This window comes from Vibrio sp. MACH09, from assembly GCF_033238805.1.
Classification (GTDB): domain Bacteria; phylum Pseudomonadota; class Gammaproteobacteria; order Enterobacterales; family Vibrionaceae; genus Vibrio.
Window position 1 is genome coordinate 57,672 of sequence record NZ_BSFZ01000001.1, and the last position, 57,671, is coordinate 115,342.

Genomic DNA, 57,671 nt, shown 5'->3' on the forward strand with positions numbered 1-57,671 from the left:
TTTAATCTTAGCTCTCCTAAGCAGCTACAAGCGATTTTATTTGAAAAAATGGCGTTGCCAGTAGTGAAGAAAACCCCTTCTGGTGCTCCGTCAACTAACGAAGAAGTGCTGCAAGAGTTAGCATTGGACTACCCACTACCTAAACGTATTTTAGAGTATCGTGGCTTAGCCAAACTGAAATCCACCTATACCGATAAACTTCCTAAGATGATAAACGCTGAAACAGGCCGTGTTCATACCTCTTATCATCAAGGGGTTACCGCAACCGGACGTTTATCTTCAACAGATCCTAATTTGCAGAATATCCCTATTCGTAATGAAGAAGGTCGTCGAATTAGACAAGCTTTTGTTGCACCGCACGGTTGGAAAATTCTTGCTGTGGATTACTCGCAAATTGAGTTAAGGATCATGGCTCACCTTTCAGGTGATGAAGCACTACTTGATGCCTTTAAACAAGGTAAAGATATTCACGCTGCCACAGCGGCGGAAGTGATGGGTGTCGATATTGATCAAGTGACCAGTGAGCAGAGAAGAAGAGCTAAAGCGATCAATTTTGGACTGATCTACGGTATGAGTGCTTTCGGTTTAGCGAAACAGTTAGGAATTCCGAGACATGAAGCTCAGTCATATATGGATACCTATTTTGAGCGTTACCCTGGTGTGTTGCAGTATATGGAGGAGACGCGAACTCAGGCATCAGAACAAGGCTATGTAGAAACCTTGTTTGGTCGTCGTCTATATTTGCCAGAAATTAAGTCACGTAATGCTATGCGTCGCAAAGCTGCAGAGCGTGCGGCAATTAATGCGCCTATGCAGGGCACCGCTGCTGATATTATTAAAAAGGCGATGCTGTTAGTGGACAATTGGGTACAAAATCATGGTGATGGTAAAGTGCGTCTGCTAATGCAAGTTCACGATGAATTGGTGTTTGAAGTGGAAGAGTCCAGTTTGGTCGAAACTGAAATAAAAATACAAGAAATCATGCAAGCAGCAGCAAACATTGATGTACCACTATTAGCGGATTCAGGTTCTGGTGATAACTGGGATCAGGCACACTAGACATTTTTTAAGATTAATTAGCAATAATTCATGAGCCAGCGCACATTAGCTGGCTTTTTTTTATCTGCAATAAAGTAATGTGACATCAGTCACTTATGTATTCTGATAAAAATAAACTGAAAATAAACTACAAAAATGGTTTTCAATTTCGATCAATTGTTGTACATTATCTCTTGTAGGGTACAGAGGTAAGATGTTCTATCTTTCAGACCTTTTGTTTCACGTTATTGGATTAGGCTAATTCAGCCGCCCCAGTCAGTATTTGACTGGGGCGTTTTTTCTTGTACGAAAGAAAATAATAACCCCGGTTTTTCTCACTACTAATTCTTTATTAACTCATTGATATTTAATGAATTTAATTCCTAATGTGCTATGTTGGAAATATTGGTTAATAGTGATGCATATCGCTGTTCTTTTTGTCTTTAGCCAGTTCAATTTCTTGGCAGGTTAAACGCGATCTCTCTCTTTTTGTGCTTGCTGTTTGGATGTTTTACGCACCAAAGCGAGAGGAATTTCGACTGGGGACAAAAATAACAAATATGTAACTTTTATACATAATGTAACTTTCATTAGTTTTAGAGATATTTATTTGTATAAAAAAAGTCATGGATAAGAGAGAGGTGATAGGGAAAGAAGTGATTTCTTATCATTAGGTTAGTAAAGGTTTCACAAGTGATGAACAGAAGTGTTCAGCATAAAATAGTTAGCGGCTAAGCTTGAATTGTAGCCATAAATAATGAATGATCGGTCAAATAATTATAAATACTAACATTCTCTCCCGTTTGCCCCACCTAGTTAAGGTGGGGATTTTGTTGTAATAGACCCTTTACTCAGGGTGCTCTTCTTGTTGATTTTCGCTGTCCACTTGTTCAAATGCTGGGGCAAACCAACCATCCAACTTACGTCTTAACTGATCGACGCCAATGCCTTTTAGAGATGAGAATAGGTCAACTGCGACATCCCCCCCAAAACCAATTGCGGCTTCACGTATTTTAAGTAGTTGGGCTTTTCTTGCGCCACTTTTTAGTTTGTCTGCTTTGGTTAATAGAACTTGCACTGGGATATTGGAGTCAATCGCCCAGAATATTAATTGTTGATCAAGATCTTTTAGCGGATGGCGTATGTCCATTAGTACTACGACACCTTTAAGTGATTCTCGCTTTTGCAAATATTCGCCAAGAGATTTCTGCCACTTTTTCTTCATTTCTAAAGGAACTTGAGCAAAACCGTAACCCGGTAAATCCACAATATGACAGTTATCATCCACTTTAAATAAGTTGATTAACTGCGTTCGTCCTGGTGTCTTACTGGTTTTAGCCAAACTCTTCTGATTGGTTAGCCTGTTAAGTGCACTTGATTTACCTGCATTTGAACGTCCTGCAAATGCGATTTCGATACCTTCATCTTCAGGTAAGTGACGAATATCGGGTGCACTCGTGATGAAATGCGTATTTTGATAATGTATTTTGACGCTCAATGTTAACTCCATCTGACTTTATGTAGTCAGTTGATTGCTTTTTTGTTAAATTGTGTAAAATAACCGCGAAAGGTAATAAAAGTCATCTATTGTATCACGCTATAACAAGAATACGTGGTTCTGGAAGCTTAAAGGTTTATTATTGTTGTCTGTTAATGTTTTTCTGCATTAACCGTCGGTAAAATCTAAACCCTCATAATTATAATGGAATGTCATGAAAAAATTAGCGCTAATCTTGGGGCTGTTTGCCAGCTTCTCTGTTTGGGCCCAAGGAAATATTGAAGCTGGTAAGGCAAAATCCCTAACTTGTGCAGCTTGTCATACTGCAACAGGTAACAGTTTAATTACTCAGTACCCTAAAATTGCTGGTCAGCATGAAATGTACTTAAAGAAGCAGCTTAAAGATCTTAAGTTGGGAGCGACTACTGGTGGTAAGAAGGGTCGATATGACCCGGTAATGAGCCCTATGGCTATGCCGCTTAGCTTACAAGATATGGACGACCTCGCTGCATACTATGCTTCATTACCCATTTCGGATAACTCAACTCCGGAAGATGTAGTAGAAGATGGTAAAGTGCTTTATTTAGCTGGTGACGCACAACGTGGTTTAACGGCCTGTGTTGCTTGTCATGGACCGCGAGGAAACGGAACCGAGCTTTCTGGTTTCCCTAAAATTTCGGGTCAGCATGCGGACTATATAAAAATTCAGTTAGAGAAATTCAGAGATTCAAAACGTAATAATGATTTGAATTCAATGATGCGTGATGTCGCGGCTCTGCTTACTGATGAAGATATTGATACGTTATCGAAATACGTAGGTGGCTTGCACTAGCCTAAGTGATCAGCATTAACGTAATTGATTAATGCTGTTTGCACTAAAAACCTCATTACTAAAACTCCTGTGGGTATGTTAGTTATACCTACAGGAGTTTTTTCATTTAAATTTTCTTTCCATATTTGTCGATATTACCCCTTGTCTTTGTAAGAGATTGCCCATTGTTTTCACGATGAGAGATTGTAATTACCTGAATTATAAGTGACCTTCAACAAGGCTTAAAAAAATAGAGACTCTGTGATCTTTATCTAGTGCAGCGAGAGATTTACTGGGTAAATTACTGGCTACAAACAAGGTAAAAAGTACATCGTTATCTTATCGATCTGCTCTCTTTCGGTAGGCTAGGAGCTTACTAAACATGGATGGTTGTTTGGGTCTGTTAGGATGAGACAAGAAAAGGAATCGGGTTAAGGATTAACCTAGTAACAGGACGTTGAAAAGGATAGCCAAAACTCATCAGGATGATGGCTAAAGATAACCCGCACGGAAAGCACTAACAACATATGGAAATTGGTATTCGCTGGTAATTAGCGATAACTATTTGGCCATTCATGGCGATTTTAGAAGCGATAGAGAATCTATCGCTTTTTTTATATCTGTAACGGTAACAGCGCTAACATGAAAAAAAATTCTGTACAGTTTTACTCCAAATACGCTTTCTGGTATGTTTCGCATCCCAATTAGAGGATGTTTTTATGCATATCTGTCCTTTGTGTCAACAAACGAAAACTCTGCTTTACTATAAAGATAAGCGTCGTCAATATTTTCAATGTTCACGATGTGAATTAGTCTTTGTTCCAGAGTCACAACGGTTAGAGAGAGAGGCAGAAAAAGCCATTTACGATAAACATGAAAATAACCCTGATGACCAAGGTTATCGTCAGTTTTTATCGCGAGTATCTTCCCCTCTATTGGATAAACTTACTCCTGCTTGTTCAGGGTTAGATTTTGGCTGTGGCCCGGGACCGACTTTATCAATAATGTTTGAGGAAGCGGGGCACACAATGAGTCTGTATGATGTTTTCTATTACCCTGATAATAAGGTATTGGAAACTAAGTATGACTTTATAACGGCCACCGAGGTAATAGAACATATCTATTATCCGTATGATGTGTGGTCACAATGGTTGAATTTAGTTAAATCAGGTGGCTGGATTGGTATAATGACCAAACTGGTAATAGATGTCGAAGCGTTTGCAAGTTGGCACTATAAAGGCGACCCAACTCATGTCTGTTTTTATAGTCGCAAAACGTTTCAGTACCTGGCTGAGCGAGATAAGCTCCAACTAGAATTTATTGGAAATGATGTAATTTTACTGAGGAAAACCCAGTAATGAGTCGAAATAAGAAATCAAGAAAACCAGGTTCTACCGGTGATGTAGACATAATTGTCACACGTAACCGAAGTGAAGCTGATGTAGAAGGTCGTTTACGTAAAAGATTGAAAAAACGTAAAGGGCTAAAAACAGGTAGCCGTCACTCTGATAGTGTTGAAAGTAAACAGTATCAAGGTGGGCAAAAGAAAGATCCTCGTTTAGGCAGCAAAAAGAAGATTCCACTGATTGTTGAAGCGAAGAAAAAACCGACTAAGCAACAGCGTCGTTTGTCTGCAGAGGAAGAACTAGAGACATTAGAAAATGATGCTCAGTTGAATGTGCTGCTAGACCGACTTGAGAACGGTGAAAATCTAGGTGCAGGTTTACAAAAGTATGTTGACGAGAAGATGGATCGCATCGAAATTTTGATGAATCAGTTGGGCCTATTGGATCCAGAAGAGTCAGAAGATGATGATTTGGATGATCAAGAAGTGCCAAGTGTTGTACCGCAGGTTGTAGAGAAGCAGCCAAGCCGTAAAAATCTAACGGATGAAGAACTACTTTCTCAATTTGAAGGGTTAGATATGGATGACTTCAAAGGGTAATAATAATGGATGTAACCTTATTATTGATAGTCGCGGTTGTTATTGTTCTGGGGCTGGCGTTTTACGCTGGCTCTTTACTATTAAAAGTACGACAGCAGAAACAACTACAACAGCAAGTTATGGATTTGGCCGTTGCAAAACGAAATGCCAATATATTTGAAAGTGTGAATACGCTCTGTTTAGCGGGTATCCAAGGTCAATGTGATCTATCCGAGCTAAGTATTCGAGTCTATTGCATACTAGATTATGTTCAGGGTGAACATCGAATTGATGTTGAGAAAACCTATCCAGCACTTTCTGAATTATATCAACAAGTAAAAGATATGGCTCGCGGGGATGCGAGACAAGAGTTGCCGAAACAGGTGCGGATGAGAGAAACGCTGGATCGCCAAAAGGCAGAGGCTCGTCTAAACGATGATATTATTGTAGAGTTAAAGCAACTTCAGCAGCATATTCAGCCGCTAAGTAAAGGGCCATCGGATACGATTACAGCGACGAGATAGCTCTCTACCCCTGAAGGGTGAGTGATCCTTCTAGCACTTCTGAATATTTCTTCGACAAAACCTACTGGTTGGGCAAACTCTACGTCAGTGATATGGCAAAATGTACCCCAAAGCATTAAGAACGAAACGGAACGCAATATTATGTCTAGTGAGCAGATAGTTTGGGACCAAGCTATTTTAGATAAGTACAATTATTCGGGACCAAGATACACATCATATCCAACCGCGTTGGAATTTCATGAAGCATTTACTGTTTCTGAATTTGATATGGCGTGTCAGCAATACCCAGAGCGTCCGTTGTCCTTATATATCCATATCCCATTTTGTCACAAACTTTGTTACTACTGTGGCTGCAATAAGGTGATTACTCGTCATTCTCATAAAGCAGACGAATACCTTGATGCTATAGAGCATGAAATTCGCCAAAGAGCATTTTTGCTTGATGGGCGAAAAGTGACTCAACTTCATTTTGGTGGCGGAACACCAACGTTTTTGAGTAAAGATCAAATGAGCCGTTTAATGGCGGTACTACGAGGCGTATTTCAGTTCCAACCTGATGCTGAAATCAGCATTGAGGTTGACCCTCGTGAAATTGAACTTGATATGTTGGATCACCTAAGAAGTGAAGGGTTTAACCGCTTAAGTGTCGGTGTCCAAGATTTCAATAAAGATGTGCAAAAAGTCGTCAATCGTGAGCAAGATGAAGAGTTTATCTTCGCGATGGTAGAGAGAGCTAAAAAACTCGGATTCCGCTCGACGAATTTGGATCTTATTTATGGTTTGCCGCTTCAGACGGAAACCTCTTTTGCCGATACGCTTTCACAAGTGTTGCAAATGAAACCGGGCCGTTTATCTGTGTTTAATTACGCGCATATGCCACAGCTTTTTGCTGCTCAACGTAAGATTAAAGATGATGATTTGCCTCTTGCTGAAGTGAAGATGGCGATACTACAGCAGACCATTAGCACATTAACTGGGGCCGGATATCAATTCATTGGTATGGACCACTTTGCCTTACCCGATGATGAGTTAGCAGTGGCACAACGTGAAGGTATTCTTCACCGTAACTTCCAAGGTTATACCACCCAAGGTGATTGTGACTTAGTTGGTTTTGGTGTGTCAGCCATTTCCATGATTGGTGATTGCTATGCTCAAAACCAGAAAGAGCTTAAAAAGTATTACACTCAAGTCGATGAGATGAATCATGCGCTTTGGAAAGGTGTGACGCTAGATAAAGATGACTTAATTAGAAGAGAAGTGATTAAAGCACTTATCTGTAACTTTAAGCTGGATAAAAGTGCCATTGAGTCTCAGTTTGAACTGAACTTTAATGATTACTTTGCAGAAGATTTAAAACTGCTACAAACTTTCGTTAATGATGAGTTAGTGACGGTGTCTGAACGCTCGATTGAAGTGACTAAGCGAGGCCGTTTGCTGATCCGGAACATCTGTATGTGTTTTGATAAGTACTTGCGTGACAAAGCAAGACAGCAGCAATTCTCACGAGTGATTTAGTTGCTTTCAATAACCGCCATGGAATCACGAGAAAAATAGAGATAACAACGCCCAGAATCATCTGGGCGTTTTTTATGGTCTGTTTTCGCGCTTTAACCATCTTTATGCATCATACACATCAAGCCATATTATGTTGATGAGTTTAACTGTCGACGGGCGACTTCTGTTTTCAATTCCATTTTCTCTGCATCAGATAAAAACGAAATATCCAAACCGTTAATTTGCGCCTGATGAATCTGTGCGGTACTTAACCCTGCTTGCGGAGCGGCGACTTCGTATTCATGAGGAAGTTCAATGCCCTCAACGGCGGGGTCATCAGTATTAAGTGATGCAAGAACACCGTGTTGTAAGAAGGCTTTAATTGGATGCTCAGCTAATGAAGGTACCGTGCTAGTTTGAATGTTTGATGTTAAGCAGGATTCAATGCCAATACGTTTCTCTACCAAAAAGTCCATCAGTCTTGCGTCTTCAATGGCTTTGACGCCATGACCAATTCGTTCGGCACCTAGCTCTTCAATTGCTTGCCACATACTGGCAGCTCCAGCTGCTTCACCCGCATGGACGGTCACTCTAAGTCCTGCATCACGAACTTGTTTAAAGTGTGGTACAAATAACTCTCCTGGTTGTCCGAGCTCGTCTCCTGCTAAATCTACCGCGACTAGGTGCTGCTTCTGGCTAAGTAAAGCATCAAGTTCTTGTTGACAGGCGTCAGTGCCAAAAGAGCGGCTCATTATGCCTATCAAGTTGGTTTTTACGCAGAAGTCTCGGCTACCCGCTTGGACACCATCAATGACCGCTTCAACCACTCCAGCTACGGGTAAATTGTGTTTCATCGCCATGTAATATGGTGAGAAACGGAGTTCCGCGTAGTCTATTTGAGCGTTTAGGGCATCCTCAACATTTTCATAAGCAATGCGACGGCAAGCGTCTAAATCACCCAGTACGGCACAGCCCCAATCAAGCTTGGATAAGAAAGCAACGAGTGTAGGCTCTGCTTCTATTATCTGTACGTATGGGCGTAAAGAGTCGATATCATTCGCGGGCAAGTTAACAGAAAATTTGCTGCCTAACTCTAAAATGGTTTCAATACGAACATTTCCGTCAAGATGGCGATGAATATCTGTTAAAGGCAGCTCTTTATTAATCATTGTTGTTGTCCTTGGCTTGGTCTTTTAATGTTGGGCGGACAAACCTGTGGTATCGAATTTGAATGGTACACATTATCAACAGACAGGTTTAGATAAGTATATGGAGAGAAATGTCGATTTGTCTGTAGCAAAAACAGAGAAAAACAGCCGAATAGGCTGTTTTTCTTTATCTGTTAACCATTGCTGTTGATGGCTCTTTTGGGTGAGGAGTATGGTCTTACCCAGCTTGCTGACGCTGTGATTAGATCAATTGATATCCAGCTCTTTCAGTTTTCTCGTTAGGGTATTTCGTCCCCAGCCAAGTACTTTAGCGGCTTCTTGTTTGTGTCCATTGGTATGATTGAGCGCTGCAGTGAGTAATATTCGTTCAAACTCTGGCAATGCGTACGATAGCAGTTCCGTCTCTCCAGAGGTGAGGGCTGCTCTTGCCCAGTTATCTAACTGTGTTTGCCAGTTATCACTATTAGATGCCAACAGTACCGGCTTCTCTTGTACCAGTTCTGTAGGCAGATCTGTAGGCAGCACTTCGCTGCCACTGGCCATTACGGTGAGCCAGCGACAAATGTTCTCTAACTGACGAACGTTTCCCGGCCAAGGAAGCTTTTTAAGAGCCTCAATGGTGGTTGAGTGTAGGGTTTTTACTTCTACCCCTAACTCTTCAGCAGCAAGCACTAGAAAGTGCTGTGAGAGCTTTTCTATATCCTGTTTTCGTTCTCTTAGCGCCGGAATTTGTATGCGTATTACGTTTAAGCGATGAAAAAGGTCTTCCCTAAAATCCCCTTCATGAACAAGCTGCTCTAAATTTTGATGAGTCGCGGCAACAATTCTAACGTCCACTTTTATCGCAGAGTGACCACCCACACGATAAAACTGACCATCGGAAAGGACTCGAAGCAGCCGTGTCTGAATATCCAAAGGCATGTCGCCTATCTCATCGAGAAACAATGTTCCTCCATTTGCTTGCTCAAATCGGCCGTGACGGACACTATTTGCGCCAGTAAATGCCCCTTTTTCATGACCGAAAAGTTCCGACTCAATTAAATCTTTAGGGATAGCAGCCATGTTGAGTGCAATAAAAGGATTTTTCGCTCTAGGACTGTGACGATGAAGTGCATGAGCCACAAGTTCTTTACCTGTACCTGATTCGCCATTAATTAATACAGAAATCGAAGACCGAGAGAGACGACCAATTGCTCTAAAAACCTCTTGCATGGTTGGGGCTTCGCCGATGATCTCTGGAGTATCACTAGGAAGAGTATCATCAAGGTTATTGCTTCTCTTCTGCTCGTAACTGTGAGTGATGGCTCTTTCTACTAAAGTTAATGTCTCATCGATGTCGAATGGTTTAGGAATGTATTCAAAAGCACCGTGTTGGTATGCGTTAACGGCAGCATCGAGATCAGAATGTGCGGTCATAATGATAATGGGTAGATCGGGATATTGGCGATGAACCTGACCTAGCAGATCCAGACCGTCCATACCTGGCATACGAATGTCAGACACCAACACATCAGGGCACTCTCTTTCTAATGCAGTAAGAACACTTTCTGCATCAGCAAAAGTTTCACAGCGAATCTCCGCTGAAGAGAGGGTTTTTTCCATTACCCAGCGAATTGAACTGTCGTCATCAACAACCCAAACGTATCCTTTACTCATAAATATCCTTGTTTATGCCTATATGGCATTTATCTTTCGTTATATCGGCAAGTAAATAGTAAATGTGGTTCGACCCGGCCAGCTCTCTACATCGATTTTACCTTTGTGCTGATCAATTAAGTTTTGCGAAATAGAGAGCCCTAACCCTGTACCTCCCTCACGGCCACTAACCATTGGATAGAACAGAGTGTCTTGCAGCTTAGTGGGAATTCCCGGTCCATTATCGATAATTTCAATTCGAGCTGAGAGTTTATATCGTTGACCGTGAATATTGGCTTGGTGAACCGTGCGGGTTTTTAGAGTAATACGGGCATCTTGTTGACCAGAGAGTATTTGTGCCGCATTGCTAACAATATTGAGTAGGGCCTGTTCAATTTGATCGGCATCGATCAACAGATCAGGCAAGCTAGGGTCATAATCGCGATCAATAATCACTTTAGAACCGGACTCCAGCTCCACCAATTGTCGCACTTTCTCTAACACTATATGCAGGTTTTCTGGCCGTTTCTTGCCCGGTTTTTGTGGCCCTAATAATCGATCAACAAGAGCTCGAAGTCTGTCTGCTTGCTCTATGATAATTTGGGTATATTCCGTTAATGATGGTTCTGGCAGCATTTTTTCTAACAGTTGTGCCGCGCCTCTTAAGCCCCCTAGTGGGTTTTTAATTTCATGAGCCAATCCTCTGACTAACAGTTTTGCCGCTTGCTGTTGAGCGTGTTGATTCAGCTCTTGGCTTAATCGTCGCTGTTGACCAATTCTGCGCATCTCAATGAGCAGCATTAGCTGCTTTTGCCATGTGATTGGACTGGCGGTCACTTCTAGCATTAAAGGTTTTCCGTCAACAACAAAGGTAACATCGCTGTCGGTAATACTCTGTCCGCTCTGCAGTGGCTGGGTGAGTAATGCCAGATCCATCGAGGCGTGCTGAATCAGTTTGGAGAGAGGGCTATCAACAATACGTTTTGTGCTTTGTGAAAAAAGCTGCTCGGTCGCGGGATTAGCGTAGCGAACCACTAGGTCCTCATCCAGCATTAGCGTGGCGGTGACGACATTCTCTAAAATGGCAGTGGAAAGATCATTGGTCACAACAGTTTCCTTATTTCTGCTCTATTATTGAACGTTGCACCAAAATTGTGCAACTCAATTTTTAGTATGAATGATAGTGCGGCGCAACGGTAGCGTTAATAGCACTATTTCTCTACATTGCTGAGCAAATCGTTGCTATCAGCGATGACATTCTCTGGTATGACTCTAATAATGCAATTAGCTTGCCGCTTTGGCCGTGAGTGACAACGAATTAAATTATGAACTGATTTTGCGAGGGCTGGTGGTGAGTTTGCTCTATCGCTAGAGCGCTTTCTTGTTGATTAGCTTGACGATTCAGAGTGTTAAAAGCATGAAACAAAAAAGCTCGCCAAATGGCGAGCTTCGATTAACAAGTCAAATCGTGGCGATTATACAGAGTAGTAAAGTTCAAACTCTAGTGGGTGAGTCGCCATATTGATTTTCTCAACATCTTCAGACTTAAGCGCGATGTAAGAATCGATAAAGTCATCAGAGAATACGCCACCGGCAGTCAAGAACTCACGGTCGTCATCAAGACATGCAAGAGCTTGCTGCAATGATTCTGCAACGGTTGGGATCTCTGCTGCTTCTTCAGCAGGCAAGTCATAGAGATCTTTATCCATTGCTTCACCTGGGTGAATCTTGTTCTTAATGCCGTCTAGGCCTGCCATCAGCATCGCTGCAAAACCTAAGTATGGGTTTGCTGTTGGGTCACCAAAGCGCAGTTCGATACGACGAGCTTTAGGGCTTGGTACCACTGGGATACGGATTGAAGCTGAACGGTTACGTGCAGAGTACGCAAGCATTACTGGTGCTTCAAAACCGGGTACAAGACGTTTGTATGAGTTAGTTGATGCATTAGCAAAGGCGTTAATAGCGCGAGCGTGCTTAATGATACCGCCAATGTAGTAAAGAGCCATTTCAGATAGGCCGCCGTACTTGTCACCAGCAAACAAGTTAACACCATCTTTGTTTAAAGACATGTGAACGTGCATACCACTACCGTTATCACCAACAAGTGGCTTAGGCATAAAGGTTGCTGTTTTTCCGTACGCGTGAGCGACATTGTGAACAACATACTTATAGATTTGGATTTCATCTGCTTTTGCAGTTAGGGTATTGAAACGAGTAGCAATTTCGTTTTGACCTGCTGTCGCTACCTCGTGGTGGTGAGCTTCAACAACCAGTCCCATCTCTTCCATCACTAGACACATTGCGCTACGGATATCTTGAGATGAATCCACAGGGGCTACTGGGAAGTAACCACCCTTCACTCCTGGACGGTGACCTTTGTTACCACCTTCAACGTGAGAACCAGTGTTCCAAGACGCTTCTACATCATCAATCTTAAAGAAAGAACCTGATATGTCGGTATTAAACTTAACATCATCAAATAGGAAGAATTCTGGTTCAGGGCCAACTAATACTGAATCGGCTACGCCAGAAGCTTTCATGTAGTCTTCTGCACGTTTCGCGATAGAGCGTGGGTCACGGTCATAGCCTTGCATAGTGGCAGGCTCTAGAATGTCACAACGGATATTTAGCGTTGAGTCTTCAGTGAATGGGTCTAATACAGCACTTGTTGCGTCAGGCATCATGACCATGTCTGACTCGTTGATTCCTTTCCAACCAGCAACAGACGAACCATCAAACATCTTACCTTCTTCGAAGAAATCTGCGTCGATTTGGTGAGCAGGGATAGAAATATGCTGCTCTTTACCTTTGGTATCGGTAAAGCGTAGGTCGATAAACTTAACTTCGTTTTCTTGGATAAGCGATAAAACATTTTCTACTGACATCTTGGATAACCTCCAGTGTTATTAATGCGGTACAGTTTCGATTTACTAAATCGTCATTGATTAATGTCTTTGCAGTAATTGCATTAATCTATGATGCTGTTACTAAGCTAAAACCGTGCCACTTATTATAATCCTTTTAATTTCATGGGCTTGTAATTTTAAAGCGGCTCTTTGATGGCGGCTGTGCACCAAAATGATCACTGTTTGCACATATTTGGTGCAATGTGATGTGGCTACAATAAACTTACTTGTTCATTCAGCATGGTTTGAGGTAAATAGTCAAGATGAAAACTGTCAATGTGTAGCATATTGCTGAGCAGTTTTGAGATGCAGGGGCTATACGCGGTTAATGGATTTTGCTGTAGAAAAAATTTGTAGAAGAGCCCACTTTTTTAGAGCTTTGGTATGAGTGGTTAATATTCAACGTTAATGTAAAACGAATAAGATTGCTTGGCTCTACAAAGCAAACTATGGTTAACAAGTAGGATTTTTGACAAAAAATGAACAATTTTCGTCGTATCAGATCACATTTCTTAGCTGTTTAGAGAAAAATCTGCTACATTAGCGCCGATTTTTTAAACCAAAAGCAGCGAATGAACCCTGCTTGATAATTGAGTGACTCAAAATTCATGGCTACTCCACAGATTGATAAATTAAGAAATATCGCGATCATCGCGCACGTTGACCACGGTAAAACAACATTAGTAGATAAGCTGCTTCAGCAATCAGGTACTCTAGAATCTCGTGGAGAAGCAGAAGAACGTGTTATGGACTCGAACGATATCGAGAAAGAGCGCGGTATTACCATTCTTGCTAAGAACACAGCGATTAACTGGAACGACTACCGTATTAATATCGTAGATACTCCGGGACACGCCGATTTCGGTGGTGAAGTAGAGCGTATCATGTCAATGGTAGATTCTGTTTTACTGATCGTTGATGCTGTTGACGGCCCAATGCCTCAAACTCGCTTTGTAACACAAAAAGCTTTCGCACACGGTCTTAAGCCAATTGTTGTTATCAACAAAATTGACCGTCCGGGTGCTCGTCCTGATTGGGTTATGGATCAAGTATTTGATCTGTTTGATAACCTGGGTGCTACCGATGAGCAGTTAGACTTTACTGTTGTTTACGCTTCAGCTTTAAACGGTTGGGCAACAATGGAGGAAGGTACGGTTGGTGAAGATATGGAACCGTTGTTCCAAGCTGTTGTTGATACTGTAGACGCACCAAGTGTTGATATTGATGGTGCTCTGCAAATGCAGGTATCTCAGCTTGACTACAGTTCTTATGTTGGTGTTATCGGTGTATGTCGTGTAACTCGCGGTTCAGTTAAGCCTAACCAGCAAGTAACTATTGTCAGCGCTGATGGTAAGAAACGAAATGGCAAGGTTGGTACCGTTCTTGGTTACCTTGGCTTAGAGCGCCATGAAACGGATCAAGCCAATGCGGGTGACATCATTGCAATTACAGGTCTGGGTGAGCTGAAAATTTCAGACACAATTTGTGACCAAAATAATGTTGAAGCGATGACTCCGCTATCTGTTGATGAACCAACAGTAACCATGACGTTCCAAGTAAACACCTCTCCATTCGCCGGTAAAGAAGGTAAATTTGTTACCTCTCGTAATATCCTAGAGCGTCTGGAAAAAGAGTTAGTACACAATGTTGCATTGCGTGTAGAAGAAACTGACAACCCAGACCGTTTCCGTGTATCTGGTCGTGGTGAGCTTCACCTGTCTATTCTGATCGAGAACATGCGTCGTGAAGGTTTTGAATTAGCGGTATCTCGTCCGGAAGTTATTCTGAAAGAAGAAGATGGTCAGCTACTAGAACCTTATGAAACCGTTACGATTGATGTGGTTGAAGAGCATCAGGGCGGTATCATGGAAAACATTGGTATCCGTAAAGGTGAACTAACGGATATGGCACCAGATGGTAAAGGCCGTGTACGTATGGACTTTATGATGCCATCTCGTGGTCTTATCGGTTTCCAGACAGAATTTATGACACTGACTTCAGGTTCAGGTCTGCTTTACCATACTTACGACCATTACGGTCCACATAAAGGTGGAGTTATCGGTCAACGTAATAACGGTGTGCTGATTTCAAACGCAACAGGTAAAGCGTTAACTTATGCTCTGTTTAATCTTCAAGAGCGTGGTCGTCTATTTGCTGAGCATGCTGACGAAGTGTATGAAGGACAAATTATCGGTATTCATAACCGTTCAAACGATTTGACCGTTAACTGCCTTAAAGGTAAGCAGCTAACCAACGTTCGTGCATCGGGTACCGATGAAGCACAGGTTCTGTCACCACCGATCAAATACACTCTAGAGCAAGCGCTTGAGTTTATCGATGAAGATGAGTTGGTAGAAGTAACACCTGAAAGCATCCGTATTCGTAAGAAGTTATTGACTGAAAACGAACGTAAGCGTGCAAGCCGTCCTGCCAAATAAGTACCGCTTATTGGCGAGCATGAATAGCTAAATAAAAAGGGTGAGAAGATAACTTCTCACCCTTTTTTTATGCTTGATAGATGAGTAACTCTATTTTTGTTTTAGCTTACTAAGAAAAGCATCTGATTCTTTGATGGCTGAATTCATCTGCTTTATGGCGTATTGAATGTCTCGTTCAAGATTAGAAAACTCCCCTTTTAACGAACCAATGGCGCTGGCATTTAGGTTATGTTTTAAATAAAGCGTATTGTCCCTTAGGGTATTGAGTACCGGCGTCATCTTTTTCTCAGCCATTTTCATGGCATTTAGCATCTTGTTGTAGGATGACTTGGTTTCACGCAGCTTTTGCTCACTAGATCGGCGTAAGCTAGCACTGGTGTATAATTGCAACTCTTCTTGCCACTCTTCAAACAGTGCCGAAGATACATCTTCTATAGCACTAATACGGTCACGTACATCCTGAGCTGCACTTTCACTGCTCTCATATTTATCATTAATGGTGTTATAAACCGTTTCCAACTCACCACCGTTAAAATTGGTCAGTGCAGAGAGTGCTTCTAAGGCGCTGGTAAATTCTTGTTGGGCTTCTTGTTGTGAATTTCTGGCATCTTCAACGCGATCAACCATAATATCTCTTTTATGGTAGCCGACTTTTTCCATGGCAGAATAGTAGGTCGACTGGCAGCCAGTTAGTATAAATATGGACATAATAGTGCCCAATAAATAGCGCATATTTGCTTCCTTTCTATTAATATGATGAGGACTCTAGATATTATAGATTGGCTTAGTTAGCAGGGAGATACAAGTTGAAAATTGAATTGATAACGAGACAAGCGGTGCACTTTGGGCGTTATCTTTTAACACGGATGAATCATGATCGAATTAATGTTAATGCTGGCTACTTGGCTTACATTACTTTGCTCTCAATTGTGCCAATGCTAACGGTACTGCTATCGGTGTTATCATCGTTTGCTGTTTTTGCTGATGCGGGAAATGTGATTCAAGATTTTGTTATCACAAATTTCGTTCCTGCCGCAGGAGAAGCGGTTAAGACCGCCCTTGCAGAGTTTGTGGCGAACACCGGAAAGATGACCGCGGTAGGTGGTGCATTTTTGTTTGTTGCTGCGTTGATGCTGATTTCTAATATCGATAAAAACTTGAATTATATCTGGCGAATAGAGCAAAAACGTCGAGCTGTATTTTCATTCTCTATGTACTGGATGGTATTAACTTTAGGGCCGATACTGGTTGGCGCGAGTATTGCCGCCACTTCATACGTTACTTCATTGCGTTTTTTAGATAGTACTGCCCTCTCAGGCATTTACGATCTGTTGTTACGCTGGCTTCCTCTTATTCTCTCCTTCTTTGCTTTTATGGGATTGTATATGTTGGTGCCGAATAAAAAAGTTGCTCCTGTTAATGCGGCAGTTGGGGCTCTAATTGCCGCGTTGTTGTTTGAACTCAGCAAAAAAGCGTTTGCAGCTTATATCACTCAGTTTCCTTCCTATCAGCTGATTTATGGCGCATTAGCGGCTATCCCTATTCTGTTTGTCTGGGTCTATTTGTGCTGGTTGATCGTTCTTGTTGGTGCAGAAGTTACCGCTTCTTTAGGGGAGCGTGAGCAGTGGAGTCTGTCACAAGAGATGGTACACTCGTCTAGCATTGAAGAAAGCATTGAAGGAAGGGAAGAGAGTGATAGCGTTGATTCAGAGAGTAAGTGAGTCGTCTGTTAAAGTCGATGGTGAGATTGTTGGAGAAATTGGCCAAGGACTATTGGTATTACTTGGTGTAGAAAAAGACGATGATGAGGCCAAAGCGAAGCGCTTAATGGAGCGAGTAACCACATATCGCGTTTTTTCTGATGATGATGGCAAGATGAACCTAAATGTGAAACAAGTCGGTGGTAGCGTCCTCGTAGTTTCTCAATTTACTCTTCCTGCAGATACTAAGAAGGGCACGAGAGCGGGCTTTTCTCGTGGTGCGCACCCAAGTGATGCGGAGCGTTTATACGATTATTTTTCTGATCAGTGTGCATCGGTACTGCCAACCGAAAGAGGCCGATTTGCGCAGGACATGAAAGTGTCGCTGGTGAATGATGGCCCTGTTACTTTCTGGTTACAAGTATAAAGAATGAGCAAAAGGATGACGTAGACACTGTTGTTGTCGACGACGATTGAACCACCTTAATAAGGAATATTATGTTTAAACTAATCACGCCAAAAACGGATAATCAGATAGCCAAGTATTATCACTTTCGCTGGCAAATGCTGCGTGAGCCACTTAGGTTACCTGAAGGATCTGAGCGTGATGAGTATGACGAAATGAGTCACCATAGAATGATTGTTGATGGCCGAGGGCGACCAATGGCTGTCGGGCGGTTATATATTACGCCAGACAATGAAGCGCAGATTCGTTATATGGCGGTAAAGCCGAATCGTCGAAATAAAGGGCTTGGTTCACTCATCTTGGTGGCGTTGGAATCTTTTGCGCGTCAGGAAGGGGTGAAAAGGCTGGTTTGTAATGCTCGCGAAGAAGCCATCGCTTTTTACACTAAGAATGAGTTTGAAAGCAAAGGTGAACTCAGTGATCAAGTGGGCAAAAACCGTCACCAGCAGATGGTTAAGCAGCTTGATCCTCTGGAGAATATTTTACGAAAACCTCAATGGTGCGCGGAGCTGCAAGAACGTTGGGAACAGCAGATCCCCATTAGCGATAAAATGGGCATTAAAATTAATCAATACACCGGCTATCAGTTTGAGTGTAGTGCACAACTAAACCCTAACCTGAATCCGCGTAACTCCATGTTCGCAGGTTCCGCTTTCACTTTGGCTACCTTAACAGGCTGGGGAATGACTTGGTTGCTGATGCGTGAGCGCAACCTAAATGCCGATATTGTTTTGGCAGACAGTAAGATTAGATATCGCTTTCCAGTTGAAGAGACACCAATAGCTACCACCTCTCTTGATGGAATCAGTGGAGACTTGGATAGGCTTAAGAACGGCAGAAAAGCACGGGTTATTATTAACGTAACCATCTACAGTGGCGACATTGCGGCGGTGGAGTTTATAGGTACCTATGTTCTATTACCAAAAACGCAGTAGAGTGCTTGATTTTTAAAGAGAAACCTTGATAGAGGCGTCCCCTCAGTTAACGTTTTGTGTCCCACTATCAAGTGACAATAAACGGCCGTTAAAACCGAGGCCGAAGGTCAACCGAGTTTTTCAAACCAAGCCATCTGTTATTGCTCACAGGTGGTGAGAGTGTCGGTGCTGTTGTTTAGCAAATCATAGTGAGTACGGGTACACTTTTCAGATAACTCTAACTGTAAGTGATTATTGCGTTTATCTACCAAATCATATTGTCCGGAAAGGAAACCAGCGACACCTACGCCTTTTATCTGTTGGTTTGCAATTTTCACTCTACCTCTGTCAGCAATAATCTTGAGTTCAGTAACATCGATAGGTTGGCTGACGATATCAGACTCCCCGGTCTGGTGAACTAATATAGCGTCTCGAAGTGAAGCAGAAAGTTGCCCTGTTAAGCTATGTTGAAAGTTTAGCGGGTCACCTGCAAGGCCATTAGCGGTAAGCTGATAATCCACGGTACCTTCAAGTTTAAATGGTAAGTCAGTCCAGTATTGATAGACGTTGGTTGGTACACCATATCCTGTTGATTCAATTTTCCATGGGCGACTGACTTTATCCAGTTGATAATGCCCTTTGGCCTCAAGTAAACCATCTCGAAGAGGAATAAACAGATCATTTAACTGCCATATTCCCTTATCACTTGTCATGCTCATGACTGGCAGGCTTGAATACAGTTGGTCATAACTTGCATTATTGGCCTTTATATCCAGTTTTCCATTCCAAAGTGCTATTTCTCCATCTTTTACTAATTGAAGGTTGTCACCTTTTACCTCTAATCCTGTCAATTGCCAATTAGGTTTCTGGGCAAGCTGAATGATCTGAGAGTGCTTGATTGCTAGTTCTTTGACCGATAAATTTTTGATATTACTAATGTTGTTGCTTATTAGTTCGAAGTCATCCAATTGTTCACTTATCCATTTAATGCCAGAAAGGGACAAATGAGAGAGTTGCCAATTGTGTGCTTGAAATAAGCCACTTGCTTGAATTAAACCTTGTTGGAATTCAACACTGCTTTCGACTAATTGCACGCTGTTGTTATGCAAGTAGAGCTGGAAAACAGGATCAAGCCATTGTTGATTTAAATAGCCAATACTTTCTGCATTTAATGAAATATATCCTTCGCTTTGCTGCCATAAATTAAATGGAAACGTTAGATTTTCAATCGACAGGTTGGCATTGGTTAACTGAATATTGTTAAGGCTAATGCTGCTATCAAGCAGATCCAAGCTATTGATATGACTGATATGTTTGGTAATGGCTTGCCATTTGTTTTGTTCAAGAGTGTTTAATGGCGATTCTGCTAGGCGAAGTTGGTTTATCGTTACGTTTATTAATGACCAACCGTGAGGATACTGTTCTGCTTGGCCTGAGAACTCACCGTCTCGCCAACGGAAGGATAAGCCATAGATAGTGCTGTTTTGTTGTTTGTAGTCAGCGTCAAGCAAGACGCTGTCAAATGCTTCACCTTGCCAATAAATTTGCTCTGCCGAGAATTGAATGGTGCCAAATGGAATGGGGCCCTGCGCGACAAACTGAGGGTTCTTTATCTGTATGCTGGCGTCTCTGGCGATGAAGCTATCGTCTGAAAAGTCTAGATTAGAAATGGATAGCTGCTTTACTTTTATAGTATTTGGCCAGGGCAAGTCAGGTAAGCCATCTTGCAAAGAGAGCCCATTAATGAGAACGCTTTCTAGTTGTTGCTGTTCAGATAATAGAGAGGAAAGATCCAACCAAATATCGATGTTATCTATATTGATGGGGTGTTGCTGTTCGGGATGTAACTCAACATCGGTAACCGACAACTGATTGGGGTAATGATAACGAATAGAACTGATGGATACTGGTGTTTTAGAATATCGCGCAAATAGTTGGTTGACGATATTGACCCCATATTGATTTTGCATTGCCCAATAGAGCCCTGCTAGAGCGGCTAATAACAGCAACAAAAGGGTGGTGATGGTCAAAAATAACGCTTTTCTCATCAATATCTTCTACTCATTTTTAAGCGCAGCTAGAGCGTTGAAGCAGTACGCAAGGCCATATTAAACGATATGAGTTACGAGATTGCCGTAAAAAAGTATTTGATTCAATTAAAAAGCCCCTCATTTGAGGGGCTTTATCATAGTTTTATGTCATTTAGTCTAACTGAGGTCCTGCAGAAACTAATGCTGCACCGTCTGCGTTATCAGTATACTTCTCAAAGTTCTTGATAAAGCGCTGCGCCAAGTCTTCAGCTTTGCTTTCCCATTGTAGTGGATCCACATAAGTATCACGTGGGTCTAAAATCGCAGGGTCAACACCAGGAAGTGCCATTGGAACTTCTAAGTTGAATACTGGAATTTGCTTAGTATCTGTTTTCTCGATTGAGCCATCTAAGATGGCATCAATAATACCGCGTGTATCTTGGATAGAAATACGTTTACCTGTACCGTTCCAGCCAGTGTTCACTAGGTAAGCTTCTGCTCCTGCTGCTTCCATACGCTTAACCAATACTTCTGCATACTTAGTTGGGTGTAGTGTTAAGAACGCTGCACCGAAGCAAGAAGAGAAGGTTGGCGTTGGCTCTGTAATGCCTCGCTCAGTACCTGCCAATTTGGCGGTAAAGCCTGATAAGAAGTGGTACTTAGTTTGCTCTGGAGTCAACTTAGCAACCGGAGGTAACACACCAAATGCATCAGCTGTTAAGAAGATAACTTTCTGTGCGTGTCCTGCTTTAGATACAGGTTTAACAATGTTGTCGATATGGTAGATAGGGTAAGAAACACGAGTATTCTCGGTTTTAGAACCATCATCAAAATCGATAGAACCGTCGTTACGTACAGTGACGTTTTCTAGTAGTGCATCGCGGCGGATAGCATTGTAGATATCCGGCTCAGCTTCTTTAGATAGGTTGATGGTTTTCGCGTAGCAGCCACCTTCGTAGTTGAATACTCCATCATCATCCCAACCGTGCTCATCATCACCAATTAGCTGGCGTTTTGGATCGGTTGATAGTGTGGTTTTACCTGTACCAGATAGACCGAAGAAGATAGCGGTATCGCCTTCTTCACCCACATTGGCAGAACAGTGCATTGATGCAATGCCTTTTAGAGGTAAGAAGTAGTTCATCATGGCGAACATACCTTTCTTCATTTCGCCGCCATACCAAGTACCACCAATTAACTGCATTTTTTCAGTCAAGTTAAATACGGTGTAGTTTTCTGAGTTTAAGCCTTGTTTTTCCCAGTTAGTGTTTGTTGTTTTTGCGCCGTTCATAACGACAAAGTCAGGTTCAAACGTTGCGAGTTCTTCTTCTGTTGGTCGAATGAACATATTTTTAACGAAGTGACACTGCCAAGCTACTTCAGTAACAAAGCGGATAGAAAGACGTGTATCTTCGTTTGCGCCACAATAGCAGTCGAGAACAAATAGTCGTTTGCCGGATAGCTGTGTTGTTGTTAGTTCTTTAAGCTCGTTCCACACCTCTGTAGAGATAGCTTTGTTATCATTTTTAACTTGATCGGATGTCCACCACATGTTTTCTTCAGTTGTTGCATCTTTTACGATGAACTTATCTTTAGGTGAACGACCGGTGAAAATACCAGTATCAACAGCAACAGCGCCAAGCTCAGTTACTACGCCTCTTTCATACCCTTCTAAATCAGAACGAGTTTCCTCGGCGAATAACATTTCGTAACTTGGATTGCGAACAATCTCTTTTACGTTTGTTAGTCCGTATTTAGTTAGGTCTAGTTGTGCAGCCTTAGTATGTTCCATTACGGTCATAGGTGCTCCTTATTGGATAATTGTAGGGAATTTGTAAATTCTTTTTTTTAATCTGTTCACCATGCTATCAACGTGAAAGCGAGAAAACAGGGAGATAAGTCAAAAATAATTGACGAAAAATACATCGATTATGCTCGTTCGTCACACTTTAGTACGCTTCAGTTGTTGCGGACGCAAAGCTTTGCGCTAGATCAAAATATTGTACAGAAAAGAAAGTAAGAAATGTGTGGAGAGTCGATTAACTGGGTGATTTATATGGTTTTATGTAACAAAAAAGCCGGTTTTTGCCGGCTTGATCTAAATATTAAAATAATGTTTGCATATATGCATGTTAGTGAACGGTTTTGTTCTCTGCCTCTGCTTGTGTATATAGAGCGGTAACATCACTTTCGTCGAACGAATAACTCGTGCCGCAGTAATCACAATGTAAAGAAATTATTCCTTCAGTTGTTAACATGTCGTAAACCTCTTCTTTTGCCACCGTAATGATGGCAGAGGCGCTTCTTTCGCGTGAACAACCACAATGAAATTCAACAGGTTGAGCATCAAACAGTTTAACCGTCTCTTGATTGTACAAGCGATAAAGTAACTCATTGGCCTGAAGTGAAAACAGCTCTTCATCTTTCACTGTGTCAGTCAATTGCTCTAAATGTTCGAAATCATTGTCAGAACCAGTACCATCCGGCATAACCTGTAGCAACATACCTGCAGCATGGGCTTTTCCTTCATGTTGACCTAAACGGAACCAGAGTCGTGTTTTAAGCTGCTCAGAGCGAACAAAGTACTCTTCAAGGCAGTGAGCCAAGGTTTCCCCTTCAAGACCAACGATGCCTTGGTAGCGCTCTCCTTGCTTAGGTGAAATGGTAATCACCAAGTGTCCTTTGCCCATCAAGTCATGCAAACTCGCATCGTTGGCGATATCTCCTTCCCAGCGAGCGACACCGCGAACCTTCTGATCGTGATCTCCGTTGATAACCGCTAGTGAAACAGGGCCGTCACCTTGTAATTGTAAGGTGATGGATCCTTCAAACTTTAAGGTTGCGGTTAGCAGCGTTGTTGCAACTAATAGTTCACCCAACAAGTTTTGAACCGCAGTAGGGTACTCCTTGCTGGAAATTATCTGTTGGTATGTCTCATCTAGTTGAACCAACTCGCCACGAACAGACAGGTCTTCAAATAGGTAGCGGTTTAATACATTGTTTGCCATTTCAGGAAACTCCAGCTTATTGATGTTTAAATTTAATAATATTACGGCGCTGTTTTTTATCCGGTCGGCGATCCGGGCTTGGACTATGGAAAGCATTTAGTTTTCGTTGCTCGTGATTCTCTTCACGTTTCGCGATGCTCTCTTCTGTCTCTCTATAAAGCAGTTGTGCTTCAGGTGCTCCACGACGTTGATCGGAAACTTTTTCAATAATGACCGTCTTATCGTCATGGCCTTGTTTCAATGTGATGACTGCTCCCAGTTCAACGAGTTTACTGGGTTTAGATCTCTGTCCATTGTAGTGTACTTTGCCACCGTCAACCATGTTACGAGCAATAGAGCGTGTTTTGTAGAATCGTGCTGCCCAAAGCCATTTATCTAGCCGAACAGCGTCTGAATTTGATTTCACTTTTATACCCAACCCTAAAAATAATGAACGCTACAGGATGTTACTGGTCTTATAGCCAAGTAAATTCGGTACATGCCGTAAAATAAGTCGCTAAACCCTGTTGCTATTTTGTGTAGAAATGGTGATATGACTCTATTTTTTCAAGTGCCGAGAATAAAATGTAGCAGTTATCTTACGTAGATAATCATCAAGATATGCTATTCTTCTCCGCTACTCTTTTTTTTGTCTTTGACTAGTATGAGGTTATGGATGCTCTCGACTGTGAGCCTGAATAAAAAGCCAATGCGCTTTTTCGGGAAGTTACCATTGTTATGGACACAATCACAATCTGTTATTAGTGTTGTTGTAACGCTAATATTTATTGCATGCTCATCGTGGCTGTTGGGGCAACTTTTTTGGCAACTACAACAACCGAGCACAACCATCGCTTCATGGGAAGCAAACCAATCTCAAGTGACACAATTGTCAGGTAAAAAACCTACCGATATCTCTAACCTTGTTAATGCCAACCTCTTTGGTCGTTATTCTGAGACCGCACCTGTTATCGTACAGCCTATTGTTCAAGATGCACCAAAAACCAAATTGAATTTGGTATTAGTTGGTGCCGTTGCGACGTCAGATAAGAATAACAGCTTGGCGATTATTGCCAATCGAGGCAGCCAGTCCACTTATGGTATTGGCGAACAGATAGAAGGCACTCAGGCAAAATTGAAAGCGGTGTTTATCGACCGAGTTATTATTGATAATTCAGGAAGAGATGAGACGTTAATGCTTGAAGGGATTGAGTACAGCAGACGAGCGTTACAGCAAGATTCAGTGACTTCTTCTCAAGGTGTAGGAAACAACCAAGTACGATTAGCGGACATTAGAGCGCAAGTTGTTGAAGATCCTCAAAGTATCTTACGTTACATACGATTATCGCAGGTAAAAAGAAATGATCGCTTGCTCGGCTATCGTGTTCGACCTGGAAATGAGCGAGCGCTGTTTGACTCTGTAGGATTACAAGAAGGGGATATTGCAACGCAATTAAATGGTGAAGACCTCACTAATCCCACTGCAATGAGTAAGATTTGGCAATCTATAAATGAGCTAACGGAATTAAATTTGACGGTTGATCGTGACGGTCAACTTCATGAAATATATATCGCATTTTAAGCTGGCACATTAAGTGTTAGCGATAGTTAGGAGTTTCTAGTGAAAGGGTGGTTAAGCAAAAGTGCGTTATTGCTGGCAGGAAGTCTAATGTGTGTGCCTGCCATGGCAAACGAATTTAGCGCTAGCTTTAAAGGAACAGATATACAGGAGTTTATTAACATTGTTGGTCGAAATTTAGAAAAGACCATTATTGTTGATCCTTCTGTGCGCGGAAAAATCGATGTTCGTAGCTACGATGTACTCACCGAAAAGCAATACTACCAGTTTTTTCTTAATGTTTTAGAAGTGTATGGCTTTGCGGTTGTCGAGATGGAAAACGGTATTTTAAAGGTGATAAAAGCCAAAGATGCCAAAACATCCGCCATTCCCGTGGTTGGTGATGATTCGTCAATAAAGGGTGACGCAGTGATTACCCGTGTGGTTGCCGTGCGGAATGTCTCGGTTAGAGAGCTCTCTCCTCTTCTTCGTCAATTAAATGATAATGCAGGAGCGGGTAATGTTGTGCATTACGACCCTGCCAATATTATTTTGATTACCGGACGTGCTGCGGTGGTTAACCGCCTTGCTGAAATTATTGAGCGAGTGGATCAGGCCGGCGACAAAGAGATTGAAGTGGTTGAACTGAGAAGTGCCTCTGCATCTGAGATGGTACGTATTGTAGAGGCGTTAAATAAATCCGCCAATACCAAAAATACCCCTGAATTTTTACAGCCAAAGCTGGTAGCCGATGATAGAACCAATTCCGTATTGATTTCTGGCGACCCTACCGTTAGAAAACGTCTGCGTAAATTGATTATGCAGTTAGATGTTGAGATGGCAACGAAAGGAAACAATAAGGTTGTCTATTTAAAATATGCTAAAGCTGAAGAGATGGTCGATGTCCTAAAAGGGGTATCAGATAACATCCAGTCAGAGAAGAAAACCGCCGGGCAGCAGTCTGGTTCAAATCGTACTGAGGTGATGATCGCGGCTCACCCTGATACCAATGCCTTGGTACTTACCGCGCCAACCGATGTGATGACAGCGCTGCTTGACGTTATTGCCCAATTGGATATTCGTCGTGCACAGGTGCTTATTGAAGCTCTGATTGTAGAAATGTCGGAAGGTGATGGCGTCAATTTAGGGGTTCAGTGGGGCAACCTAGAAACCGGTGCCGTTATTCAGTACGGAAATACCGGTGCGCCAATTGGTCAGGTGATGGTTGGCTTAGAAAATGCCAAAGATACTACTGAGAAAAAACCTATTAGAGATTCTAATACGGGCGCGATCAAATATTATGAAGAGACTACTACAAAGGGTGACTACTCTACTTTAGCCAGTGCGCTAGGCGGAGTGAATGGTGCTGCGGTAAGTGTGCTGATGGGCGATTGGACGGCCTTGATTAGTGCGGTCTCTACCGATTCAAACTCTAACATTCTTTCCTCTCCAAGCATTACTGTTATGGATAATGGAGAGGCGTCGTTTATTGTTGGTGAAGAAGTGCCAGTGATCACCGGTTCTACCGCTAGCTCAAGTAATAGTAACCCCTTCCAAACCGTTGAACGTAAAGAGGTGGGAATTAAGCTCAAAGTTGTTCCTCAAATCAATGAAGGCGACTCTGTACAGCTTAATATTGAACAAGAGGTGTCTAATGTCTTGGGAGCTAGTGGTGCGGTGGATGTGCGTTTTGCCAAACGTCAACTGAATACCTCAGTAATGATTCAAGATGGGCAAATGTTGGTTCTGGGTGGATTAATGGACGAACGTGCCATGGAGAACGAATCTAAAGTGCCGTTTTTAGGGGATATCCCTGTGCTTGGTCATCTCTTTAAATCCACCAGTACCCAGATAGAAAAACGCAACCTAATGGTGTTTATTAAACCAACCATTATTCGTGATGGTATGACGGCGGATGGCATTACTCAGCGTAAGTACAACTATTTCCGTGCTGAGCAGCTATTTAAAGCCGAACAAGGGTTGAAATTGCTCTCAGATGACGCGATTCCAGTGTTGCCGGAGATAGGTTCTGAGAAGCGTTATCCTGCAGAGTTCCAAGCCTTTATTGATCAGTTGGAGGCAAAATAATGCGAGGGATGGGTGACGACTTGTCTCGATTGCCGTTTAGTTTTGCAAAACGGCATCAGCTAGTATTGGAAAACAATGAAAAAGAGGCTCAACCGCTGACACTGTTTTATGTTGAACCTCTTGCTGTGACGACGTTATCGGAAGTACAACGAGTGACTCTTCAACCATTTGTTCCTGTAGCTATCTCTTTAGAAGAGTTTGAAAAGAAACTGACGCTGGCTTATCAACGCAACTCCTCTGAAGCTCGTCAGTTAATGGAAGATATCGGTGCTGATAATGATGATTTCTTCTCATTAGCGGAAGAGTTGCCGCAGAATGAAGACTTGCTCGAAGCAGAAGACGATGCACCTATTATCAAGCTGATTAACGCCATGTTGGGTGAAGCGATAAAAGAAGGTGCTTCTGACATCCATATAGAAACGTTTGAACAGTCGCTATCCATTCGTTTTCGGGTTGATGGTGTACTGCGAGAAGTGTTGGCACCGAGTAGAAAGTTGGCGCCGCTATTGGTGTCGCGAGTTAAGGTGATGGCTAAGCTGGATATCGCTGAGAAACGTGTACCTCAAGATGGCCGAATCTCGTTAAGAATTGGTGGTCGGGCTGTGGATGTGCGTGTATCAACCATGCCATCGTCACATGGTGAGCGTGTGGTTATGCGTCTGTTGGATAAGAATGCCACTCAACTTGATTTACACAGCTTGGGCATGACTACACAGAACCATGACACATTCCAAAAGCTGATCGCTCGTCCTCACGGCATTATTTTGGTTACAGGCCCGACAGGTTCAGGTAAAACCACTACGCTTTATGCTGGCCTGCAAGAACTCAACAGCAGCGAACGCAACATTCTTACCGTTGAAGATCCTATTGAATTTGATATTGATGGTATTGGTCAGACACAGGTAAACCCAAAAGTGGATATGACCTTTGCTCGTGGTTTAAGAGCGATTTTGCGTCAAGACCCAGATGTGGTGATGGTGGGTGAGATACGTGATTTAGAAACCGCCCAAATTGCAGTCCAAGCCTCTCTTACTGGTCACTTAGTGATGTCTACCTTGCACACCAATACTGCTGTGGGTGCCATTACACGTCTCAGGGATATGGGGGTTGAACCATTTCTCATCTCATCTTCATTGCTTGGAGTATTAGCGCAACGTTTGGTTCGTACACTGTGTCCGGACTGTAAACAGCCATTCCAAGCCGACAGTGAGCAGAAAAAGCTGTTTTCTCTGTCTGCGGATGACGAGTTAGTTTTGTATAAAAAACAAGGTTGTGAAGAGTGCAATTACAAAGGCTATCGAGGCCGAACCGGTATTCATGAACTGCTGGTGATCAATGACGATGTGCAAGAGCTGATTCATTCAGAAGTGGGTGAGCAAGCTATTGAGAAATCGATTCGCGCAGAAACACCAAGTATTCGTGATGATGGGTTAAATAAAGTTCGCTTAGGTATAACCACGTTGGAAGAGGTTATGCGTGTCACTAAGGAAGTCTGATGGCGGCATTTGAATATAAAGCCTTAAATGCAAAGGGCCGACAGCAAAAAGGCGTGGTTGAAGGAGACAATGCACGTCAGGTTCGCCAGCGTCTGAAAGAACAAGGGTTAATTCCTGTTGAGGTGGTAGAAACCAAAGCGAAGAAAACGTCTACGAGCTCTCATCAGCCGTCAACAATTAAGCGCGGTATAAGTGTGAATGATCTGGCTTTAATAACGCGTCAACTCTCTACGTTGGTTCAAGCGGGGATGCCATTGGAGGAGTGTCTTAAAGCGGTCGCAGAGCAGACGGAAAAACCAAGAATCCGCACCATGATAATGGCGGTAAGATCTCGTGTTATTGAAGGCTATACCCTTGCAGATAGCATGGCAGACTACCCACATATTTTTGATGATCTATTTCGCTCTATGGTGGCAGCTGGTGAAAAATCCGGTCACTTAGACACTATTTTGAATCGCCTCGCGGACTATGCCGAGAACCGTCAGCAGATGCGTTCTAAGTTGCAGCAGGCAATGATCTATCCTGTAGTGCTAACGGTATTTGCAATCGGTGTTGTGGCGTTTCTGCTTTCCAGCGTAGTACCACAAATAGTCGATCAGTTTGTGCAAATGGGACAAGAGCTTCCGGCATCAACACAGTTTTTATTGAGCGCCAGTGATTTTGTACAGAGCTGGGGGCTGGTGATTGTGTTGGCTATTATCGCTCTGATTGCGTTATTTAAGTTTGCCATGATGAAAGAGTCGACACGCTTGTCGTGGGACAGGAAGGTGCTCTACTTTCCCTTGATAGGAAAAATAGCGAGAGGATTAAATACCTCTCGATTTGCTCGCACATTATCCATCTGTACATCGAGTGCCATTCCTCTATTGGAAGGAATGAAAGTCGCGGCAGATGTAATGACCAACCAGTATGTTAAACGAGAAGTTCTGCTAGCAGCAGAGAAAGTGCGAGAAGGGGGGAGCTTAAGAAAGTCATTGCAACAAACCAAGCTTTTTCCCCCTATGATGCTGCATATGATCGCCAGTGGTGAACAGAGTGGTGAACTGGAGCAGATGTTAACGCGTGCAGCGGATAACCAAGATCGAGATTTTGAATCCACTACCAATATTGCGCTAGGGTTATTTACCCCAGCATTGATTGCCGTTATGGCAGGGGTGGTACTGTTTATTGTCATGGCAACCTTAATGCCTATTTTAGAAATGAATAATTTGGTATCAGGCTAGGTTTTACTGACTTTTAGCCGCTACTTTTGATGAATTATTCATTGTGGACAGTTAACCAAATCATAAACAAACAATTACAGCATTAATTTAGTTGGAGAGAAAATGAAAAGAAAACAGACAGGCTTCACCTTGCTTGAAGTTATGGTGGTTGTGGTTATTTTGGGTGTATTGGCCAGTTTTGTTGTTCCTAACCTACTTGGAAATAAAGAGAAAGCGGATCAACAGAAAGCCATTTCGGATATCTCTGCACTGGAGCAAGCTCTTGATATGTATAAACTGGATAACAGTGTTTACCCGTCGACAGATCAAGGATTAGAGGCATTGGTGAACAAACCTAGTGGCACACCAGAGCCAAGAAACTACCGCAACAATGGCTATATCAAGCGTCTACCGAATGACCCTTGGGGACGTGAGTACCAATACCTTAGCCCGGGTGATAACGGAACCATTGATATTTTCTCACTTGGTGCTGATGGCGAAGAGGGTGGTGAAGAAGCCAATGCTGATATTGGTAACTGGAACTTACAAGATTTTCGCTAATGCGCACTGATTTTTCATCCGCTTATCTTCTTTCGCTTAGACAGCTAACATTATGATAAGAAAAAGTGCCGGTTTTACACTTATAGAGATCATGCTCGTGATGGTATTGATCTCGCTAAGTGCAGTGGCGGTGGTGATGACTTTGCCAGATAATCAGCAAGATACTGCTAAGTTACAAGCTCAGCGCTTTTTTTATAAGTTACAACTGCTTAATGAAGACGCCATACTAAATGGTCGGGATTATGGTGTCCGGTTTGATAATAGTGGTGATAACTACCGTTTTGTAACGTTAACAGAAAAGGGCTGGCAACCTTTAGAGAATAAAACCTATAAAGAGACCACCTTTGAACAGGGGCTCAGCGTAGATTTTCAATTAGGCAGTGATGCTTGGGCTAACAATGACACTCTATTTAATCAGGAGTCGCTATTTGATGAAGAGATGTTTGCTGAGTTAGATGAGAAAACTCAATCATTACCACCGCAAGTCTTTGTGCTATCCAGCGGTGAGGTGACCCCGTTTTCTGTGACAATCTCTGCAGAATCTCAGCCAGAATCACTCTGGACCATAGAAGCAAAAGAAAATGGAGAGATTATCCTTGTTACGCCAATGGAATACGCCAAAAGGGCGGGGCAATGACAAAGAAAATCAGAGGGATGACATTGCTGGAAGTGCTGGTGGCTTTAGCTATTTTTGCCACCGCGGCCATCAGCGTAATTCGTGCTACCACACAACACAGTAACACCCTCTCGTACTTAGAAGAGAAAACATTTGCTTCTATGGTGGTAGACAATGTGATGGCAAAAGTAATATTGGCTGAGTCGCTTACCGCGGAGCGGAGCGGTAAGAGTAACATGGCTGGACGAGAGTGGTACTGGACAGTGAAGCCTGTCGCCACAGCAACGGATTTTATTAAAGCTTTTGATGTCACTGTTTCTACCGATCAAGAGCAAAAAAGTACCATCGTTACGGTAAGAAGCTATGTCGATAAATAGCAGAAGCCTGAGAAGAAACCGCCAGTGTGGTTTTACCCTTATTGAGGTCTTGGTAGCGATTGCCATATTTGCTGGATTAAGTCTTTCTGCCTATCAAGTACTAGACCAAGTGCAGCGCAGCAACGCTCAATCGATAGAGAAAACCGATCGATTAAAAGCACTGCAACGAGCCATGGTGATCATTGATAACGATTTTCGCCAAATAGCATTAAGACAATTTCGCACCAATGGCGAAGTGGCCAGCGATATGCTGATTGAGTGGGGCAGTGGTTTGCTCTCTTCTGATGAGAATGGCGTTCTATTTGTTCGTTTAGGTTGGTTAAATCCGCAAAATCGTTTTCCTCGAGGGGAAGTATCAAAAGTCGGTTATCGGATCATCGCGGATACATTGCAAAGGGTATGGTGGCGTTACCCCGATACTCCTGTAGGGCAAGAGGGGATCACCACTCCATTATTGGATAGAGTCACCTCGCTGAAAATGCGTTTCTATTCAGAAGGTGAATGGAAAGAAGAGTGGTCAGAAAAACTCGCACTGCCTAAAGCCGTGGCCTTTACCTTAGAGCTTGAGGATTATGGAACCATTGAGCGGATTTACTTAACCGCCGGTTCATCGTTAAATACCAAAAGTGGTGATGACGAGAATGGTTAATGGTCAGCGAATGAAAAAGCAACAAGGTGCTGCACTGATTGTGGTGATGATGATTTTGGCGATGATGATCTCAATTGCGGCCACCATGTCTGAGCGTCTGTTTGTGAATTTTAAACGAGCAGAAAATCGGCTGGACCACCAGCAAGCATATTGGTATAGCATTGGTGTAGAAGCGTTAGCTAAGTATGGTATTGCAGAGAGTTATAGCGATGGTGATACCATAAATTTAAGTCAGCCGTGGGCTCTGGAAGAGCAGGTTTACCCATTGGATTATGGTGATGCGAAAGGAAGCATTCGAGATATGCAATCCTGCTTTAACATTAACGTGTTTTCTGCTTTGCCACAGGAGACAGCAACAGACACTAAGCCTTATTTGGTTAACTTGTTTCAATTGATATTAGATGAACTGGATGTGGACAGTTACCAAGCAGAAGTTATTGCAGAGTCCGCGTGGGAATTTCTGGATCAAGACACGGTTGCTCGCTCTAGTTTGGGAGCCGAAGATGGTAGCTATGAGTCATTAAGTCCACCCTATTTAACGGCCAATGGTATTTTAGCGGATAATACGGAGCTTCGTGCTATACAGCAGATGGATCAGAAGATAATGGATGCTATCGGTTCTATTGTTTGCGCCATTCCAAGTAGTGACTGGCGACTTAATGTCAATACCGTATCTGAAGAGGGTGGAGTTCTATTAGCGGCTCTATTTTCTCCTGCATTAAGTGTCGCTAACGCGAAAGCGCTGATTGATAATCGTCCTTTTGATGGTTGGGCGACGGTGAACGACTTTTTGTTAGAGTCGGATATTGCCACGATTGATGCAACCATCAAAGATAAAGCAAAAGGGTATCTCACTGTAGATAGTCACTATTTTGAGCTTGATGCTCAGGTCATCGTTAATGAATCTAGAGTCAGGATAAGAAGCCTGCTTTATTCTAAAGATAGAAAAGATGTCGAAGTTGTTCGTCGGCGCTTTGGAGGAATCAGTGAGTGAATTTCTGACCGTACGGTTAAGTAGAGAAAATGACGCAACCCTTTCGTGGTTGGTTTGGTCTACTAGTCAAAATGATGTAATTGCCAGTGGCGAGCTGGGTAACAAAGCTCAGCTTAGTGAGCTATTGCCTTATGCCGAGAATCGCACAACAGTGCTATTACTCGATAGCCGTGATGTCATCGTTACCGAGGTCGACATCCCCTCTGGTGCATCTCGCCAGTTCGAAAATATGCTGCCCTATTTACTGGAAGAGAATATTGCTCAAGATGTTGAGGAGTTGCATTTTACGATTCTTAATCGCACTTCAAGCCATGCTTATGTTGCAGGAGTAGATAAAGAGTATTTAACGACTTGTCTCAGTGATTTCAAACAAGCAGGCCTTACGGTTAAAAAGGTGATTCCTGATCTGTTTGCTATGCCACTATTACCCGACGGCGTTAGTGCTTTGCAAATGGGTAACACTTGGCTGTTTAGACAAAATCAGTTTTCTGGAGTTGCGGTTGAGCAACAGTGGCTCACTCATTTTCTACATTCTCTACAGAGCCAAAGTGAAGATAAGCCAGTCACGGTGACCTCATACACTCCTTATGAGCATGATGTTACTCGTGTTAGTCACGTACATTGGAAAGCAGCAGAACCAGAGTTGGTGATGGCCCTGTTAAGCCAGGGAGCCATATTCTCTTCAATTAATTTGCTTACGGGTACATTTAAGTCGCAATCGTCGTTATTTAAGCAGCTAAAAGTGTGGCGAAAAGCGGCGATTGCAGCAGGACTTTTTGTTGCTGTCATTGTCGCGCAGAACGTTATTCAGCTACAGCAATTTGAAGCACAGGCAAGCGCCTATCGAGCTGAAAGTGAACGGGTATTTAGAACGGTTTTTCCTGACAAAAGAAAAATCCCAACTATCAGTTATTTAAAGCGACAGATGAATGATGAAGTGGCTCGACTTTCTGGCGGAACGACAGGTGATTCCGTGCTGGATTGGTTATCGTCACTGCCAAGCGCATTAGAAAAATATCCATCGGTTGAGATAGAAAATATTCGTTATGACGCTAAACGTGGAGAAGTTCGCTTGCAAACTGTGATGAAGGATTTCCAGACTTTTGAACAGGTTCGTATTAATCTGGCTAAAACGTTCACGGTTGTACAAGGTCCGTTGAGTAAAAAGCAGGACAAGGTGTCAGGCAGTTTTGTATTAAGGAATAAGCAATGAAAGGGCGATTAAGTTCTATTCGCTTGTGGTGGAGCAGCATCTCTGTCAGAGAGCAAAGATTACTAGTGAGCGCGATCATTTTTATTGTAGCGGCGGTCATATACTGGGGAATCGCTCAACCTATTATTGCGAGAGCTGAAAAAGCGCAATTAAAGTTAACCAGTGAACAGCAGCTCCTGCAGTGGGTGACAAATAAAGCCGATACTATCGTAGAGCTGCGCCAAAGCTCTGGAGCGCCTAGCTCAACGAAAGCCATTAATCAGGTGATTTCGGAATCCGTGAAGCGCTACAACATTGAACTTATTCGTATGCAGCCAAGGGACGAAATGCTGCAGATTTGGATTAAACCTGTGCCTTTCAATCAATTTATTACTTGGGTTCAGTATTTAAAAGAGCAGCAAGGTATTGCCGTTGAGTTTATGGATATTTCTGCCGCTGACAAACAAGGCATGATCGATGTAAAGCGTTTGCAGCTAAAGCGAGGCGGGTAGAGTGAAACGAATAATTTTGTATATCTTCCTTTTTACAGGGTTTTTCTCTTTGAGTGTAGTTGTGCATACACCAGTGTCGTTTGTGTTGCCTTACGCAAATTTACCTATGGATGTTAGCGGGGCAAGCGGCACGTTATGGCAGGGAAATATACAACAGCTGAATTGGCGAGGACAGAATTTAGGCAAGGTGAGTTGGCAATTTGCACCAAGTCAGTTATTTAAAGGCAAAGCGGAATATGCGTTACGTTTTGGTTATGGGAGTGATTTAGGGTTTAACGGCAAAGGCATTGTTGGTTTCGATTTTTCGGGTTTATATGCTAAAAATGTTGTGGCATCCATTGCGGCAAAAAGCATTCAAAATAAGGTCAATTATCCTTTGCCTATTGATGTAAATGGGCAAGTGGAACTGGCCATTCAACAATACCGCTATGAGCAGCCTTGGTGTCAAGCAGCTCAAGGAACACTAGTGTGGAATAACAGCGAAGTAAATAGCCCATTAGGCAGCTTAAACCTTGGCACTATCATTGCAGACCTCTCTTGTGCGAACAGTGTGCTTTCAGCTGAATCAAATCATGAAAATGACCAGCTCGCTGCAGCGTTTACTGCTGAGCTAAGCCGCGATATGCAGGTTAAGCTTGATGCATGGTTTAAGCCGAATAGCGACTTTCCTGCGGGAATGCGTTCACAGTTAAAATGGCTGGGTAATCCAGATGCACAAGGACGTTATCCGTTCGTTTATTCCGGAGTTGTGCGGTATTAGCGAATACTAATGGCAACGAATCTATTTACATAGTAAGTAAGAGCGCTAGTATGTAATTAATGATCGCCAGACTAATTCAAGGGAAGGGAAGAGAGATGGCAAAAAAAATAATGCCGAAAATTTTATCGGTTGAGATGGTCGCGAAATCGAAACTGTTTTCTATTGAGTCTCTCGATTTAGAGTTTTCAAATGGTGTAAAGCGTACATACGAGAGAATGAAGCGCAGTGGCAGGCAAGCCGTGATGATGGTTCCTCTTACTGAAGAGGGGGACTTGCTGCTGGTTCGTGAATATGCTGCGGGAACCGAAGAGTACGAACTGGGCTTTCCTAAAGGATTAGTTGATCTGGGGGAAACTCCTCAGCAGGCAGCTAACAGAGAGTTGAAAGAAGAGATTGGATTTGGCGCAAGAGAGTTGACGCCGTTAAAACAGGTGATATTGGCTCCTTCATACTTCTCGGCAAAAATGACGTTATTTTTGGTCGAAGACCTCTATTTGGAGTCACTGGAAGGGGATGAGCCTGAACCATTAGAAGTTGTTCGCTGGCCGTTAAGTCAGGCAGAAGATCTTCTTTCTCATTTGGATTTTAGTGAAGCGAGAAGCATTGCGGCACTTATGTTGGCTCAGCGACACATTGCCAATAGAGAAATATAGGGATAGTTAATGTCGACGTTACGAAAAGATCTTTCTCACCTTTTACCATCTGTTATCGATATTGCTCGTTCAGCCGGGCAACTGATCTTAGATATCTATCAGAACAATCAGTATGAATCCTTTATTAAGAGTGATGAAACACCGGTGACGAGTGCAGATTTGGCTGCTCATAAGCTTATTTCTGAAAAATTAAGCGAATTAACGCCTGATATTCCGGTACTTTCTGAAGAAGCGGCCGATATTGCATTGGAAAAGCGCGCCCAATGGGATCGTTACTGGTTAGTTGATCCACTTGATGGAACCCAAGAGTTTATTGCCCGAAGTGGCGACTTTGCCACTATCATTGCTTTAGTGGAAAACAATCGACCTGTAATGGGGGTTGTTTATGCGCCGGTATCTGGAGTTTCTTACTATGCCTATGAAGGTAAAGGGGCTTGGAAGATTCCCAATATGAGCGAGAGTATCCGTATAAAAACGCTGATACATGAAGAGCAGAGCAGTACGTTATCTATTGCTATAAGTCGCCGACAGAATATCAATAATATTACCAATAAGATGTCTCCAGCGTGGAACTATGAGCTGATTCCGTTAGGCTCTGCAGCATTAAAGGCCTGTTTAGTCGCAGAAGGTGCTGTGGACTGTTATTTGCGTTTAGGGCCAACAGGAGAGTGGGATACGGCTGCGACACAGTGCATTGTTCAAGAAGCGGGTGGTCGAATATTAAGTACCCAATTAGAAGCCTTATCTTATAACGAAAGAGAAACCTTGGAGAACCCAAACTTTATTGTGTTGGGGGACGAAAACCTACCATGGGCAACAATTTTAAAGGAAAAAGTATGATTGAGGCGCAAATCTAGGTATCCCTTCCTCTAAAATAGCTATTTTTTCCAAGCCAGTGATATAAATTGCTGGCTTTTTAAATGTAGTTGTCTTTCCTTTCTATCTGATATTTCTTCATATTATTGCCCTCCTCATCTTAGAGAACGAGATTGGCTCGTTTTGATGAGCTGATCAAAGTTTGTTAACCGCAACATCTAGAGCGGATTTAGATTAAATTTGGAACACGACAGATAATTTTCCAGTTTCGTTTACTAGAAAACTATTTTCTATCAAGTGCTTATGATAGCCTTCGCGTTTTCTGTTAGTGCTATATTCGTAGCGATTAACTCTATATTCACCCCTTACCAAGTATCATGCTTGAGAGTATTTTGATATTAAGTTTTAAGGCATCATTTATGTATTTTAGACGCTTATTTTTAACAGCTAGGTTGACTAAATACCTTTTATTAAGAGAATTTTGCTCGCGAAAGCGTAAGTTCATTTTGAACACTAAGTTGGTCAAACTCTATATAAGATCGGGTGCTTATAACAAAGCTATAAAATATGCAGAAGAACTTTTTTATGATGGTGAGAGGCAGGATTACTATTTTGTCCTGCTAAATCTGTACATCATGAACAACAAATATGAAGAAATGGAGCAGTTAGAAAAAGAACATAACTTTTCTTTTCAAGAAGGGACGACAAATCTAATTCGTCTTATCGATGACCTCAATGATAACTTGTATGATGTTGATAAAATAAGCTTTATTAAAGATTACATTGTTAGTAAGGGAGGTGTTCCGTCATTTATTCAAGTGACAGGAAAGGGAAAACTGCTTAGAGGAAAATCTGCTCAGGAAAAAGATCTTATCGCAAATAGCCATCTATACATAGCAAACAGAAATGATTGGAGTAAGACAAACAATCCACCCAGTTATATTAAGCAGTTATATACCGAAAAATATGATAACAAATATAATGAGCTGTTTAGTTATACCCCTCCTGTGATCAGAGCAACAAAGGTTCAACTTTCAGATTTTGAAAATACACTAGTATCCGTTCGCAATGGGTTACGTACTACGGTAAATCAACCTGAGACAGTGGATAGAAAAGTGATATTTTTTGGGTCATCAACGACTTTCTCTATTGGTATGAGTGACGAAGATACCTTGGTTAGTCAGGTGCAAAAGCAAGTCAATCGGGCGCATGACGGCATTAAGTTAGAGAATCATGGCGTGTTAGGTATGAACTTACTGCTGGCAATGAACAACCTAGTACAAACTGATATCAATCCAAATGATATCGTGGTGTTTTTCGACTTTGATGAGTTTAATAATATAAATGACGACTGTATTACTCGTATAGACTTAAATGATGTCAGTCGTGGCTCTGACTTTTTTATTGATTTGACCAAACACCAGTGTCATTTTTCACCTAAAGGTAATCAGGTTATTGGCAAAATTATTTCCGATAATATTTTGTTGCCATTGATTGATCGCCATCGCGTATCGATTCCAAATTCTATTGAACCAGATGACAAAGTCTTGGATGTGTTAGAGAAATTTAAGTATTTTCTATATAAACAAACGGCACAAGCGCTTGAGTCGTGCGATATGAATAGTTATCTTGAAATGCTCGATAGTTACACTCCGGAACCCGAGCAAAAGGTTGGTAGTGTGGCTGTAAACTGCAATCCTATTACGATTGGCCACATGCACCTTATTGAGCACGCTTCTAAGCAGGTCGATAAGTTATTTATCTTTGTTATAGAAGAGGATAAATCGTTTTTTAAATTTGAAGACAGGTTAAAGTTAGTTTCTGAAAGCACCGCTCATATGGATAATGTGACCGTGCTAAGAGGGGGGAAGTTCATCTGTACAGAGCTTACTTATCCCGATTATTTTGCTAAAGAGAATTCAGAGGCAAAAGCCGATGCCTCAGTAGAAGCTTGGTTCTTTTGTGAGTACATCGCTAAGAAGTTGAATATAGATATCATCTTTTTGGGTGACGAACCAAAATGTGAAATTACCCGACAGTACAACGAGAAGATGCAAGAATTACTGCCGAAGTACAACATAGATGTTGAGATTATAGATAGGGTTTCAACCGATGGTGAAGTAATTAGTGCTTCAAGCGTACGTAAGTACCTTGAATACAAAAACTTTGAGCAAATTAGAAAAATAGTCCCTGAGCCTACTTACCTTTTTTTGAAAGAGAACTATTAATTAGATAAAAGCCACCGATTCAGGTGGCTTTAGCTAAAGATCTGTGTGGGACTGACTTAGTAGTAAGAGTGCTCGCCGCGATCGTGCTCTGTGGAGTCACGAACCGCTGTTAGTTCACCTTCAAACTGTTGAATAAGCTCTTTTTCAATACCTTCTTTTAGTGTGACATCAACCATTGAACAGCCGTTGCAGCCTCCACCAAATTGAACCAGTGCGACACCATCTTCGGTTATCTCTATTAAACTGACATGACCACCGTGGCCGGCTAGTTGAGGGTTTACTTGAGTTTGAATTGCGTATTCAACGCGCTCCATTAAAGATGCATCATCGGAGACTTTACGCATTTTGGCGTTTGGCGCTTTCAAGGTAAGCTGAGAGCCCATTTTATCGGTTACGAAATCAATCTCAGCCTCTTCTAAAAAAGGCATGCTAAGTTCGTCAACAAACGCAGAGAAACCGCTAAATGGCATCTCGGTATCGGCAGCTTCTACCGCTTCTGGTGGGCAGTAAGATACGCCACACTCTGCATTGGGTGTTCCTGGGTTTACCACAAATACACGGATGTTGGTGCCTTCCGGTTGCTGTTCAAGCAGCTTGGCGAAATGAGATTGAGCATTTTCAGTTATAGATACAATATTTGACACGACTAATACCTGACTTATTTGGTAGGTTATTTCAGTTTATTCTACTCTGCTACTACCAGGATGCCAATAAAATTTCGTTTTTCTGTTTATGATGGCTCTGGTGTTCGGCATAGAGAGTAAATATCAATTTTTTTAACGCCAACATCAAGCAGTAAATCGCATAAATGTCGTACCGTGCTACCTGTTGTAACGACATCATCAACAATCGCAACATGCTGATAAGGTGGTTGCTCTTGCAATCGAAATGCATTGTTTAAGTTTCTTTTCCTCTGCTGTTTGTTTAGCCCTTGTTGATATGGCGTGGCCCGGATTCTTTTAAACAGTTGCTTTTTCAGAATTGACGGCGTAGAGAAGTGTTGGCAAAGGTAATGTGCAATAACGTCACTTTGGTTAAATCCACGTTTAAGGTATCGTCGCCAATGAAGAGGAACAGAGGTGATAAGAGGTGCTGGTGTATCAATATGTTGAGAAAGTAAGTAACTTAGATCATAGGCGTATTGGAACATACCTGCATATTTTAATTGATACACATAATAAGAGAGTGGGTACCTATAGTCTCCGATACAGTACAGCCTATTCCATGGTGGAGGTTGCATTAAACAGCGGCCACATTGGCTCACTGGTGTGGGGGTTAATAAACCGCATTGCTGGCATCTTGGATTCGTTTGAAAATAGCGTAAGCAGTGGTTACACCAAATAGTTTCACCAAGTGGCGGAGAGATGGTGAGACCACATAGATGACAATTGGATGTAAAATGGTGATGTAATGTACGTCGTATCAATGGAAAAACCATAGCGATTGACACCTTATCGGTTGGTATTGAATGAAATTAGCATTGCAGTGAATAACAAATGTATGAAAGAAGTAGGAGATGTAATGAAGTCGGAACTATATTGGCAGCGGGAAGGAAATGGTGATGATCTGGTTTTGGTGCATGGTTGGGGAATGAATGGTGCGGTTTGGCAGCAGACCGTTGATGCCCTTTCTCATCATTTTACCGTGCACGTTGTTGATCTACCCGGCTATGGCCACAGCTCCGATGTTGACGCTGAAGACTTAGATGAGATTGTTCGCTTGGTTCTACAAGCCGCGCCGGAAAAGGCGATATGGGTTGGTTGGTCGTTAGGAGGGCTTATTGCTACTCAGGTTGCCTTGCAGCACGCAGAAAGAGTATCTAAGTTAATTACTGTAGCCAGTTCACCTAAATTTGCTGCAGAGCGTCCATGGAGAGGAATCAAACCGGAAGTTCTGGATGCCTTTACCGAACAGTTGATGGTGGACTTTAAAACGACTATTGAGCGATTTATGGCGCTTCAAGCGATGGGAAGCCCAACAGCAAGGCAAGACGTTAAAACGTTAAAGAGAGCCGTTCTCTCTCGAACATTGCCTTCAGAAAATAGTTTGAAACTCGGCTTAGCACTGCTCGCTGAGATCGACTTGAGAGGCGATTTAGCAAAACTGACCATGCCGCTGCTGCGTTTGTATGGACGGCTTGATGGGCTTGTTCCGGTAAAAGTCGCAGATGATTTGCTAAAAACCATTCCATATTCAACACATTACGTATTTTCTGACTCTTCTCATGCGCCTTTCATAACGGAATTAGATCTGTTTTGTGACAAATTAATTCAATTTAGTGGTAAATAATTGAACAAATTGGCCGATAAGTAACCTAACCAAGCAGGATATAGTTGATATTCGGACTGGTTGATGTAGAAGGAGGTTTGTCATGATTGTGTCGCCGACCAATGTGAACGTGCCACTGATTGCCCCTTCGGTCAATGTTCAAACTGAACAAGCGGCAAGAGATAATAAGGTTCGTGAACCTGTTACGCCGCCAGTAGAACTGGCTAAAACCAATGCAGAAAGACGGGTGAAGGCCGAAGACAAACGCCGGAAACGACCTGCTTGGGAGCCATCTGACCACCCTGACTATGAGTTGGATAATGAGGCTAATACGTCTTCTGCTCGCAGTGAAGAGCCAAAAGACACACTAAGTCGCTTATTTGAGTTAATTGCGTTACAAACTTATTCTGAAAAACAGGGAATGGGTTATACCATTCGCTTTCGGTTACCGAAAAGTTTAGTTGAAGCGGCAATTGTTCAGGGAAAAATGGAGCGTCGACGTACAGTGATTAAGTATCACTATGGTCATGCCGTCGCACCAAATACGCCTTCTGAGGTGATTGCGGTGCTCTAGATACTCTTTGAGTATCTAGAATACGAGCTAGCGGGAGGTCTGGACTTGGAAAAATGCTGTCTCCAAAATCCAGTAACCTCGCTACCTCGAGTTCCGCTTATTATTTGTTTCGTTTGTTATTTGCAAAAGCTGCTGCGAATGCGCCACCCATAGCGCTATTTGCTGGCGGCTCTTTGCGTGTGTTTTGTTGCTGACGCGGCGAAGCGTTGTTTCCTTTTGCGTTACGGTTATTACTTGAACGCGGCGTATCGGTTGTTCGAGAATGACTTGCAGAGCTATCATTTAAGCGCATAGTGAGAGCAATACGTTTACGTTGAACATCTATCTCTGTCACTTTTACGGTGACAATATCTCCCGCTTTTACAACTTCACGAGGATCGGCAACATATCGATCTGTCAGAGCAGAGATATGGACTAAACCATCCTGATGAACACCAATATCGACAAATGCCCCAAAATTAGCCACATTGGACACCACCCCTTCTAAAATCATACCTGCTTCCAAGTCTGATATTTTATTGACTCCTGCAGCAAAGGTAGCGGTTTTAAACTCTGGTCTGGGATCTCGACCCGGCTTATCAAGCTCCTTAATGATATCGGTTACGGTAGGGATGCCAAACAAGTCACTGGTGTAATCGCTGGCGTTTAATGCAGTAAGGAAAGCACTATCGGCCAATAGACTTTGGATGTTTTTATGATTTTTGTCCGCAATGGCTTTTACCACAGGATAAGCTTCAGGGTGAACCGATGAAGCATCTAATGGGTTCTTACCATTCATAATACGTAAAAAACCAGCGCTTTGTTCAAACGCTTTTGGTCCAAGGCGAGCAACCTTTTTTAGAGTCACTCTGCTTTCAAAACGACCATGTTCATCGCGAAAGTTAACAATATTCTGTGCAATGGTATTGGATAAGCCAGCCACACGGGTAAGCAAAGCGGCAGAGGCCGTGTTTACATCAACGCCAACGGCGTTTACACAATCTTCTACAACGGCATCAAGGCGCTTTGCTAGCATAGCTTGGCTAACGTCATGCTGATATTGACCTACACCAATAGATTTAGGGTCAATCTTAACCAGCTCTGCCAGTGGATCTTGTAGACGTCTGGCTATGGATACTGCACCTCTAAGCGATACATCCATATTGGGAAATTCATTTGCAGCCAGTTCGGAAGCAGAGTAAACCGATGCCCCTGCTTCGCTAACGATAATTTTTTGTACGCTTAGATTTGCCTGCTTTAAAGCATCGGCAACAAAGCTGTCTGTTTCACGAGATGCTGTGCCATTTCCAATAGCAATAAGATCGACGTGGTGTTTTTTGATTAACTGCTGAAGAGTATGAGCAGACTTATCTATCTGATTTTGTGGTGGATTAGGATAAATAGTCTCTGTTGCTAACACTTTACCTGTGCTGTCAACAACAGCAATTTTGGAGCCGGTTCTTAATCCTGGATCCAAGCCTAATGTTGCTCTAGGTCCTGCTGGTGCTGCCATTAGCAGATCTTTAAGGTTGCTGGCAAAAACATCAATGGCGCCAATTTCTGCTCGCTCTTTCATGGCACCGATAAGCTCGGTTTCCATGTGGGTAGAGATTTTGATACGCCATGCCCAGCTAATCGCTTGTTTACGCCATTTGTCCGCAGGAGCATCACTTAAGTGCATACCGTAATGTTTGCCTATAATCTCTTCGCAATAGGAGCTTTTAGTCGACTCTAACTGATTAGGGTCGGCTTGCATGGAGAGCTGCAAATAGCCCTCATTACGTCCTCTTAACATGGCTAATGCTCGGTGAGAAGGTACGCGAGTGATCTTTTCGTTGTGTTCAAAGTAATCTTTAAATTTTTCCCCTTGCAGCTGCTTACCCTCTATTACACGAGATTGTAACTCAGCATGGCTAGACAAATAGCGACGCAGTTTTTCAATGAGATTCGCATCTTCTGCAATGCGCTCCATGACGATTGCGCGGGCACCGTCTAAGGCTGCTTTGCTGTCGGTTATCTTCATTTCCGGATTTAGGTATTTTTGTGCTTCTATTTCCGGTTGAGTATTTGCCTGTTGCCATAGCGCGTCGGCTAAAGGCAGTAAGCCCGCTTCAATGGCGATTTGCCCCTTGGTACGGCGCTTGGGTTTGTAAGGTAAATAGAGATCTTCTAAACGAGTTTTACTGTCTGCTTGAGCGATTTCTCTTTCTAGTTCGGCGGTAAGTTTGCCTTGCTCAGTAATGGATTTAATAATGGCGTGACGACGTTCATCCATTTCTCTTAAATATGTGAGGCGGCTATCAAGCGTGCGCAGTTGAGTATCGTCCAAACCTCCGGTGACTTCTTTTCGGTATCTCGCAATAAAGGGGATAGTACTCCCTTCGTCGATCAGATTTATGGTGGCGTTGACTTGCTCTGGTCGAACATTCAACTCTTTTGCTATTTGTAAGCTGATCCCTTGACTCATGGGTACTTCTCTTTAGTAATGTTGGCTATAACCGTATATGACTCTATAAATGGGGGCAAATAATAAAATATCCAGAGCAAAAACTTACCAAAACTTCACAATTCTATCTGTTGTTATTTTGTATATCGTCTAAAATCAGTAATGAAATAAATAAAAGATATCAATAAATTACGACATTTTGTAAAACTGACAAATAGAGATTTAGATTCTTGTTTTGTATTGGGCTGGGAATATTCAATGAAAAAAGTTGTTAGAGCGTTAACACTGCTGGTGGCTGTATTTTCTATGGTAGTGACATTTACTTCAAATTTAGCGATTGCTAAAGATGCGAAATATACCACTCAATACCCCGCCTATACATTAGATGGGAAGACCGTTTTGGGGCGTCTTGAGCATATTTATTTTACTGGATCTGGCAAATACAGTGATATTCCATTTGTCGGGAAAATTGATACTGGCGCAGACACCACCTCAATGCATGCCGATGATATTTTGATCTATAGCTTAAATCCAACCTATAAGGCGCTCACCAATCGAGAGTTACTCAAGAAGGTTATTATAGATTTTGGCGGTGTTGAGAGTGATTGGTGGCGAAAAGCATTTAATGACGCCGAACATGAAAACCTACAAGTCAGGGTTAGCTTTACTATTCGGAATCCAATATCTGGTGAAGTGCTGGAGTTTGACCGGCCTCTATACCGCATTAGTGTCGTACGGAGTCGTACTAGTAAAGAGCCGTTGTATCGTCCAGTGATTGACCTGAAGATGAAAATTGCTGATGTTGATATTCATACTGAAGCGAGCTTGACGGATCGATCCAAATTTTCAGCGCCTATTCTTATTGGTAAATCATTTTTGAAACAACATGCATGGGTGTTTGCCGGTTATGATTTTTTACAGGAACAACCCAAAGCGCAATTGGTTGGCCGTCAAGAAACACTGATGGTGGGGGGCTTAGCAATGGAAACCAGTTTCTCATTAACCAGTCGTCATTCCGTTATGCACGCTACCAATATCAACGTAGATAAACAAAACAATATGGTGAGCTTTACCACTGAAGATGCGCAAGGCAAATCGGAGTCCTTGACCTTACCGCTTATTGATACTTTGACCTTTGGCAAAACGGAAAGACCAGAGGTTTATATTGCCGTGAAAGGGAAAAATGGTTTTGAGACGCATTTATTGGTTTACCTAAAAGATCGTTCAAAAAACAGTACTCAATTACGAATTGGGACCGACGTATTAAGTAAGAATTTTGTTTTAAGTGCCAATGAGAAACATTTGCTGGATAAACCGGCTGAAATGTTTTCTGACCGAATGAAACAAAAGCGACCATTGGTGATCTCTCCAGAAGAGGAGTTGCTCATTGATGGTGTAGAGGTTAAATCTGAGATTGATTTAAACGTGCAGACGCCACTACTTACCTTGCCTAGTTTTGAGTTATCTGGTGCCAATAAAGGGCAGCAAGTGACGTATTATTTGCAAGATCGTCATGGCGAGTTGAAAAAGCAAGTAAAAGCTGTCGAACGAAAAATTAAAGTGGGTAATTCAGTTCGACCTATTGTTGAGATGCGTATCGAAGCAAATGGTCAGTACAAAGACTATCAAGTTGCCTTGGATAGCTTAGAAAATGAGGGAGATCAGCAAGTCACTTTCCATATCGGGCGGGGTATGGGGAAAAATGGCCTTCTAATCAATACCCGTACCGATTTGTTGCTTGAGTCGCATCAATTGATTAAGGCGGGCTATATTGAAAATGCAACGGTAGAAGGGATGACTTTTCCTGTTAAGTTAGATACCGGGGCAGATATGAGCTCAATCCATGCGCAAGACATTACTTTGTATGAACAAGACGGCAAAAAAATGGTGGACTTTACATACCGAAACTCTCAAGGGCAAAAACAAACATTTACTCGAGACATAGTTCGAATGATGACAATTAAGGCAAAGTCAGGAGAGAAAGCGAATCATCGGCCTGTAGTGAAAATGGATGTGCAAGTGGGAGACATTAGAGAGACAGTTAATGTTAATTTACAAGATCGTTCTCGATTCGAATACAGCATGATATTGGGTGAGAACTTTCTGCGTCATGGAGTGGTTGTCAGTAGCGACAGCACTTTTTTACTTGAATAGCTTTTAATCACAACAATGGATCTATTATGGCGGTAACAAATCATCACAGTGACGGTGATGCATTACCTTGTGCTATGCGAGCTTGGAATGCGAATGAAAAAACATTGGCACTTTGGTTGTATAAACAGACTCAGGATAAACAGCGAGCCCATGATATTTTGCAAGAGGTGTTCATTCGGGTTATGGGGCAAGGTTCTGCATTTTGTGATGTGGAGAATAGTAAGGCGTGGATGTTTCGAGTTGCTCATAACTTGATTATTGATCTCTCCAGAGAGCCTTCTTTTCAGTTGTTAGCTGATGATATTGAAGAGAGTGAAACATCGCTAGATGCCGTTGATTTACTTGCCATTAGTTGTCTGCCTAGAGTGTTGTCTGAGCTCGAACAGCCCGATAGAGAAATTATTACCGCTTGTGATTTGCAAGGAATGAATCAACAAGATTTTGCCATACAACACGGTTTAAGCCTGCCAGCTACAAAATCAAGAATTCGCCGAGCAAGGGAGAAGCTTCGTCATCAACTGAGTGTTTCCTGCAAGGTTAAGTTTGATGAGAATCATCAAGTGTGCTGTTTTACCCGCCGAGAAAATGGCGAAGAAAAAGAAAATTAAAAAAAGAGTGAATCCTTTTTAATCTTTATCCGTCTTTAGGGTAAAGATGAATTAACTAGGATCATTATGTTTCAAATCTTTACTGATTTCGCCTCTTGGCTGGTGTTTGATACTTTGCAACTTTCCCCGCAGAGTAAACTGGGTGATGCTCTACATTTCTTTGTTGAAGATACCGCCAAAATTTTTGTTCTATTGCTGGTTATGATTTATGTCATCGCTATGATTCGAGCATCATTAGATGTTGAACGTGTGCGAGATTATTTAGCCGATAAACCGCGTTTTTTAGGTTATGGTTTAGGGGCTACCTTTGGTTCAATTACTCCATTTTGTTCCTGTTCCAGTATCCCTGTTTTTCTCGGTTTTACCTCTGCAGGAATTCCCCTTGGCATCACCATGGCCTTTTTAATTACTTCTCCCCTTATCAATGAGGTTGCGGTGCTTTTGTTGGTGAGCTTGCTTGGTTGGAAGTTTACTCTTATGTACATTTTGGTCGGCCTTACAATTGGAATTGTGAGTGGCTTTTTTCTTGATGCTATAAAAGCTGAACGCTGGTTGCATTCGTTCGCCGCAGAGGCACTACAACGTGGTATTGAGCAGCGTCATCAACCTTCTATGAATCGAGATAATGTGCCTTCTTTATCACTCAAGCAACGTCATACATTTGCCAAACAAGAGACACAAGAGATCGTAGCGAGAGTATGGAAATGGGTTTTTATCGGTGTTGGTTTAGGGGCGGCTCTACATGGCTTTGTTCCTGATGGCTGGATAGAAACTCACTTGGGAGATGGGCAGTGGTGGTCGGTTCCTGCTGCGGTGCTGCTTGGTATCCCTTTGTACTCAAATGCTACTGGCGTCATTCCTGTGATGGAAAGCTTGATTGTCAATGGTCTGCCCATTGGAACAACCTTGGCTTTTTGTATGAGTACCGTAGCGGCAAGTTTTCCTGAGTTTATTTTATTGAAGCAAGTGATGATGTGGAAGTTATTACTGGTGCTGTTTTTGGTGCTGCTATCTGCATTTACCCTAATGGGGTGGCTATTTAATTATGTATTTATATTTGGTTAATTTTTAGGAGATAAAAGATGAAAGTAGTAAAAGTACTCGGCTCGGGCTGTAAAAACTGTCAAGTGACAGCGGCATTGATCGAAAAAGTGGCGATAGAACAGGGAGTGGAGATTGAACTGATTAAAGTGACAGATTTACAACAGATCATGGCCTATAGCGTGATGAAAACTCCTGCGGTGGTGATTGATGAACATGTTGTTCACAAAGGCAGTGTACCGGATGAAAAAGAGGTGGCTAGCTGGTTGTAACGAGAGATGATCGTCAGGCACTGCCTGACGATCATCAACATAAAAGCAACAGAACTAAGAGGCTGACTCACTCGCTTCTTTGAGTGGGCTTGTTTCTTCCGTTGTTGTATGTTGCTTGTTATCTGTTAGTGGCAGAAGAATGTTCAGTACAATCGCCGTGATGCCGCCAGCTGAGATACCTGATGAGAAAATGCTTTTTATGAATTCAGGCATAAATTGCAGTATCTCTGGCTTTTGAGCAATTCCTAATCCCATGGAAAAAGAAAGCGCCATAATTAATATCGCTCTTCTGTCTAATTCTTCTCGTGAGATAATTCGAATACCAGCCGCAGCGATAGTACCAAACATCACAATGGTTGCTCCGCCTAGTACAGGCTCAGGTATAAGCTGAACAAAGCTCGCGACACCGGGGAATAGACCTAGCAGCACTAACATGCCCGCAATAAAGTAACCTACATAACGACTCGCCACACCGGTAAGCAAAATAACGCCGTTGTTTTGACTAAATGTGGAATTTGGAAAGCTATTAAATAGTGCTGCAATGGCGGAGTTTACGCCATCTGCCAACACGCCCCCTTTGATACGTTTTAGATAAACGGGTCCTTTAACGGGTTCGCCAGAGACTTCTGAGGTGGCGGTGATGTCACCGATGGCCTCAATGGCGGTGATAAGAAACACCAAGACCAGCGGGATAAAGAGAGACCAGTCAAAACTAAGACCAAACTGCATAGGCATTGGTACAGCAAACAGTGCTGTTTCTGCCATTGATGAGGTGTCAACCATACCCATTAAGTAGGCAACGATATAACCAACGGTCATTGCAATGACGATAGAGGCCACTCGTATATAGGGATTTGAAGAGCGATTCAAAATAATAATTAGGCTGAGAACGATACCGGCTAAAGCGAGTTTATCTAAACTGCCAAATGTTCCATCACCCAGTGCTGAGTAACCCCCTCCCATAGAAACAAGCCCCACTTGAATCAGGGTTAGACCAATGAGGGTAACGACAATACCTGACACCAATGGTGAAATAATGCGGCGAGCGTATTCTAATACACGAGAAAGAAGCATTTCTGCCGTCGAGGCAAACAGAATGGTGCCAAAGATAGCCGCCATCATTGTTGGTATATCTGCACCACCTTGTTTCAACGCTAATCCAGCACCAATGATTGGGCCGAGAAAGTTAAAACTGGTGCCTTGGATAGAGAGAAGACCAGAGCCGATAGGGCCAATGGTGCGAATTTGAATAAATGAAGATATGCCAGAAGCAAACAGAGACATGCTAATGATGGTGTTGGTCTGCTCGACAGAGACGCCAAGTGCTTGGCATATGATCAGTGATGGTGTTATCACTGCAACAAACATAGCAAGTAGGTGCTGCATTGCAGCAAAAATAGTTTGTGGTAGTGGTGGTCTATCATTCAGTTGGTAGACCAGTTCTGACTTACGCGAAGCGCTTTGAGTCGTCATTTTCGTTTCCTAATTTTCAGTTTCTTCGTTATCGCTGAATGGGATAACTCAGTTGAGCTCGATACAGTTTCTGTGATTGCTGTTAATCAGAATCGGCTCGGGTTTGTGGTGTTATTCGATAATCATTTTGTTAGTTGTATCGAATTGGGCGGGATTATATCGATTTGAATATAAAAAGCAAACGTTTGCTTTTGTGGGTGACAATTTGAAAACAGATGTTCTCAAAATGGTACGGTTTGGAATTAGCGTGTCTGCATCTCAGCCCACCACTCTTCATCGGCGACGATCTGTCCTGCATCATCCAGAGGTGGGTAAGGGAGTTTTTTTCGTTTTGCAACTTTTGCCAATACAGGGTGACCACGTTCAAAGAGAGTGGTGTGGATAACATGTTCGCTTAGTGCGGATACATCTCGATCGTACATACCTGCTAGCTGACGTTGGCGCTGTGCTTCAAACAGTATAAGTGCGCTGGCAACCGAGACATTGAGAGATTGAACCATGCCTACCATAGGAATAATGATATCTTGATCTGCCAACGATAAAGCGTGAGAGGAAATACCGTGTTTCTCTCCGCCTAGGATAATGGCGGTTGGTTTGGTGTAGTCGATTTCGCGAAAATCCACCGCGTTGTCAGACAAGTTAGTTGCCAATATCTGCATCTCTTGCTGCTTTAATTGGGTAACAGCACTGTCTATATTGCTGTGTGTTTCTACTTCTACCCAATTTCTCGCGCCGGCAGATGTGTGGCTTAATGTGCGCATTTGCTCATTTGGCCAAACAGCATGAATTTTATGTACCCCTGCGGCGTCCGCAGTACGAATAACCGCGGAGACATTGTTTGGCTTGTGAACCTCTTCTAAGCACAAAGTTAAATCTGGTTGTCTCGCTTTTAGTACGGTTTGAATTCGTTGATAGCGTTCTGGGTTCATAATACTTATTCGATTTTAAAAAGAAGAAGCCGATATTATCGTATCGACTTCTTAATTGGGTAATTGAGTTTCTTGCTTACTGTCGTCTGCGGCGTACTTTTAACGCATGAGGCATCACACGTATTTTCTTCATGATACTGGCCAAATGAATACGATCTTTCGCGGTTAACGCCAAAGTAATCGTGTACAAACGTCCATCTTTTTCTTCTGTAGAAATACCGTGAATGTTTGAGCCTGTACGTGATACCACGTTAGTTAACTCAGCGAGCGCTCCTTGATGGTTTTGCATATCAATTTGTAGCTCAGAGATAAACTCTTGTTCGTGCTCTTCTGCCCACTCTACACTCATGTATTTATCTGGTTCTTTTTGATAACCACGAATATTTGGACAGGTTTCTCTATGAACCACAAGGCCGCGTCCCGGAGAAACGTGAGCGATAATATGATCGCCCGGAATCGGGTGACAACATTTCGCATAGGTCAGTAAGATCCCATCCGCGCCTTTAATAGAGAGCTTTTTATTCGAGCTAGAAGGCAGTGAGCTGGTTTCAGTAAGTTCATCGGTATCACCCAGTAAACGACGAGCAATCACGATACTCATTAGTTCACCTAGCCCAATCGCTGCTAAGAGATCGTCCACAGAAGCAATCTTAAGCTCGGTTAAGACATTTTCAATGTTTTCTGGATAGATGCTATCAATAGAGTGACGACCCAATGCATGGTTAAGTAAGCGGCGCCCTAATGCGACGGACTCTTCACGTCGCATGGTTTTTAAAACCTGACGGATCTTAGTTCGAGCACGGGATGTTACGACGTAGTTTAACCATGCTGCGTTAGGTCTGGCTCCGGGAGCACTGATGATTTCAATGGTTTGTCCATTTTTCAGTGCTTTACTTAACGGATAAGGCTGGCGATCTACTCGGGTACCAACGCAGGTGTTGCCTACATCGGTGTGGACAGCGTAAGCAAAGTCTACCGCTGTTGCACCCGCAGGCAGCTCAACAATGCGTCCTTTTGGTGTGAAGACAAAAATTTCATCAGGGAATAGATCGGATTTAACGTTCTCGATAAACTCAAACGAAGTACCGGCACTTTGCTGTAACTCAAGCAGGCTTTGCATCCAGCGCTGAGCTTTCACTTGTGCTGTGGTGCCTTTTGTGTCACTGCCCGCTTTGTAAGACCAGTGTGCTGCTACCCCTTTGTCCGCCATTTGGTCCATATCTTCAGTACGAATTTGTACTTCAACAGGAACGCCGTGGGGACCAACCATGGACGTATGAAGAGATTGATAGCCGTTCGCTTTAGGAACAGCAATATAGTCTTTCATTCTGCCCGGACGAGGTTTGTATAAGTTATGAGCTTGCCCTAATACGCGATAACAGGTATCTGGACTATCAACAATGACACGAAACGCGTAGATATCCATAATCGTGTGGAATCGCTGCTCTTTGGTTCGCATCTTATTGTAAATAGAAAAAAGGTTTTTCTCGCGTCCAATGACTCGAGCCGCGAGTCCAACTTCTTCAAGTCGACCTTCTATCTCGGAGTGGATACGCTGTATCATCTCTTTACGATTTCCGCGTGCAGAGCGAACAACCTCTTTGAGTACCCGATAGCGATTAGGATAGAGAGCTTCAAATCCTAACTCTTCTAGCTCGGTCTTGATATTGTGAATACCTAAACGGTGAGCGAGTGGGGCATAGATCTCTAATGTTTCACGGGCAATACGACGGCGTTTGTCTGGACGCAATGCACCGAGGGTACGCATATTATGTGTACGATCCGATAACTTAATGAGAATAACGCGGATGTCTTGCACCATGGCAAGAACCATTTTGCGGAAGTTTTCTGCTTGTGCTTCTTTTCGATCGCGAAATTTAAGCTTATCCAGCTTGGATACACCATCAACAAGCTCGGCAACGGTTACACCAAATTGCTCTGCAAGTTCTTCTTTGGATGTTTCCGTATCTTCTATCACGTCGTGTAATAATGCGGCCATAAGCGTCTCATGGTCTAATCGCATTTCCGCTAATATGCGGGCAACAGCAACGGGGTGGATGATATACGGTTCACCACTTGAACGGGTTTGCCCTTCATGGGCGTCTTTTGCTACCACATAAGATTGACGCAGAGCCTCAAGTTGAGGCTCTGTTAGGTATTCTTGGGCAACATCTTTGAGGCTATCGAATAGATACAAATTGTAGTCTCGGAAGCTGACTTGATGTTAGTTAGCGAGTGATTAACGGCTGTGAGCGATGCTGCTTACTGCGGCTAATTCTGCTGCTTCTTGTTCTTGCTGCTCTTGACGCTCACGTGCATCGAGAACTTCTTTAGTGATTAAACCTTCTTCGATTTCGCGAAGGGCGATAACCGTTGGTTTATCATTCTCTTCAGGCACCAATGAATCTTTGCCGCCAGTTTGCATTTGACGAGCGCGGCGAGCCGCAATAAGAACTAGGTCGAAACGGTTGCCAACTTTTTCAACTGCATCTTGAACAGTTACGCGTGCCATGAGGACTCCAAATTAGTTAATTAATATTTACAATGACGAGAAATTATACAGTCTAAAGGCTTATTCTGCCAATAGCGCTGTAAGCATACCACTATATTTAATGGCTTGTTTATCTTGCTTTAAGCGTTCTGCACGAATAATAGCTTTAAAATCCATTAAAGAAACATCAAAATCGTCGTTTATGATTAAGTAATCATATTCGTCGAAATGAGACATTTCAGATTTTGCTTCGCTCATGCGTTTTGCGACAACAGCGTCACTATCTTGACCACGAGTGGTTAAGCGGCGCTCCAGTTCTCCATTGGATGGTGGAATAATGAAGACACTTTTTGCTAGTGGCATCTGTTGACGAATTTGACGGGCACCTTGCCAGTCAATATCCAAAAATACATCTATACCTTTATTTAGCGTCTCTTCTATCCATATGCGAGAAGTGCCGTAGTAATTACCAAATACTTCCGCGTACTCTAGAAACTGCTCTTGTTCGATCAGCTCTTCAAATTGCTCTTTTTGAATAAAATGGTAATGGACACCATCTTCTTCTCCAGGACGCATCCCTCTAGTGGTGTGGGAGACAGATACTTTCATTGCGTAGGTTGGATTAGTTTCCAATAACGCATTGATTAAGCTTGATTTACCTGCTCCGCTAGGTGCAGATACGATATATAGAGTACCTTGTGCCATCTTTTATGATTCCACTTTATATTGAAGAGTTGTAACGCTGAATACTGACATTACTGAATAAGCTATTTCTTTCAGTATGACGTAAAGATTCAGTATGACTTAAAGATAGTATCGACAGTGGTTGAAATAAAACCAAAGACCGAAAAAATGGAGGCGAAGGATAGCACGATATAAGGATCATTCTCAACTAATGCGGGATCTTTGCTTTGATGAGTGGTTGATTCATTCAATTCTGCATTAATTATGGGAGAGCAGGTTATAGCTAACGTTAGCTATGGGCTACAAATTTTTTTGGACAGCTTGCTATTGATGGATCATTATTTGGCTGTTCCATTATGAGGATAGGATTGGCGATGAATGAAGATTTGGGGTTTAAATTTAACCGAGTTAAAGGTGAAGTGACTATTTATCATCATGGTAAGAGAGCCACCGTTTTGCGAGGGGCTAAAGCGAAAGAAGTGGAACAAGAGCTGAATGACTGTGATTTTAATGGTCAGCAACAGCTGATGGCCAGATTAACCGGAAACTACAAACGTGGTAATGAAAAGTTAGCCAAGAACCATCCAAGAAATAAGTCTTGGTAAGGCGTTGTTATTTAAAAGCTCTGAAGTGAACAGTTGATTAGAAACGTGATGAAGATATAAAAAAGCCCTTAAAAATTAAGGGCTCTGGGGAATAATGTCATTTGAACTTATTCTATATTCTGGATCTGTTTGTAGATTGGATAATTTATTTTATTTTATATCAATGACTTACATTGTTATAACTCGTTTTTTTAGTTTGTTACTACCCAATATACTCCCCATTTGGTTGTTGATTTAGAAACATCATTATGATTTGCGTTGTTTCAATTGTTTTTCTCGATGCTCGTGTTGTTGCCACGCTTTTTTCATCCGGGACATTATTTTATGAGGAGGTAGGTAGTCATCTCGTCTTGTATCTCGGTCTAATGAAAGATAGCTATCTATAATAGCAATGTTTGCATTGTAATGTTCTTTTGTTGAAGTTGGTTGAGGAATATGCGGAACGTAGATTTTTGATTTATAAATGTAGTTATAAATCCATAGGTTCTGTTTCTTACTACTTGGTGAGATCCATGAATAATCGGGAGATATACGGTTGGTTAAAGATATCCATTGTCTCTTTAGCCTTTTCATAAACCGTTCTTTGGCAGACGCATGGGCCTCCCAAACATCAAAAAATTCATAAATGGTTTCCCTCACATCTTTTCTACAAAGAGGGTATGTATCTAATCCCAAATCAATATATAGGTTCTTATCGGACTCTTCTAGATTTTCTATGCATCGCTCAATATCAAAGGTGAATCCAAACTTATGATTAGAAGATGTTACCTCGTCGTATGTTGCTAGTCTTAGCATTGACCATACGAAATAATTTACACGATCTTCACTTTTGTCTATCCAATCAAAAGCATTGTTTGACAGAAGTGAACGTGTGGCTGACTCATTCATAAGGTTAATATGTGGGTCTAAATTGAATGTAGGATCTTGGTAGGTGTAGTAAATTTTTTTTTGTAAATCCGCTTTACCGTCCCCCTGTCTAGATACTTTTATTTCATCCAAATGGTGACAAAGGTAACTCAGATAGAACTTTAAGTTACGGATATTGTTGACGTTACACAGTCCCTTTTTCTCTAAAAACTCAACATAGACATTACTCATATCAACTCCCCAAACTACGATTATGATGCAGTTATATCACGATTGCATAAAGTAGGAAATAAATAGTCTAATTGTAGGTATACCATGGTTAGATTGTAGTAATTAAGTAGTATATATGTAGGGTATTAATTCCATTGGTTTTTGTGTGAATCTAAAATTTATCCAAAATCATAGCATTATGAAGTTAAAATCATTTAAAGTGCGACTATACTGCTTGAATCATGTGATATTTTTTTAGTTATAATTTAAATTTTTTATTCCCACTACCATTAGAAACGATTTCGTCACGCTATCTTGATGTAAAAATCGAATTTTTTGTCATATCTTAATGTCTGTTTGGTTAGTATTATTACGTTAATAACTAAACATCTACCATACCTGCCACTCCCTGACATCATCACATATCCCTGAGTCACACCAAGTGACTCACACTACACCATTATAAATAACGGCATCGACCTATCTATGAACCTCAACATAGGAATAGATAGCAATGAATGTACGTTCTCGAAAAAACAAAAACCTTAGACTCACCATTAAGAAAACCTTTCTTGGTCATCCTATCCAGACTGCACACGGTCCACTGTACCTCGACTACTTAGAAAAAATGCACGCCACCATTGAACGAGCATTAGATGACTATCCTCGCCTCATGGCTATCCGTGTAGATTTGAGATTTCCAAAGCTAAGAGCCAATGAAGAATGCGGTAATGTCATCACAGATTTTATCCGCTCGTTGCAGTCACAGATAGCTTACTCTGGAAAGCGAAAAAAAAGACAAGAGGGTGGTAGGGTTCATCCCTGCAAGGTACGAAATGTTTGGGTTAGAGAGCGCTCTACCTCAATGAATGACCACTATCACTTATTACTCATGTTCAATAAGGATAGATTTAACTGGTTGGGAAAAACTCAAACACCAGATGATAATTTAGGCTCCTTTATAGTAGAGGCATGGGCAAGAGTCGTTGGGGTTGATTATGATGAAGCAAATGGATTAGTACATTTCTCAAAGAGAAAGAATAGCGACAGCGTGGTTATTCATCGCTTGAACCGTAACTCTGATGACTTTGACGATGCGTTTGATGAGCTGTTTAAGCACATTAGTTATTTAGCTAAAGAAGATACGAAGCATTTTGGTGATCGTAGAAGGAGTTTCGGGGGAGTCAGCGTTAACTCAAGTTAGAGCTGCTGCATTTTTTTACAGCGGTGGCTCATCTCATGGGTATATACAAACAGGAGACTATTCCCAATGAGATTTTTAAGACTAAAAGAAGTGATGGCGTTAACGGGATTAGGTCGTTCAACTATCTACAAGTTTATGGACGAAGAAGTCTTCCCGAAAACCATTCCATTAGGAGGAAGAGCAGTGGCATGGCTAGAGAGTGAAATCGAAGAATGGATGGAACAACGTCTAGCAATGCGAGAAAGCCAAAACTAACCACAAGTATCAACGAACACAGTTATCACATCAACAGGGAGCCCACGAAGGCTCCTTTTTCAATTAGAGAGAGAAATAAAATGAGTTTTTCAATTTACGTAGATGGCGCAGCACCAAACAATCAACACGGATGTACACAGGGTGGAATTGGTATCGCAGCCTTTAATGAACACGGTGAACTAGAGTATCAAGATAGCATCACTATTAGACGCAGTACCACCAATGCAGAGTTAGAGCTAATGGCTTTAATCGAAGGTCTAGAGTATGCACAGGATGGCGATGTCATCCACTCAGACAGTGACTTTTGTGTGAAGGGTTATAACGGTTGGTTAGATAACTGGAAGGATAAAGGTTGGCGTAAGTCAGACAAGAAGC

The 57,671-nt window shown here is 42.3% G+C and carries 54 protein-coding genes (2 of these 54 cut by a window edge); 35 read left to right on the forward strand and 19 right to left on the reverse strand.

Annotation, left to right across the window (positions count from 1 at the left end):
• On the forward strand, nucleotides 1-1,059 hold the 3' end of the coding sequence (gene polA, locus CHJ_RS00250) for a DNA polymerase I (protein WP_317916566.1). It extends 1,728 nt beyond the left edge of the window; the window shows 1,059 of its 2,787 coding nt (coding positions 1,729-2,787); its start codon lies off the left edge, out of view; its stop codon occupies nucleotides 1,057-1,059.
• Nucleotides 1,060-1,885: 826 nt separating this feature from the next.
• Here the strand turns inward: polA and yihA are convergent.
• Nucleotides 1,886-2,536: a ribosome biogenesis GTP-binding protein YihA/YsxC gene (gene yihA / locus CHJ_RS00255; RefSeq protein WP_171755041.1), complete on the reverse strand. Its 651-nt coding sequence runs from the start codon at nucleotides 2,534-2,536 to the stop codon at nucleotides 1,886-1,888.
• A 214-nt stretch (nucleotides 2,537-2,750) separates the two neighbouring features.
• On the opposite strand from yihA, the gene CHJ_RS00260 reads away from it, so the two are divergent.
• From CHJ_RS00260 to hemN, 5 genes are all read left to right on the forward strand, one after another.
• Entirely contained in the window at nucleotides 2,751-3,368 is a 618-nt protein-coding gene (locus CHJ_RS00260) for a c-type cytochrome (protein WP_171755040.1), read from the forward strand.
• 698 nt (nucleotides 3,369-4,066) lie between these two features.
• Nucleotides 4,067-4,705 (forward strand): class I SAM-dependent methyltransferase, encoded by a 639-nt coding sequence (locus tag CHJ_RS00265; RefSeq protein ID WP_317916567.1) that lies wholly within the window; start codon nucleotides 4,067-4,069, stop codon nucleotides 4,703-4,705.
• Nucleotides 4,705-5,292, forward strand: coding sequence for a Der GTPase-activating protein YihI (yihI, locus tag CHJ_RS00270; protein ID WP_317916568.1), 588 nt, complete (start codon nucleotides 4,705-4,707; stop codon nucleotides 5,290-5,292). Before CHJ_RS00265 ends, yihI begins: the two co-directional genes overlap by 1 nt.
• A gap of 5 nt (nucleotides 5,293-5,297) precedes the next feature.
• Nucleotides 5,298-5,795 carry a DUF2489 domain-containing protein gene (locus CHJ_RS00275; RefSeq protein ID WP_171755037.1) on the forward strand — a complete coding sequence of 166 codons (498 nt, stop codon included), beginning with the start codon at nucleotides 5,298-5,300 and terminating at the stop codon, nucleotides 5,793-5,795.
• A 141-nt stretch (nucleotides 5,796-5,936) separates the two neighbouring features.
• Nucleotides 5,937-7,310 (forward strand): oxygen-independent coproporphyrinogen III oxidase, encoded by a 1,374-nt coding sequence (gene hemN, locus CHJ_RS00280; RefSeq protein WP_171755036.1) that lies wholly within the window; start codon nucleotides 5,937-5,939, stop codon nucleotides 7,308-7,310.
• A gap of 128 nt (nucleotides 7,311-7,438) precedes the next feature.
• Here the strand turns inward: hemN and add are convergent, their stop codons facing one another.
• The 4 genes from add to glnA all read right to left on the reverse strand — a co-directional run bounded on the left by add (nucleotide 7,439) and on the right by glnA (nucleotide 12,978).
• Complete coding sequence (add, locus tag CHJ_RS00285; protein ID WP_317916569.1) at nucleotides 7,439-8,458, reverse strand: adenosine deaminase; 1,020 nt, start codon at nucleotides 8,456-8,458, stop codon at nucleotides 7,439-7,441.
• Nucleotides 8,459-8,704: 246 nt separating this feature from the next.
• On the reverse strand, nucleotides 8,705-10,114 hold the full coding sequence (gene glnG, locus CHJ_RS00290; RefSeq protein ID WP_317916570.1) for a nitrogen regulation protein NR(I): 1,410 nt from the start codon (nucleotides 10,112-10,114) through the stop codon (nucleotides 8,705-8,707).
• Between the two features lie 39 nt (nucleotides 10,115-10,153).
• Complete coding sequence (gene glnL / locus CHJ_RS00295; protein ID WP_171753545.1) at nucleotides 10,154-11,200, reverse strand: nitrogen regulation protein NR(II); 1,047 nt, start codon at nucleotides 11,198-11,200, stop codon at nucleotides 10,154-10,156.
• Nucleotides 11,201-11,568: 368 nt separating this feature from the next.
• Nucleotides 11,569-12,978, reverse strand: a complete 1,410-nt coding sequence (glnA, locus tag CHJ_RS00300) for a glutamate--ammonia ligase (RefSeq protein WP_171753544.1) — start codon at nucleotides 12,976-12,978, stop codon at nucleotides 11,569-11,571.
• 629 nt (nucleotides 12,979-13,607) lie between these two features.
• Between glnA and typA the strand changes: the two genes are divergently transcribed.
• Nucleotides 13,608-15,437: a translational GTPase TypA gene (gene typA, locus CHJ_RS00305; RefSeq protein ID WP_171753543.1), complete on the forward strand. Its 1,830-nt coding sequence runs from the start codon at nucleotides 13,608-13,610 to the stop codon at nucleotides 15,435-15,437.
• Between the two features lie 90 nt (nucleotides 15,438-15,527).
• Here the strand turns inward: typA and CHJ_RS00310 are convergent, their stop codons facing one another.
• Nucleotides 15,528-16,169, reverse strand: a complete 642-nt coding sequence (locus CHJ_RS00310; protein ID WP_171753542.1) for a DUF2959 domain-containing protein — start codon at nucleotides 16,167-16,169, stop codon at nucleotides 15,528-15,530.
• Nucleotides 16,170-16,243: 74 nt separating this feature from the next.
• Between CHJ_RS00310 and CHJ_RS00315 the strand changes: the two genes are divergently transcribed.
• From CHJ_RS00315 to CHJ_RS00325, 3 genes are all read left to right on the forward strand, one after another.
• Nucleotides 16,244-17,158 (forward strand): virulence factor BrkB family protein, encoded by a 915-nt coding sequence (locus CHJ_RS00315; protein ID WP_317916571.1) that lies wholly within the window; start codon nucleotides 16,244-16,246, stop codon nucleotides 17,156-17,158.
• A complete protein-coding gene (gene dtd / locus CHJ_RS00320) occupies nucleotides 17,130-17,564 on the forward strand; it encodes a D-aminoacyl-tRNA deacylase (protein ID WP_171753540.1) in 435 nt (144 codons plus the stop codon). The genes CHJ_RS00315 and dtd overlap by 29 nt, the downstream gene beginning before the upstream one ends.
• Nucleotides 17,565-17,635: 71 nt before the next feature.
• On the forward strand, nucleotides 17,636-18,538 hold the full coding sequence (locus tag CHJ_RS00325) for a bifunctional GNAT family N-acetyltransferase/hotdog fold thioesterase (protein ID WP_171753539.1): 903 nt from the start codon (nucleotides 17,636-17,638) through the stop codon (nucleotides 18,536-18,538).
• 137 nt (nucleotides 18,539-18,675) lie between these two features.
• Here CHJ_RS00325 and CHJ_RS00330 read toward each other — a convergent pair whose 3' ends face one another.
• From CHJ_RS00330 to hslR, 4 genes are all read right to left on the reverse strand, one after another.
• Nucleotides 18,676-20,565 (reverse strand): AsmA family protein, encoded by a 1,890-nt coding sequence (locus CHJ_RS00330; protein ID WP_317916572.1) that lies wholly within the window; start codon nucleotides 20,563-20,565, stop codon nucleotides 18,676-18,678.
• Nucleotides 20,566-20,719: 154 nt separating this feature from the next.
• Complete coding sequence (gene pckA / locus CHJ_RS00335; RefSeq protein ID WP_171753537.1) at nucleotides 20,720-22,348, reverse strand: phosphoenolpyruvate carboxykinase (ATP); 1,629 nt, start codon at nucleotides 22,346-22,348, stop codon at nucleotides 20,720-20,722.
• A gap of 331 nt (nucleotides 22,349-22,679) precedes the next feature.
• Nucleotides 22,680-23,555, reverse strand: coding sequence for an Hsp33 family molecular chaperone HslO (gene hslO / locus CHJ_RS00340; RefSeq protein WP_317916573.1), 876 nt, complete (start codon nucleotides 23,553-23,555; stop codon nucleotides 22,680-22,682).
• Nucleotides 23,556-23,571: 16 nt separating this feature from the next.
• A complete protein-coding gene (gene hslR, locus CHJ_RS00345; RefSeq protein WP_317916574.1) occupies nucleotides 23,572-23,961 on the reverse strand; it encodes a ribosome-associated heat shock protein Hsp15 in 390 nt (129 codons plus the stop codon).
• A gap of 282 nt (nucleotides 23,962-24,243) precedes the next feature.
• On the opposite strand from hslR, the gene gspC reads away from it, so the two are divergent.
• The 15 genes from gspC (at nucleotide 24,244) to CHJ_RS00420 (ending at nucleotide 39,236) form a co-directional block, all read left to right on the forward strand.
• A complete protein-coding gene (gene gspC, locus CHJ_RS00350) occupies nucleotides 24,244-25,116 on the forward strand; it encodes a type II secretion system protein GspC (protein ID WP_411861550.1) in 873 nt (290 codons plus the stop codon).
• 39 nt (nucleotides 25,117-25,155) lie between these two features.
• Complete coding sequence (gene gspD / locus CHJ_RS00355) at nucleotides 25,156-27,180, forward strand: type II secretion system secretin GspD (protein ID WP_171753533.1); 2,025 nt, start codon at nucleotides 25,156-25,158, stop codon at nucleotides 27,178-27,180.
• Nucleotides 27,180-28,676 (forward strand): type II secretion system ATPase GspE, encoded by a 1,497-nt coding sequence (gene gspE, locus CHJ_RS00360; RefSeq protein WP_171753532.1) that lies wholly within the window; start codon nucleotides 27,180-27,182, stop codon nucleotides 28,674-28,676. The genes gspD and gspE overlap by 1 nt, the downstream gene beginning before the upstream one ends.
• Nucleotides 28,676-29,899: a type II secretion system inner membrane protein GspF gene (gene gspF, locus CHJ_RS00365; protein ID WP_171753531.1), complete on the forward strand. Its 1,224-nt coding sequence runs from the start codon at nucleotides 28,676-28,678 to the stop codon at nucleotides 29,897-29,899. The genes gspE and gspF overlap by 1 nt, the downstream gene beginning before the upstream one ends.
• A 102-nt stretch (nucleotides 29,900-30,001) precedes the next feature.
• The gene (gene gspG / locus CHJ_RS00370; RefSeq protein ID WP_171753530.1) at nucleotides 30,002-30,439 is read left to right on the forward strand and encodes a type II secretion system major pseudopilin GspG; all 438 of its coding nucleotides are present in this window, start codon (nucleotides 30,002-30,004) and stop codon (nucleotides 30,437-30,439) included.
• Nucleotides 30,440-30,491: 52 nt separating this feature from the next.
• Nucleotides 30,492-31,076 carry a type II secretion system minor pseudopilin GspH gene (gene gspH / locus CHJ_RS00375; protein WP_171753529.1) on the forward strand — a complete coding sequence of 195 codons (585 nt, stop codon included), beginning with the start codon at nucleotides 30,492-30,494 and terminating at the stop codon, nucleotides 31,074-31,076.
• Nucleotides 31,073-31,432 carry a type II secretion system minor pseudopilin GspI gene (gspI, locus tag CHJ_RS00380; protein WP_171753528.1) on the forward strand — a complete coding sequence of 120 codons (360 nt, stop codon included), beginning with the start codon at nucleotides 31,073-31,075 and terminating at the stop codon, nucleotides 31,430-31,432. The genes gspH and gspI overlap by 4 nt, the downstream gene beginning before the upstream one ends.
• On the forward strand, nucleotides 31,419-32,081 hold the full coding sequence (gspJ, locus tag CHJ_RS00385; protein WP_317916575.1) for a type II secretion system minor pseudopilin GspJ: 663 nt from the start codon (nucleotides 31,419-31,421) through the stop codon (nucleotides 32,079-32,081). The genes gspI and gspJ overlap by 14 nt, the downstream gene beginning before the upstream one ends.
• A gap of 10 nt (nucleotides 32,082-32,091) precedes the next feature.
• A complete protein-coding gene (gene gspK / locus CHJ_RS00390; RefSeq protein WP_171753526.1) occupies nucleotides 32,092-33,075 on the forward strand; it encodes a type II secretion system minor pseudopilin GspK in 984 nt (327 codons plus the stop codon).
• Nucleotides 33,068-34,288, forward strand: coding sequence for a type II secretion system protein GspL (gspL, locus tag CHJ_RS00395; RefSeq protein WP_317916576.1), 1,221 nt, complete (start codon nucleotides 33,068-33,070; stop codon nucleotides 34,286-34,288). The genes gspK and gspL overlap by 8 nt, the downstream gene beginning before the upstream one ends.
• Nucleotides 34,285-34,779 carry a type II secretion system protein M gene (locus CHJ_RS00400; RefSeq protein WP_317916577.1) on the forward strand — a complete coding sequence of 165 codons (495 nt, stop codon included), beginning with the start codon at nucleotides 34,285-34,287 and terminating at the stop codon, nucleotides 34,777-34,779. Before gspL ends, CHJ_RS00400 begins: the two co-directional genes overlap by 4 nt.
• A gap of 1 nt (nucleotide 34,780) precedes the next feature.
• Nucleotides 34,781-35,539: a type II secretion system protein N gene (locus CHJ_RS00405; protein ID WP_317916578.1), complete on the forward strand. Its 759-nt coding sequence runs from the start codon at nucleotides 34,781-34,783 to the stop codon at nucleotides 35,537-35,539.
• A 95-nt stretch (nucleotides 35,540-35,634) separates the two neighbouring features.
• Nucleotides 35,635-36,192: an ADP compounds hydrolase NudE gene (gene nudE, locus CHJ_RS00410; RefSeq protein ID WP_171753522.1), complete on the forward strand. Its 558-nt coding sequence runs from the start codon at nucleotides 35,635-35,637 to the stop codon at nucleotides 36,190-36,192.
• Between the two features lie 9 nt (nucleotides 36,193-36,201).
• Nucleotides 36,202-37,032: a 3'(2'),5'-bisphosphate nucleotidase CysQ gene (gene cysQ, locus CHJ_RS00415; RefSeq protein WP_171753521.1), complete on the forward strand. Its 831-nt coding sequence runs from the start codon at nucleotides 36,202-36,204 to the stop codon at nucleotides 37,030-37,032.
• A 611-nt stretch (nucleotides 37,033-37,643) separates the two neighbouring features.
• A complete protein-coding gene (locus CHJ_RS00420; protein ID WP_317916579.1) occupies nucleotides 37,644-39,236 on the forward strand; it encodes a citrate lyase ligase in 1,593 nt (530 codons plus the stop codon).
• A 56-nt stretch (nucleotides 39,237-39,292) separates the two neighbouring features.
• Here the strand turns inward: CHJ_RS00420 and nfuA are convergent, their stop codons facing one another.
• Nucleotides 39,293-39,880, reverse strand: coding sequence for a Fe-S biogenesis protein NfuA (gene nfuA, locus CHJ_RS00425; RefSeq protein ID WP_171753520.1), 588 nt, complete (start codon nucleotides 39,878-39,880; stop codon nucleotides 39,293-39,295).
• Between the two features lie 86 nt (nucleotides 39,881-39,966).
• Nucleotides 39,967-40,674, reverse strand: coding sequence for a phosphoribosyltransferase family protein (locus CHJ_RS00430; protein WP_317916580.1), 708 nt, complete (start codon nucleotides 40,672-40,674; stop codon nucleotides 39,967-39,969).
• An 83-nt stretch (nucleotides 40,675-40,757) separates the two neighbouring features.
• Here CHJ_RS00430 and bioH point away from each other — a divergent pair, with 83 nt between their 5' ends.
• Both bioH and CHJ_RS00440 read left to right on the forward strand, forming a co-directional pair.
• Complete coding sequence (gene bioH / locus CHJ_RS00435; protein ID WP_317916581.1) at nucleotides 40,758-41,525, forward strand: pimeloyl-ACP methyl ester esterase BioH; 768 nt, start codon at nucleotides 40,758-40,760, stop codon at nucleotides 41,523-41,525.
• A gap of 82 nt (nucleotides 41,526-41,607) precedes the next feature.
• Nucleotides 41,608-42,078, forward strand: coding sequence for an ATP-dependent Lon protease (locus tag CHJ_RS00440; protein WP_171753517.1), 471 nt, complete (start codon nucleotides 41,608-41,610; stop codon nucleotides 42,076-42,078).
• Nucleotides 42,079-42,178: 100 nt separating this feature from the next.
• Here CHJ_RS00440 and CHJ_RS00445 read toward each other — a convergent pair whose 3' ends face one another.
• The gene (locus CHJ_RS00445; RefSeq protein WP_317916582.1) at nucleotides 42,179-44,524 is read right to left on the reverse strand and encodes a Tex family protein; all 2,346 of its coding nucleotides are present in this window, start codon (nucleotides 44,522-44,524) and stop codon (nucleotides 42,179-42,181) included.
• A gap of 237 nt (nucleotides 44,525-44,761) precedes the next feature.
• On the opposite strand from CHJ_RS00445, the gene CHJ_RS00450 reads away from it, so the two are divergent.
• The 4 genes from CHJ_RS00450 (at nucleotide 44,762) to CHJ_RS00465 (ending at nucleotide 48,578) form a co-directional block, all read left to right on the forward strand.
• Nucleotides 44,762-46,657, forward strand: coding sequence for a RimK/LysX family protein (locus CHJ_RS00450; protein WP_317916583.1), 1,896 nt, complete (start codon nucleotides 44,762-44,764; stop codon nucleotides 46,655-46,657).
• A gap of 26 nt (nucleotides 46,658-46,683) precedes the next feature.
• The gene (locus CHJ_RS00455; protein WP_216613407.1) at nucleotides 46,684-47,265 is read left to right on the forward strand and encodes a sigma-70 family RNA polymerase sigma factor; all 582 of its coding nucleotides are present in this window, start codon (nucleotides 46,684-46,686) and stop codon (nucleotides 47,263-47,265) included.
• Between the two features lie 66 nt (nucleotides 47,266-47,331).
• Nucleotides 47,332-48,330: a permease gene (locus CHJ_RS00460; RefSeq protein ID WP_317916584.1), complete on the forward strand. Its 999-nt coding sequence runs from the start codon at nucleotides 47,332-47,334 to the stop codon at nucleotides 48,328-48,330.
• Nucleotides 48,331-48,347: 17 nt separating this feature from the next.
• A complete protein-coding gene (locus tag CHJ_RS00465; protein ID WP_171753513.1) occupies nucleotides 48,348-48,578 on the forward strand; it encodes a thioredoxin family protein in 231 nt (76 codons plus the stop codon).
• A 54-nt stretch (nucleotides 48,579-48,632) separates the two neighbouring features.
• Here CHJ_RS00465 and CHJ_RS00470 read toward each other — a convergent pair whose 3' ends face one another.
• From CHJ_RS00470 to gmk, 5 genes are all read right to left on the reverse strand, one after another.
• Nucleotides 48,633-50,051, reverse strand: coding sequence for a uracil-xanthine permease family protein (locus CHJ_RS00470; RefSeq protein ID WP_317916585.1), 1,419 nt, complete (start codon nucleotides 50,049-50,051; stop codon nucleotides 48,633-48,635).
• 242 nt (nucleotides 50,052-50,293) lie between these two features.
• Nucleotides 50,294-50,980 carry a tRNA (guanosine(18)-2'-O)-methyltransferase TrmH gene (trmH, locus tag CHJ_RS00475; RefSeq protein ID WP_171753511.1) on the reverse strand — a complete coding sequence of 229 codons (687 nt, stop codon included), beginning with the start codon at nucleotides 50,978-50,980 and terminating at the stop codon, nucleotides 50,294-50,296.
• 76 nt (nucleotides 50,981-51,056) lie between these two features.
• On the reverse strand, nucleotides 51,057-53,177 hold the full coding sequence (gene spoT / locus CHJ_RS00480) for a bifunctional GTP diphosphokinase/guanosine-3',5'-bis pyrophosphate 3'-pyrophosphohydrolase (protein WP_171753510.1): 2,121 nt from the start codon (nucleotides 53,175-53,177) through the stop codon (nucleotides 51,057-51,059).
• 42 nt (nucleotides 53,178-53,219) lie between these two features.
• Nucleotides 53,220-53,492 carry a DNA-directed RNA polymerase subunit omega gene (gene rpoZ, locus CHJ_RS00485; protein ID WP_171753509.1) on the reverse strand — a complete coding sequence of 91 codons (273 nt, stop codon included), beginning with the start codon at nucleotides 53,490-53,492 and terminating at the stop codon, nucleotides 53,220-53,222.
• A 60-nt stretch (nucleotides 53,493-53,552) separates the two neighbouring features.
• The gene (gene gmk / locus CHJ_RS00490; RefSeq protein WP_171753508.1) at nucleotides 53,553-54,176 is read right to left on the reverse strand and encodes a guanylate kinase; all 624 of its coding nucleotides are present in this window, start codon (nucleotides 54,174-54,176) and stop codon (nucleotides 53,553-53,555) included.
• A gap of 353 nt (nucleotides 54,177-54,529) precedes the next feature.
• Here gmk and CHJ_RS00495 point away from each other — a divergent pair, with 353 nt between their 5' ends.
• Nucleotides 54,530-54,760, forward strand: a complete 231-nt coding sequence (locus CHJ_RS00495) for a hypothetical protein (RefSeq protein ID WP_317916586.1) — start codon at nucleotides 54,530-54,532, stop codon at nucleotides 54,758-54,760.
• 246 nt (nucleotides 54,761-55,006) lie between these two features.
• Here the strand turns inward: CHJ_RS00495 and CHJ_RS00500 are convergent, their stop codons facing one another.
• Nucleotides 55,007-55,858, reverse strand: a complete 852-nt coding sequence (locus CHJ_RS00500) for a hypothetical protein (RefSeq protein WP_317916587.1) — start codon at nucleotides 55,856-55,858, stop codon at nucleotides 55,007-55,009.
• 493 nt (nucleotides 55,859-56,351) lie between these two features.
• Here CHJ_RS00500 and CHJ_RS00505 point away from each other — a divergent pair, with 493 nt between their 5' ends.
• From CHJ_RS00505 to CHJ_RS00515, 3 genes are all read left to right on the forward strand, one after another.
• Nucleotides 56,352-57,041: an inovirus Gp2 family protein gene (locus tag CHJ_RS00505; protein WP_317916588.1), complete on the forward strand. Its 690-nt coding sequence runs from the start codon at nucleotides 56,352-56,354 to the stop codon at nucleotides 57,039-57,041.
• A 66-nt stretch (nucleotides 57,042-57,107) separates the two neighbouring features.
• On the forward strand, nucleotides 57,108-57,296 hold the full coding sequence (locus CHJ_RS00510; protein ID WP_317916589.1) for an AlpA family transcriptional regulator: 189 nt from the start codon (nucleotides 57,108-57,110) through the stop codon (nucleotides 57,294-57,296).
• 80 nt (nucleotides 57,297-57,376) lie between these two features.
• On the forward strand, nucleotides 57,377-57,671 hold the 5' portion of the coding sequence (locus CHJ_RS00515) for a ribonuclease HI (RefSeq protein ID WP_317916590.1). 146 nt of this gene lie beyond the right edge of the window; the window shows 295 of its 441 coding nt (coding positions 1-295); it begins with the start codon at nucleotides 57,377-57,379; its stop codon lies beyond the right edge, outside the window.

Coding starts and splice junctions, on each gene's coding strand:
- CHJ_RS00465 (WP_171753513.1), top strand. CDS start 48,348: ATGAAAGTAGTAAAAGTACTCGGCTCGGGCTGTAAAAACTGTCAAGTG.
- gspK (WP_171753526.1), top strand. CDS start 32,092: ATGAAAAAGCAACAAGGTGCTGCACTGATTGTGGTGATGATGATTTTG.
- glnG (WP_317916570.1), bottom strand. CDS start 10,114: ATGAGTAAAGGATACGTTTGGGTTGTTGATGACGACAGTTCAATTCGC.
- glnA (WP_171753544.1), bottom strand. CDS start 12,978: ATGTCAGTAGAAAATGTTTTATCGCTTATCCAAGAAAACGAAGTTAAG.
- gspC (WP_411861550.1), top strand. CDS start 24,244: ATGCGCTTTTTCGGGAAGTTACCATTGTTATGGACACAATCACAATCT.
- nudE (WP_171753522.1), top strand. CDS start 35,635: ATGGCAAAAAAAATAATGCCGAAAATTTTATCGGTTGAGATGGTCGCG.
- gspI (WP_171753528.1), top strand. CDS start 31,073: ATGACAAAGAAAATCAGAGGGATGACATTGCTGGAAGTGCTGGTGGCT.
- add (WP_317916569.1), bottom strand. CDS start 8,458: ATGATTAATAAAGAGCTGCCTTTAACAGATATTCATCGCCATCTTGAC.
- yihI (WP_317916568.1), top strand. CDS start 4,705: ATGAGTCGAAATAAGAAATCAAGAAAACCAGGTTCTACCGGTGATGTA.
- CHJ_RS00260 (WP_171755040.1), top strand. CDS start 2,751: ATGAAAAAATTAGCGCTAATCTTGGGGCTGTTTGCCAGCTTCTCTGTT.
- cysQ (WP_171753521.1), top strand. CDS start 36,202: ATGTCGACGTTACGAAAAGATCTTTCTCACCTTTTACCATCTGTTATC.
- CHJ_RS00445 (WP_317916582.1), bottom strand. CDS start 44,524: ATGAGTCAAGGGATCAGCTTACAAATAGCAAAAGAGTTGAATGTTCGA.
- CHJ_RS00455 (WP_216613407.1), top strand. CDS start 46,684: ATGGCGGTAACAAATCATCACAGTGACGGTGATGCATTACCTTGTGCT.
- CHJ_RS00440 (WP_171753517.1), top strand. CDS start 41,608: ATGATTGTGTCGCCGACCAATGTGAACGTGCCACTGATTGCCCCTTCG.
- gspE (WP_171753532.1), top strand. CDS start 27,180: ATGCGAGGGATGGGTGACGACTTGTCTCGATTGCCGTTTAGTTTTGCA.
- gspH (WP_171753529.1), top strand. CDS start 30,492: ATGATAAGAAAAAGTGCCGGTTTTACACTTATAGAGATCATGCTCGTG.
- CHJ_RS00510 (WP_317916589.1), top strand. CDS start 57,108: ATGAGATTTTTAAGACTAAAAGAAGTGATGGCGTTAACGGGATTAGGT.
- gspF (WP_171753531.1), top strand. CDS start 28,676: ATGGCGGCATTTGAATATAAAGCCTTAAATGCAAAGGGCCGACAGCAA.
- CHJ_RS00400 (WP_317916577.1), top strand. CDS start 34,285: ATGAAAGGGCGATTAAGTTCTATTCGCTTGTGGTGGAGCAGCATCTCT.
- gspJ (WP_317916575.1), top strand. CDS start 31,419: ATGTCGATAAATAGCAGAAGCCTGAGAAGAAACCGCCAGTGTGGTTTT.
- CHJ_RS00470 (WP_317916585.1), bottom strand. CDS start 50,051: ATGACGACTCAAAGCGCTTCGCGTAAGTCAGAACTGGTCTACCAACTG.
- hslO (WP_317916573.1), bottom strand. CDS start 23,555: ATGGCAAACAATGTATTAAACCGCTACCTATTTGAAGACCTGTCTGTT.
- CHJ_RS00500 (WP_317916587.1), bottom strand. CDS start 55,858: ATGAGTAATGTCTATGTTGAGTTTTTAGAGAAAAAGGGACTGTGTAAC.
- CHJ_RS00460 (WP_317916584.1), top strand. CDS start 47,332: ATGTTTCAAATCTTTACTGATTTCGCCTCTTGGCTGGTGTTTGATACT.
- trmH (WP_171753511.1), bottom strand. CDS start 50,980: ATGAACCCAGAACGCTATCAACGAATTCAAACCGTACTAAAAGCGAGA.
- CHJ_RS00420 (WP_317916579.1), top strand. CDS start 37,644: ATGAACAACAAATATGAAGAAATGGAGCAGTTAGAAAAAGAACATAAC.
- CHJ_RS00505 (WP_317916588.1), top strand. CDS start 56,352: ATGAATGTACGTTCTCGAAAAAACAAAAACCTTAGACTCACCATTAAG.
- typA (WP_171753543.1), top strand. CDS start 13,608: ATGGCTACTCCACAGATTGATAAATTAAGAAATATCGCGATCATCGCG.
- gmk (WP_171753508.1), bottom strand. CDS start 54,176: ATGGCACAAGGTACTCTATATATCGTATCTGCACCTAGCGGAGCAGGT.
- CHJ_RS00450 (WP_317916583.1), top strand. CDS start 44,762: ATGAAAAAAGTTGTTAGAGCGTTAACACTGCTGGTGGCTGTATTTTCT.
- CHJ_RS00265 (WP_317916567.1), top strand. CDS start 4,067: ATGCATATCTGTCCTTTGTGTCAACAAACGAAAACTCTGCTTTACTAT.
- gspG (WP_171753530.1), top strand. CDS start 30,002: ATGAAAAGAAAACAGACAGGCTTCACCTTGCTTGAAGTTATGGTGGTT.
- hemN (WP_171755036.1), top strand. CDS start 5,937: ATGTCTAGTGAGCAGATAGTTTGGGACCAAGCTATTTTAGATAAGTAC.
- CHJ_RS00325 (WP_171753539.1), top strand. CDS start 17,636: ATGTTTAAACTAATCACGCCAAAAACGGATAATCAGATAGCCAAGTAT.
- CHJ_RS00430 (WP_317916580.1), bottom strand. CDS start 40,674: ATGGTTTTTCCATTGATACGACGTACATTACATCACCATTTTACATCC.
- CHJ_RS00310 (WP_171753542.1), bottom strand. CDS start 16,169: ATGCGCTATTTATTGGGCACTATTATGTCCATATTTATACTAACTGGC.
- bioH (WP_317916581.1), top strand. CDS start 40,758: ATGAAGTCGGAACTATATTGGCAGCGGGAAGGAAATGGTGATGATCTG.
- CHJ_RS00275 (WP_171755037.1), top strand. CDS start 5,298: ATGGATGTAACCTTATTATTGATAGTCGCGGTTGTTATTGTTCTGGGG.
- CHJ_RS00330 (WP_317916572.1), bottom strand. CDS start 20,565: ATGAGAAAAGCGTTATTTTTGACCATCACCACCCTTTTGTTGCTGTTA.
- rpoZ (WP_171753509.1), bottom strand. CDS start 53,492: ATGGCACGCGTAACTGTTCAAGATGCAGTTGAAAAAGTTGGCAACCGT.
- CHJ_RS00495 (WP_317916586.1), top strand. CDS start 54,530: ATGAATGAAGATTTGGGGTTTAAATTTAACCGAGTTAAAGGTGAAGTG.
- pckA (WP_171753537.1), bottom strand. CDS start 22,348: ATGACCGTAATGGAACATACTAAGGCTGCACAACTAGACCTAACTAAA.